This is a genomic window from Helicobacter sp. 23-1048, from assembly GCF_053654545.1.
Genome location: NZ_JBSIUT010000003.1, coordinates 115343 through 173013, shown reverse-complemented (window position 1 = coordinate 173013; position 57671 = coordinate 115343). Strand labels below are relative to the sequence as shown.

51 protein-coding genes and 1 pseudogene (2 of these 52 running past the window's edge) are annotated in these 57671 nt (G+C 39.3%); 39 read left to right on the top strand and 13 right to left on the bottom strand.

Annotation, left to right across the window (positions count from 1 at the left end):
- From metG to ACWIWK_RS08915, 7 genes are all read left to right on the top strand, one after another.
- Positions 1-1670 carry the 3' portion of a methionine--tRNA ligase gene (gene metG / locus ACWIWK_RS08945; RefSeq protein WP_454152455.1) on the top strand. The gene continues 247 nt to the left of window position 1, outside the view, so only the last 1670 of its 1917 coding nucleotides appear in the window; its start codon lies off the left edge, out of view; its stop codon occupies positions 1668-1670.
- Positions 1671-2438, top strand: coding sequence for a 3'-5' exonuclease (locus ACWIWK_RS08940; RefSeq protein ID WP_454152454.1), 768 nt, complete (start codon positions 1671-1673; stop codon positions 2436-2438).
- An 8-nt stretch (positions 2439-2446) separates the two neighbouring features.
- The gene (locus tag ACWIWK_RS08935) at positions 2447-3670 is read left to right on the top strand and encodes a metallophosphoesterase (protein WP_454152453.1); all 1224 of its coding nucleotides are present in this window, start codon (positions 2447-2449) and stop codon (positions 3668-3670) included.
- 2 nt (positions 3671-3672) lie between these two features.
- The gene (locus ACWIWK_RS08930; protein ID WP_454152452.1) at positions 3673-4113 is read left to right on the top strand and encodes a hypothetical protein; all 441 of its coding nucleotides are present in this window, start codon (positions 3673-3675) and stop codon (positions 4111-4113) included.
- A 187-nt stretch (positions 4114-4300) separates the two neighbouring features.
- Positions 4301-4687, top strand: coding sequence for a hypothetical protein (locus ACWIWK_RS08925; RefSeq protein ID WP_454152451.1), 387 nt, complete (start codon positions 4301-4303; stop codon positions 4685-4687).
- Positions 4684-5238, top strand: coding sequence for a hypothetical protein (locus ACWIWK_RS08920; protein ID WP_454152450.1), 555 nt, complete (start codon positions 4684-4686; stop codon positions 5236-5238). The genes ACWIWK_RS08925 and ACWIWK_RS08920 overlap by 4 nt, the downstream gene beginning before the upstream one ends.
- 28 nt (positions 5239-5266) lie before the next feature.
- Entirely contained in the window at positions 5267-5794 is a 528-nt protein-coding gene (locus ACWIWK_RS08915) for a tetratricopeptide repeat protein (RefSeq protein WP_454152449.1), read from the top strand.
- 112 nt (positions 5795-5906) lie between these two features.
- On the opposite strand, the gene ACWIWK_RS08910 is transcribed toward ACWIWK_RS08915, so the two are convergent.
- The 5 genes and pseudogenes from ACWIWK_RS08910 to ACWIWK_RS08890 all read right to left on the bottom strand — a co-directional run.
- Complete coding sequence (locus tag ACWIWK_RS08910; protein WP_454152448.1) at positions 5907-6548, bottom strand: superoxide dismutase; 642 nt, start codon at positions 6546-6548, stop codon at positions 5907-5909.
- Between the two features lie 437 nt (positions 6549-6985).
- Positions 6986-8011, bottom strand: coding sequence for a hypothetical protein (locus ACWIWK_RS08905; RefSeq protein WP_454152447.1), 1026 nt, complete (start codon positions 8009-8011; stop codon positions 6986-6988).
- A complete protein-coding gene (locus ACWIWK_RS08900) occupies positions 7992-9131 on the bottom strand; it encodes a DNA cytosine methyltransferase (RefSeq protein ID WP_454152446.1) in 1140 nt (379 codons plus the stop codon). Before ACWIWK_RS08900 ends, ACWIWK_RS08905 begins: the two co-directional genes overlap by 20 nt.
- Positions 9073-9243: a hypothetical protein gene (locus tag ACWIWK_RS08895; protein ID WP_454152445.1), complete on the bottom strand. Its 171-nt coding sequence runs from the start codon at positions 9241-9243 to the stop codon at positions 9073-9075. The genes ACWIWK_RS08900 and ACWIWK_RS08895 overlap by 59 nt, the downstream gene beginning before the upstream one ends.
- Positions 9244-9342: 99 nt before the next feature.
- Positions 9343-9786: pseudogene (locus ACWIWK_RS08890) on the bottom strand (UvrB/UvrC motif-containing protein); the annotation flags it as partial.
- Positions 9787-9905: 119 nt separating this feature from the next.
- On the opposite strand from ACWIWK_RS08890, the gene ACWIWK_RS08885 reads away from it, so the two are divergent.
- The 4 genes from ACWIWK_RS08885 to ACWIWK_RS08870 are packed head-to-tail and all read left to right on the top strand — an operon-like array spanning position 9906 to position 15037.
- Positions 9906-10898, top strand: coding sequence for an AfsA-related hotdog domain-containing protein (locus tag ACWIWK_RS08885; RefSeq protein ID WP_454152444.1), 993 nt, complete (start codon positions 9906-9908; stop codon positions 10896-10898).
- The gene (locus tag ACWIWK_RS08880) at positions 10891-12726 is read left to right on the top strand and encodes a cytochrome P450 (protein WP_454152443.1); all 1836 of its coding nucleotides are present in this window, start codon (positions 10891-10893) and stop codon (positions 12724-12726) included. The genes ACWIWK_RS08885 and ACWIWK_RS08880 overlap by 8 nt, the downstream gene beginning before the upstream one ends.
- Complete coding sequence (locus tag ACWIWK_RS08875) at positions 12723-14357, top strand: MFS transporter (protein WP_454152442.1); 1635 nt, start codon at positions 12723-12725, stop codon at positions 14355-14357. Before ACWIWK_RS08880 ends, ACWIWK_RS08875 begins: the two co-directional genes overlap by 4 nt.
- A gap of 47 nt (positions 14358-14404) precedes the next feature.
- Positions 14405-15037, top strand: a complete 633-nt coding sequence (locus ACWIWK_RS08870) for an Rrf2 family transcriptional regulator (RefSeq protein ID WP_454152441.1) — start codon at positions 14405-14407, stop codon at positions 15035-15037.
- A gap of 26 nt (positions 15038-15063) precedes the next feature.
- Here ACWIWK_RS08870 and uvrB read toward each other — a convergent pair whose 3' ends face one another.
- A complete protein-coding gene (gene uvrB, locus ACWIWK_RS08865; RefSeq protein ID WP_454152440.1) occupies positions 15064-17070 on the bottom strand; it encodes an excinuclease ABC subunit UvrB in 2007 nt (668 codons plus the stop codon).
- 91 nt (positions 17071-17161) lie between these two features.
- Here uvrB and ACWIWK_RS08860 point away from each other — a divergent pair, with 91 nt between their 5' ends.
- From ACWIWK_RS08860 to ACWIWK_RS08765, 20 genes are all read left to right on the top strand, one after another.
- Entirely contained in the window at positions 17162-17386 is a 225-nt protein-coding gene (locus ACWIWK_RS08860; protein ID WP_454152439.1) for a hypothetical protein, read from the top strand.
- A complete protein-coding gene (locus ACWIWK_RS08855; protein ID WP_454152438.1) occupies positions 17383-17946 on the top strand; it encodes a hypothetical protein in 564 nt (187 codons plus the stop codon). The genes ACWIWK_RS08860 and ACWIWK_RS08855 overlap by 4 nt, the downstream gene beginning before the upstream one ends.
- Before the next feature lie 38 nt (positions 17947-17984).
- Positions 17985-19877, top strand: a complete 1893-nt coding sequence (locus ACWIWK_RS08850) for a primosomal protein N' (protein ID WP_454152437.1) — start codon at positions 17985-17987, stop codon at positions 19875-19877.
- A gap of 12 nt (positions 19878-19889) precedes the next feature.
- A complete protein-coding gene (gene rsmD, locus ACWIWK_RS08845) occupies positions 19890-20558 on the top strand; it encodes a 16S rRNA (guanine(966)-N(2))-methyltransferase RsmD (RefSeq protein ID WP_454152436.1) in 669 nt (222 codons plus the stop codon).
- A gap of 95 nt (positions 20559-20653) precedes the next feature.
- A complete protein-coding gene (locus ACWIWK_RS08840; protein ID WP_454152435.1) occupies positions 20654-21238 on the top strand; it encodes a flagellar basal body-associated FliL family protein in 585 nt (194 codons plus the stop codon).
- A 17-nt stretch (positions 21239-21255) separates the two neighbouring features.
- Positions 21256-21639 (top strand): holo-ACP synthase, encoded by a 384-nt coding sequence (acpS, locus tag ACWIWK_RS08835; protein ID WP_454152434.1) that lies wholly within the window; start codon positions 21256-21258, stop codon positions 21637-21639.
- Between the two features lie 15 nt (positions 21640-21654).
- Positions 21655-22638: a tryptophan--tRNA ligase gene (gene trpS, locus ACWIWK_RS08830; RefSeq protein ID WP_454152433.1), complete on the top strand. Its 984-nt coding sequence runs from the start codon at positions 21655-21657 to the stop codon at positions 22636-22638.
- A 47-nt stretch (positions 22639-22685) separates the two neighbouring features.
- Positions 22686-23228, top strand: coding sequence for a hypothetical protein (locus tag ACWIWK_RS08825; protein WP_454152432.1), 543 nt, complete (start codon positions 22686-22688; stop codon positions 23226-23228).
- A gap of 61 nt (positions 23229-23289) precedes the next feature.
- Positions 23290-23979, top strand: a complete 690-nt coding sequence (locus tag ACWIWK_RS08820; RefSeq protein WP_454152431.1) for a Bax inhibitor-1/YccA family protein — start codon at positions 23290-23292, stop codon at positions 23977-23979.
- Positions 23979-24446 (top strand): thioredoxin-dependent thiol peroxidase, encoded by a 468-nt coding sequence (gene bcp / locus ACWIWK_RS08815; RefSeq protein ID WP_454152430.1) that lies wholly within the window; start codon positions 23979-23981, stop codon positions 24444-24446. Before ACWIWK_RS08820 ends, bcp begins: the two co-directional genes overlap by 1 nt.
- Before the next feature lie 139 nt (positions 24447-24585).
- Positions 24586-25035, top strand: coding sequence for a hypothetical protein (locus tag ACWIWK_RS08810; RefSeq protein ID WP_454152429.1), 450 nt, complete (start codon positions 24586-24588; stop codon positions 25033-25035).
- Positions 25036-25402: 367 nt separating this feature from the next.
- Complete coding sequence (locus ACWIWK_RS08805; protein ID WP_454152428.1) at positions 25403-27775, top strand: TonB-dependent receptor domain-containing protein; 2373 nt, start codon at positions 25403-25405, stop codon at positions 27773-27775.
- A gap of 181 nt (positions 27776-27956) precedes the next feature.
- Entirely contained in the window at positions 27957-30164 is a 2208-nt protein-coding gene (locus ACWIWK_RS08800; protein WP_454152427.1) for an NADP-dependent isocitrate dehydrogenase, read from the top strand.
- A gap of 115 nt (positions 30165-30279) precedes the next feature.
- Positions 30280-31878 (top strand): GmrSD restriction endonuclease domain-containing protein, encoded by a 1599-nt coding sequence (locus ACWIWK_RS08795; protein ID WP_454152426.1) that lies wholly within the window; start codon positions 30280-30282, stop codon positions 31876-31878.
- Positions 31879-32236: 358 nt separating this feature from the next.
- Positions 32237-32560 carry a hypothetical protein gene (locus ACWIWK_RS08790; protein WP_454152425.1) on the top strand — a complete coding sequence of 108 codons (324 nt, stop codon included), beginning with the start codon at positions 32237-32239 and terminating at the stop codon, positions 32558-32560.
- A 98-nt stretch (positions 32561-32658) separates the two neighbouring features.
- Entirely contained in the window at positions 32659-33114 is a 456-nt protein-coding gene (locus ACWIWK_RS08785; protein WP_454152424.1) for a hypothetical protein, read from the top strand.
- Between the two features lie 151 nt (positions 33115-33265).
- Positions 33266-34273 (top strand): methionine ABC transporter ATP-binding protein, encoded by a 1008-nt coding sequence (locus ACWIWK_RS08780; RefSeq protein WP_454152423.1) that lies wholly within the window; start codon positions 33266-33268, stop codon positions 34271-34273.
- Between the two features lie 67 nt (positions 34274-34340).
- Positions 34341-36494 (top strand): TonB-dependent receptor plug domain-containing protein, encoded by a 2154-nt coding sequence (locus ACWIWK_RS08775; protein WP_454152422.1) that lies wholly within the window; start codon positions 34341-34343, stop codon positions 36492-36494.
- A 197-nt stretch (positions 36495-36691) separates the two neighbouring features.
- Entirely contained in the window at positions 36692-37291 is a 600-nt protein-coding gene (locus ACWIWK_RS08770) for a methionine ABC transporter permease (protein ID WP_454152475.1), read from the top strand.
- A 57-nt stretch (positions 37292-37348) separates the two neighbouring features.
- Positions 37349-38182, top strand: a complete 834-nt coding sequence (locus tag ACWIWK_RS08765) for a MetQ/NlpA family ABC transporter substrate-binding protein (protein WP_454152421.1) — start codon at positions 37349-37351, stop codon at positions 38180-38182.
- 63 nt (positions 38183-38245) lie between these two features.
- On the opposite strand, the gene ACWIWK_RS08760 is transcribed toward ACWIWK_RS08765, so the two are convergent.
- Positions 38246-40237: a methyl-accepting chemotaxis protein gene (locus tag ACWIWK_RS08760; protein WP_454152420.1), complete on the bottom strand. Its 1992-nt coding sequence runs from the start codon at positions 40235-40237 to the stop codon at positions 38246-38248.
- 373 nt (positions 40238-40610) lie between these two features.
- On the opposite strand from ACWIWK_RS08760, the gene ACWIWK_RS08755 reads away from it, so the two are divergent.
- The 3 genes from ACWIWK_RS08755 to ACWIWK_RS08745 are packed head-to-tail and all read left to right on the top strand — an operon-like array spanning position 40611 to position 45801.
- Positions 40611-41966, top strand: a complete 1356-nt coding sequence (locus tag ACWIWK_RS08755) for a TolC family protein (RefSeq protein ID WP_454152419.1) — start codon at positions 40611-40613, stop codon at positions 41964-41966.
- Entirely contained in the window at positions 41963-42679 is a 717-nt protein-coding gene (locus ACWIWK_RS08750; protein ID WP_454152418.1) for an efflux RND transporter periplasmic adaptor subunit, read from the top strand. Before ACWIWK_RS08755 ends, ACWIWK_RS08750 begins: the two co-directional genes overlap by 4 nt.
- A 41-nt stretch (positions 42680-42720) precedes the next feature.
- Entirely contained in the window at positions 42721-45801 is a 3081-nt protein-coding gene (locus tag ACWIWK_RS08745; protein ID WP_454152417.1) for an efflux RND transporter permease subunit, read from the top strand.
- Between the two features lie 40 nt (positions 45802-45841).
- Here ACWIWK_RS08745 and ACWIWK_RS08740 read toward each other — a convergent pair whose 3' ends face one another.
- Genes ACWIWK_RS08740 through pyrG form a run of 5 tightly spaced genes read right to left on the bottom strand, consistent with a single transcriptional unit; the run spans position 45842 to position 51745 of the window.
- Entirely contained in the window at positions 45842-46477 is a 636-nt protein-coding gene (locus tag ACWIWK_RS08740) for a Fic family protein (RefSeq protein WP_454152416.1), read from the bottom strand.
- Between the two features lie 50 nt (positions 46478-46527).
- On the bottom strand, positions 46528-47613 hold the full coding sequence (locus ACWIWK_RS08735; protein WP_454152415.1) for an ATP-binding protein: 1086 nt from the start codon (positions 47611-47613) through the stop codon (positions 46528-46530).
- Complete coding sequence (locus ACWIWK_RS08730; RefSeq protein ID WP_454152414.1) at positions 47614-48531, bottom strand: pseudouridine synthase; 918 nt, start codon at positions 48529-48531, stop codon at positions 47614-47616. It abuts the gene before it with no gap.
- Between the two features lies 1 nt (position 48532).
- The gene (gene recJ / locus ACWIWK_RS08725; protein ID WP_454152413.1) at positions 48533-50113 is read right to left on the bottom strand and encodes a single-stranded-DNA-specific exonuclease RecJ; all 1581 of its coding nucleotides are present in this window, start codon (positions 50111-50113) and stop codon (positions 48533-48535) included.
- On the bottom strand, positions 50114-51745 hold the full coding sequence (gene pyrG, locus ACWIWK_RS08720; RefSeq protein WP_454152412.1) for a glutamine hydrolyzing CTP synthase: 1632 nt from the start codon (positions 51743-51745) through the stop codon (positions 50114-50116).
- A gap of 277 nt (positions 51746-52022) precedes the next feature.
- On the opposite strand from pyrG, the gene ACWIWK_RS08715 reads away from it, so the two are divergent.
- Genes ACWIWK_RS08715 through hisH form a run of 3 tightly spaced genes read left to right on the top strand, consistent with a single transcriptional unit; the run spans position 52023 to position 54809 of the window.
- On the top strand, positions 52023-53228 hold the full coding sequence (locus ACWIWK_RS08715) for a M48 family metallopeptidase (RefSeq protein ID WP_454152411.1): 1206 nt from the start codon (positions 52023-52025) through the stop codon (positions 53226-53228).
- Positions 53229-54122 carry a HemK/PrmC family methyltransferase gene (locus ACWIWK_RS08710; RefSeq protein WP_454152410.1) on the top strand — a complete coding sequence of 298 codons (894 nt, stop codon included), beginning with the start codon at positions 53229-53231 and terminating at the stop codon, positions 54120-54122.
- 15 nt (positions 54123-54137) lie between these two features.
- Positions 54138-54809: an imidazole glycerol phosphate synthase subunit HisH gene (hisH, locus tag ACWIWK_RS08705; RefSeq protein WP_454152409.1), complete on the top strand. Its 672-nt coding sequence runs from the start codon at positions 54138-54140 to the stop codon at positions 54807-54809.
- 28 nt (positions 54810-54837) lie between these two features.
- On the opposite strand, the gene ACWIWK_RS08700 is transcribed toward hisH, so the two are convergent.
- On the bottom strand, positions 54838-56001 hold the full coding sequence (locus ACWIWK_RS08700; protein WP_454152408.1) for an MFS transporter: 1164 nt from the start codon (positions 55999-56001) through the stop codon (positions 54838-54840).
- A gap of 184 nt (positions 56002-56185) precedes the next feature.
- Between ACWIWK_RS08700 and mnmH the strand changes: the two genes are divergently transcribed.
- Positions 56186-57181, top strand: coding sequence for a tRNA 2-selenouridine(34) synthase MnmH (gene mnmH / locus ACWIWK_RS08695; protein ID WP_454152407.1), 996 nt, complete (start codon positions 56186-56188; stop codon positions 57179-57181).
- Positions 57182-57302: 121 nt separating this feature from the next.
- Positions 57303-57671: the 5' portion of a nucleoside-diphosphate kinase gene (gene ndk / locus ACWIWK_RS08690; RefSeq protein ID WP_454152406.1), read on the top strand. 45 nt of this gene lie beyond the right edge of the window; only the first 369 of its 414 coding nucleotides appear in the window; its start codon is at positions 57303-57305; its stop codon lies beyond the right edge, outside the window.

Below are 57671 nucleotides of genomic sequence, written 5' to 3'. Positions count from 1 at the left end.
TAGAAATAGGCTTTGATTGCTTCGTGCGCACCACAGATTCTAAGCATTGCCTTGCCGTGCAAAAAGCCTTTGAAAAAATGTATCAAAAAGGCGACATCTACAAAGGGGAATATGAGGGCTGGTATTGCGTTTCGTGTGAGACGCACTTCACCAAGCACCAAGTCATCGAGCAAAAATGCCCAGATTGCGGTAAGCCAACAACTACAATCAAAGAGGAAAGTTACTTTTTTGCTCTTAGCAAATACCAAGACCGCCTTTTACAATGGTATGCAGACAATGCAGATTCTATCGCGCCAAAGTATCGTCTCAATGAAGTGGTGAAATTTGTAGAATCTGGGTTAGTTGATTTGTCTATCACGCGCACAAGTTTTGATTGGGGGATAAAGCTCCCGCCAAGTATCAATGATAATGCGCACATTATGTATGTGTGGCTTGATGCGCTCCTTAGCTATATTAGCGCGATTGGCTATGGAAGCGAGGATTTTAAAAAGGAATTATGGGATAATGCCACACACATCGTAGGTAAAGATATTTTGCGATTCCACACTATTTATTGGTTGGCATTTTTGATGAGCTTAGAGCTCCCATTGCCAAAGAGAATCTACGCGCACGGCTGGTGGACCGTGGAGGGCGTGAAGATGAGTAAAAGCATTGGCAATGTCATCAATCCGCGTGATATGATAAATGCCTATGGATTAGAATCTGTGCGCTATTTTTTGGTGCGCGAAGTGCCTTTTGGGCAAGATGGTGATTTTAGCCAAAGGGCGATGATTGAGCGCATTAACTCGGATTTAAGCAACGATATAGGCAATTTACTCAATCGCCTTATTGGTATGAGCGAAAAATATTTCTCCCTTAGCCTCACAAGCACTGCGACACAAGAACTCTACCCAAAAGAGTGCAAAAAAATCACCCAAGCTCTAGAGCAATATGAAAATTTTATGAGTCAAATGCAACCCCACAAAGCCCTTGAATCGCTTTGGGAAATATTAAGTCTTGGAAATAGCGTAATTAGCCTCTATGAGCCGTGGAAAATGATGAAAAACAATGAATCTCACAAAGTGGAGGCATTGCTTGTCTTGCTTGGTAATATCTTATTTAAAGTCGCGCTATGCCTCTATCCTGTAATGCCAAAAACTGCGCAAAAGATTGCTAGCGCGCTTAATGTGGATATTAACGCACAAAATTTTACGAATTTTGTCCTGCAAAGTGAATTTATCAATGCAATCACTATCACTAAAATCCCGCCGCTCTTCCCTAGAATCGAAGCAAAAGACCAAGAATCTAACACTAAAAGTGCTAAAGATTCTACACATTCGCAATCTCAAAGCCAAGCCACAGACAATCTCATTAGCATTGGGGAGTTTCAAAAACTTGATATTCGCGTAGGCGAAGTGCTAGAATGCGAGCGCGTAGAAAAAAGCGAAAAACTCTTAAAATTCCTCATTGACTTAGGCGAGGAAAAGCCACGCCAGATTCTCAGTGGGATTGCAAAGTTTTATGAACCACAAAACCTTATTGGCAAACAAGTATGCGTGGTGGCAAACCTCAAACCCGCCAAAATTATGGGGCTACTAAGCGAGGGAATGATTTTAAGCTGTGGTGATGAAAGTGGATTAAGTCTGCTTGGGATAGAATCTGCGCGTAAAAATGGGAGCAAAATCTCATAAATGGCGACATTTGCCCCCCTTTTAGAAAAGCTCCACTCCGCTCCTATGCAAAAAGACGCATTTAGGCAATATGTGGCGCAGTGTGCGGGATTGCTTGGCGATGTGGATACGCAATTAGAAATCCTTAAAGCCTATGGATTTCCATTTGTTGAGCTTGATGATAGTTTTGCGCTTGGCACGCGCTTTATACATTGGCGTGAGGCGAAATTTTGCTTTGTGGATATTGAAACCACAGGTGCGAAACCAAAAGATTCTCAAATTATCGAAATTGGCGCGATACAATACCAAAATGGCACGATTATCGATACATTTGAAAGTTATATCTATGCGCCTAGTGTGCCAGATGAGATTAGCACACTCACAGGCATTTATACTAAAGACTTAGCAAACGCCCCGAGTCAAAAAGAAGTGTTAGAAAAATTTCGACTTTTTTTGCAAGATTGTATTTTTGTCGCGCATAATGTGGGGTTTGATTATAACTTTTTGGACTTTAGCTTCCAGCAACACGCAATCGCAGGATTATTATGTCCCAAACTTTGCACCATTGATTTAGCTAAGCAGTGTATCCTTTCTCCGCGCTATTCGCTTAGTTTTTTAAACACTTTTTTGGGAATCAACACGCCAATAAGCCACCGCGCTTATGCTGACGCACTCACTGCGCTTGAAGTGTTTAAAATTGCCTCTTTGTGCATTCCAGATTCTATCCAAAGCGTGCAAGATTTGATTGATTTTAGTAAGATTGGCAGACCGTTTATCCCACAAAAATAGGAGTTATTATGGAAGCAAAAATCCAACTTTTCCAAATGCAAAATTATCTTTTTCCACTTATGTCGGTGGCAGTGTTTGGGCTACTGCATTTTTATATTTATAAAGTCCTTTTAAAGTCTTTTGCCACGACTACACTTTTTAAGGCATTTTGGCTCGTGTTTATTTGGCTTAATTTTATCGGTTGTGCGACGTATTTCGCACTCCTGCATAAAGACCCGCCCTCTCAAGCCTTATTTTTACTCCTCTCTCTTAGCATTGGTGTTGCCTTTTGTCTCACCATTATCACACTTATATATCAAATCTGTTCGCTTTTCATCTACGCGATAAAGGACAAATCAAAGCGCGCAAAAATGCGCTACAACCTCAAGCGTGCGTGCGGAATCTTGGCTATCGTGTTTATCATCATCGGGCTTATTGGCGGGGCAAAAGAGCCTGTGGTGTATGAAGTGCCATTTGTCATAAATGGATTAAAAGCTCCGCTTAAAGCTGTGCAACTCAGCGATGTGCATATTGGCGGGCTAATGGATTCTACGCGTGTGCGCTCAATAGTGGAGCGCGTGAATGCGTTGCAACCTGATATAGTTTTTTTGACGGGGGATATTATTGATTCCAAACTTCACTTAGTAGAGAGTGCTGTAAATGAACTTGGGAATCTTCAGGCACAATATGGCGTGTATTACGCACTAGGGAATCACGAGTATTTCCACGATTTGCAAAACATCATCGCCAAACTACAAAGTTTGGGATTTCATCTGCTTATCAATGAGAGTGAGGCTATACACGCTGGTAACAATGAGATTGTTATCGCTGGAATTGCTGATTTAGTAGGCACAAGAGAGGCTTTCACCCCTTATAATCTCCCGCCAAAGCTAAAAGAAACGCTTGAGTTAAGTCATTGCCCACAAAATGCAATGCACGAGGCAAATCAATGCCCGCCCATAATCCTACTCTCTCATCAACCAAAAATAATCGAGGAATTTTTAACCCTTGAAAATCAACGCCCAGAACTCACACAAAATGTCGCGCTTATCCTTAGCGGGCATACGCACGGCGGGCAGATTTTCCCATTTTCATTGCTTGTGTTGCTTCAGCAGCCATATCTCAAAGGCTTAGCTAAAATCAACCAAAATACTTCGCTCTACATCAATCAAGGGACAGGCTATTGGGGACCGCCTATGCGCGTGCTAAGCGAGAGTGAAATCACACTCTTTCATTTCTTGCCTAAAGAGTAACAATGGCACAAATACTGCAAAAACTCACTCTCTATTTTGGATTGTTAGCAAACCTTGTGCTGTGGGGCTGCGCTGGGAGCAAGCCCATTGATTTATACACAATACATTATAAACCCCTCATCTCGGAGAAAAAAATTAAAAAACTCAAAGACAACGCAAGCTATCCTAATAAGCTAGATTCTCAAATTGGATTAAATGTTTTGCAAGCACAAGCACTTCATAACTCCCTCATCAACATTTATGGCTGTGTGTGCATAGGAAGCACTGAATTCCAAAGAATGGAGCGACTAAACTTCATCACAAACCATATAGAATCTCCAAAACAACTCGCCCAAAAAGTCGGTGCGAACTACTATATCACCTATGGTGAATATGTCTCTAGGAGCACTTCTGCAAGTGGCAATATCCCGCGCAACGGCGCGTTATTTTATCTCTGCCCATAACAATTCTCCATACAAAATCCGCGCCTTAAAGCCTAAGAATCATCACGCATAAATCCCCAACTATCGCCAACATAGCTTTTATGATGATTTAAGATTCTCCTATTTGCTCTTTGATATTTCATTTAAGCAAAGTTTAAGTAAGGGGGGGGTAGAATTCCACAAATTTTTCATTCAAGGAGGATTTGCAATGGCAAAGCACAGCGCGAGTATTGATATACTGATACCACATACCATTGACTACGAAAAAGTAGAAAACCAAAAAGAATCTTTTAAGGAATTTTTGCGTAGTGCTGATGGGATAGAGTTTCGTAAAAATACTAAAGATAAAGAACACTCTGTAAATAGCTATATTTCTAACCTTGAGAGATTTAGCAAAAAAATAACTGAAAAATCCAATACAAAAGATTTTGATTTGCTTTGCTTTTGTGGTGCAAATGAGGACATAGACAAAATCTTTGAGTATGGTAAAAGATTTTTTGAGGACAGCCCGAGCTATATTAACGATTGCCATAGTGCCATACAGCAGTATAAAAAATTTAACTCTCAAATATTAGCCAATAAGGAGAAAAAATGACAAGACAAATTATACAAAAAGCAAGTCTCTATTTTGGAGTGCTATTAGCGGGGTTTATATTGTGTGGTTGCGGTGGGAGACCCCACCACTTAAATTTATATAACAAGTTTTACACTCCTGTAATGTCAGAAAAGGAAGTGAAAACCTTAAAGTCTAGTGGAGATTACCCTAAAAAAGTAATTGCAAAGACAAGTCTTAGCATTAAAACAATGCAGAATATTAGCTATGCTCTTATAAATTTTTATGGTTGTGCTTATATAGGAGGGAGTGAGTTTATAGGGGAAGATGAATATCTTATATATGGGTTTAATATGACAAAGTTTAGCACAGATGATGTGAAAGACCCAGAACGGCTCGCACAAAAAGTCGGGGCAAACTACTATATCACTTATAGTGAAACCACTAACTCAAGCGTTACAACTACAAGTGGTGCAGATACTAAAGTCGCCGCTCAAGGTGGAATGGGCAGAGCTCAAACAAATGCAAGCACTACCACCACAAGCACTCGAAGCGTTTGGAGTAGAGGTGCTTTATTTTATCTTTGTGATTAAATCATTCAAAACAAAAAAAGGATAGACAATGAACATACCAAAAATACTTACCCCAATATTCTTAAGCGCAATGCTAAGCCTAAGCTATGCCAACGATTTACATCAATACGATAATCCCAAACGACTCGCAAAGGCAAAAGAATGTATCATAAACAATATGGAAGGTGATGAGTGCGAAAACATACCTTTTCGAGAAAGAGATTTTATAGATTTGCATTATAAGACAGGCGATATGAGAATCATAAACTATTTAACACAAAATTGTGAAAAAGCCCAAAATATAGGTTGGCAAACCCATTGTTGTGTTACATTAGGACGAATTTTCTTAAAAGGGCGTGGAGTATTTGGCAAAGGCAAAGGTGTGGAGCAAAACTACGCACAAGCACTCAAATATATGAAAAAGTCCTGTGATTTAGGATATGGTGTGGGTTGTGTATTTCTTGGGGATATGTATCTCTTTGGCTATGGCACAAGAACAAATCCTCAACTCGCACGGGAACTCTATGGGCAGGCGTGTGATTTAGGAAATCAAGAAGGTTGCGACAAGTATAACTAACTTAATAAATCTAGCTATTGCGAAGTTTTTACAACAACCTTACATCACAAAGATTCCGCTAAAATGCGGAATCTAAAAACTTATATAAACAAAGTGCATTGAGCACTTCTCGCTACTTTTTATGCAGCTCGTTTATATAAAATCTAACCGAGCTTACGCCCTCTTTTTGCGCCCATTCATACGCCTTAGAAACAAAGCCCCAATTTATATGCGCGAAGTATTTTTCCAAATACGCAGGGCGCGCGTTTTTATGGTCTATGTAGTAAGCGTGTTCCCACACATCTACCACAAGTAGCGGGATTTTATCCTCGCTTATGGGCGTGGCGGCGTTGCTTGTTTGCACGATTTCTAGCTTTTTGCTTTGCGCATTAAGCACGAGCCAGCACCACCCAGAGCCAAATAGCGTAGTGGCTGCAGTCAAAAATTTCTCTCTAAATCCATCAAGGCTACCAAATTCAGAATTTAAAGCCCCTTTTAGCTCCTCGCTAATCGCGCCCACATCGCCATTTGGCGTGATACAATCCCAATAAAAATCGTGATTATACACCTGCGCAGCGTTGTTAAACACCCCGCCACTAGACTTTTTGATAATGTCATAAAGCTCGGCATTTTCAAATTCACCGCCCTTAGTCAAATTGTTAAGATTATTGACATAAGTTTGATGATGCTTGCCATAGTGAAAGTCAAATGTGATAGGGCTTAGGAAGTCCCCAAATGCGTCTTTTTGGTAAGGTAATGCTCGTAATTCAAACATAGTTTCTCCTTTATTTGTTGTGATTTGTTGTGATAAATCATTCTTATCACGGAGCGCATTATAAGAAAATTTATTTAATAGTAGGGACAATATACACGCAATTTTTCACACTTTAACACACTATGCCCGCTTGGCAAGCATATTCATAGTATTTTAGATTCTCGCTTTTTAGACGCACAAAAAATGCTAGAATCCTACCTCGCAAGCGTATCTCTGAGTGAGATTTAAGCGGGATTTTGCAAGATTTTGTTTTTCTAAAAGTTTAAATTTTAAAATGTGCAAAAATTTTCTAGAATTTAACCCCATAAAAAAAATGCCAAGCTAAAATCCTTGTGTGTTGAAAATGTTACATCGCCTTAATCCTCGCAATCTCATCACGCAGAAGTGTGATTTCTAACACCTTGTAATATTTTTAAGATTTTTTGCATATATTTTTATCAATTTAAAGAGCCACTAAACCAATTATTTAGAATTTGCTTTATTTTTGATTGCTCTTTATTGTAACCACTAATCATATTTATCCATATACTTAACTTATTGCTTTTTTTATAATCACTTTGTTCCCAATGATTAAGCAACGATTCCTCATTTATTTGTAGTAATATGTATTCTATTTGATTACGATTTTCGTGTATTCGCTTATACACCGCTGGAAGTCCATTAAATTTTCCACCTGCAGAAAATAAATCTCGCACATTTGGGCATATAATACCCTTTTGTGCAACTAACCACATTGAAAAATTATTATATTGTCCCACAACAACTTCGGGGAACAAAATCAAACCTTTTAGCATTAAATCCTTTTTCTCATTACCTGATAAATTATTCCAAAATCGTAAAATTGATGGCGATGTCGCTTGAGATTCTACGCTTGAAGCCCACCATAGTTTTTCACCTTTTTTTAATTGCTTTGTGTAATATTGTGAGATTTTTGAAATAGGGTCTTTGTCGTTTCTTAATTCATCATACGAAATTCCCATTTTATCAAATATGCTATTGCCTTTTTCTAGTCGCATATCAATTTTGTATCGTGGATAATGCGTTGTTGCGATTTCATATAAGCAATCTTCATAAGGTCTGCTTAAAAATTCAGCACATTTGCCACCTAATTTGCCAAATGTCAAAAAGATTCGCTCAACGCTATCTATTCTAGAGCCCTCTAAAATACTGCCACCTGTGGTAGTCCAATGGTCGCCTTTGGTGCTTTTTACCTCAATGCCATAGTATTTTTCTGCGACAATATCTGGGAAATACTTCCCTGACATTAGTGTGATTTTATTTTCAAATGTTGTGTTTTTTGCGCAAATTTCAAGCGTTTTACATACAAATTTTTCTAAATCCTCCCAATCAAATTGTTTTATTCTGCTATTAGATTTTGCTTCAATGTTTAGCAAAATATCCGCATTTTTCATTAACGATGCGAAATCATCAATCGTAGGTTTATTATTTGTGGCAACTATCATTTTTGCCCCCAAAGTATAATTCCCAATTTGTCTCCAATCTTTTGGCGATATGATATGCCAAAAGTGGAGGGACGGCATTACCTATGAGTTTGTATGCCTCTGATGCGCTTAAACTCCCAAATTTATTACCGCTATCTAAAATAAATTCATAATCATTGGGAAAACTTTGTAATCTAGCGCATTCTCTCACGCTTAATCTGCGCTGTTTTAGCCCTTGCGCTAGTTCGCCTACATTTTTGCCACCATTTTCTGCACTCAAACGCCTAAATTCGATATTACCGTGATGTTCCGCTCTAATTGTCAGTGCAACTGATTGCATATTGATTTCACTTTGCCCTTGACAATGTCCTCCCATATATTTTGCCTTTGAATATGCCATTTGTGATTTATCGATAGGCTCGTTTTCGGGCTCATTTAAGTCGCTTAACACTTCGGCGCAGGTTACCCTTTTATGCGCGTGTGTGGGAGGCGGATATGGGTCGTATTTGAGTGGAATATGTTTTTGTGCGAGTGCGGACAATGCTTTTTTAGTTAGCGCATTTTTTTGAAATCCAAAAAATATCACTCTCTCCCTAGATTGTGGCACACCATAATCTGCGGCTTGTAGCACCTTTGCAGAAATCACAATGTATCCACCATTGCAAATATTTGCAAAGTCTCTCTCTATGATTTCTTTTGCATTTTTTAGATTCGTTAGTCCTTTTACATTTTCAGCAATAAAGATTTTTGGGCGAGTGATTGCGATAACTTCACGCATCCAAATGTAGAGTTGCCCTCTGTTTTCATTTGTCGGTGCGTCAATTTCTATTTTTGAGCCGTTGTGATTTTTTTGTGAATCAAATCCTAGCCTTTTACCAGCGATAGAGAAGTCTTGACAGGGAAATCCACCTGTGAGAATGTCAATATTATTTGGGAAAATCTTTGCGCCATTTTTATGTGCTTTTACTAAATCTACGATGCTTTCAGTGAAAAAGATTTTATCTGCGTTTTGTTTGGACTTGCTAAAATATGTTACCCAAGCGGTTTTTGCGGATTGTTTTATATCGTTTGCAAAAATTGTCTTAAATTTTGTCTTTTTTAGCTTTAGCCAATTCCCCCCCCCCCCCGCTAATAGAATCATCAACCCAATCGTTATGTAAAATTGTGTTTATGGATTTAGCGTGGCACTCAAAGCCGCCCTCAAATCCTATATCCATTCCACCGCAACCCGAAAATAACGATAATAGATTCATTGTCATTGCTCCTTAATCCTTAATAATGACATATAGCTTTAAGATTAACATTCTACCAAAAAATCAGCTGTTTAATATCAATAAATAGCCTCAATGCCACTACATCGCCTTGATGCGTGCGATTTCATCGCGTAGTCGTGCGGCTTCTTCAAATTCTAAATTTTTAGCGGCTTGTAGCATTTGTTTTTTTAGCTCTTTTATGATAGATTCTCGCTCGCTTTTGGGGATTTTCGCGCCTTTTTTTCGTCCGCTTTCATACAAATGCGACAAACCGCTTGATTCGATTTTTAGCTCGGCTTCGACATTGCGTGAGACGCCCTTTGGGGTGATATTATGCGCTTTGTTGTAGGCTTCTTGCTTGCCCCTGCGATACTCTGTGATTTCAAACGCCCGCTTCATAGAGCCTGTAATAGTGAGTTCGCCATTTTTATCTTTAGCCGAGTATAAAATCACCTTGCCCTCCACATTTCGCGCTGCCCGCCCCATCGTTTGGATAAGGCTTGTTTCACTGCGTAAAAACCCCTCTTTATCCGCGTCTAATATCGAAAGTATAGCAAGCGTAATACAAAAATTATCTCGTTTTAGTTTGAAAAATTTTTCAAGCTATTGACTTTTTTAGTATTATAATATAATATATTACAATAAAAATTCAAAGGAAAATTATGACTATGCGAAGAGAAAAGCCACTTGCTTTGATAGAGCAATGGAGTCCTAATTTTAGTCAAACTATATGTAAGGAATTAGTTCATAAATCCTTTTTAAGCGAAGTATTTTTGACAGACTCAAGGCAAGTAGCAAATGATTGTTTTCTTATAAGCGCATTATTGCCAAAGACACATTTTTATTATAATGATGTTCCAATTCGCTCGCAATTCTATGATAGTGCGCTTATCTTAGAAGTTTGCAGGCAAGTTTCTATCTACATAGCACACATTTTCTACGCCATTTCTTTTGATTACAAATTTATATTTGATAGCGCAAATTTTACGCAATATCTAGGACACAAACCCGCCAATAACATAGATAAGCATAAAGCAATCATTCATACAAAAGTCATAAACAAAAAAACAAAAAAGGATTCTTTATGCGGGCTTGAAATCGATATGATGGTATATATAGACCAAGAATTATATGCTTGCAAATCAATGAAATTTTCTTGGGTTGCTCCTAAAATGTGGGATAAACTTAGGCGCATTTCACAACAGCAAGATTCTGCCAACCTAGAGATAAAACCCATTCTAAAAGATATTGTTTGTAAAGAACATATTTCAAATGTTGTTATTGGGAATTTTTTGGAATGCACAAATTATTTTCAAGCAACAATCATTGCGGATAAGACTCACCCAGCTTTTTTTGACCATCCCTTAGACCACATATCAGGCATTTTGATTATAGAGGCAATCAAACAATTTGGTATAGCTACTTGTGCTAAGGTATTTAATTGTAAGCCGACAAAATTACAATTTAAAAGCATACAAGTAGAATTTAAAAATTTTTGCGAATTTTATAATCCTAATATTTGTTATGTGTCAAAAGAACATATATGCTTACAGGATAGTGAAATATCAATGGATATAGTCATTAAATCTGCAAAATTACATAGCGTTTCATCCAGCGTGAAATTTATAATGGGGGGGGGGGGAGATAATGATTAAGGTTGTATGGTTTGATTTTGGTGGTGTCCTATCCCCGCCAATAGAAACAATTTTTGACATATATTATCAAAAAACGGGTATTTTGCCACAGCAGTTAAAAGAAGCTATGAGTAGCGTTGCTAATGATTTGGGTATGCCAATGCTTGCCCCAATCGAAAATGCCAAAATAACACAAAAAGAATGGGGAGCAAAAGTAAGAAAATCTCTGCAAAAAATCTACCCAACACTAGATACAACAAAAGCGGATTTAGAACATTTTGGTGCGCAATGGTTTAGTGAAATAGCACCAAACAAGATAATGATATGGCTTTTTAAGCAATTAAAAAAGCAAGGATATAGCGTAGGCATTTTAACAAATAATGTTATTGAATGGGAATCTCATTGGAGGACAATGATTCAGCTTGATAATGAGGCAGATTTTATAGTAGATTCTTGTAAATTTGGTTACAGAAAACCTGATATAGAAATTTTTGAAATAGCCCAACAAATAGGTAAAACACAGCCTTGTGAAAATATTTTAATTGACGATGTCAAAGAAAATTGTTTGGTAGCAAAAAATATAGGTTGGGATAGTATTTGTTTTGCTAACAATGCACAAACCATTATTGCTTTGAGAGAAAAAATAGATTTTGATTTTCCCTCAATTACAAATATACCGAATTATGATTTTGTGCCAGCGTATAAGATAATCTCTCGAGCCAAAGACAAAACACCAGAAATTATAGAAATTTTGAGTGGGCATAAGGTGCTACATATTACAAATTATGATGATGTGAGAAATATTTTATCAAGTAAATTTTGCATTAGGAAACCTCTAAATCAAGTTAATCAAGCAAGCGTCTTGCCAACACTAACACCAGATGAATTATTGCTAAATTTAGATGGAGCGCAACACGACAGAGCAAAAAAAATTGCTATGAGTGGTTATTCTCTTAATGATTTAGAATTTTTCAAATCGACCATAGCAAACATAGCTTGCAAACATCTTAAAAATGTTGCAATGCTAGAATCTTTTGATTTATTTGAAATTTTAGATGATATTATCATTGAGATAAATTCTGTGTTCGTGGGTATTGATTTAGCAGAATATAAACATACGCTAAAACCCCTTACAAAAAGTATTCAAATTGCCAACCATAACGATAAAGAAAATCTTATTAGAGATTTTACAGAACTGTATGAATATATTTTGCATTTACTAAGTGCAGAAAGAATTTTTGATACGAATAGCATTATTGGGTATTGGCTACAAGCGAGCAACAAAGCAAATCCACCACTAAATGATAAGGGATTATGCGGATTATTGCTTGGCTCTATTCTTGGAGGGTATCAAAATATATTAACTTGTGTTTCTAAAATCATTTATGCAATATTGTATTTCCCTATTTTTTGGGAACTTATAAAGATAGAAAAAGAAACAACACAAGATATTATCAATGAATTATTTAGGCTAACCAATTTAGGCACAACCTCGACTTTCCCACGACTTGCCACACAAGATATACAACTAGCAAACTATATCATTCCCAAACATTCCGTAGTGTATGCAGATGTATTTTTAGCAAATAGAGATTCAACTATATTTCACAAACCATTACAAATAAATCCATTTAGAAAAAACAAACAGCATTTACAATTTGGATATGGCAAACATAGCTGTATGGGCAGACATTTAGCAATGCTGGAATTACAAATCATCTTACAAGAGCTAGCAACGCACCTACCAAATATCACACTTGATAACACAATCCCTATTCAATGGGATAATGGAGTTATATTACACCGCCCTAAACATATCCCAATCTTAAACCTAAAGGAGACCAAATGAATACCACAGCAAATCACCAAAATCAAAGCAACACAACGCAAAATCTTATTTTGCTTACTATCTTACTTGCCGTGTTTGTCGTGCCTAGCTCGATTTCTGGCACGGCTATCGCGTTAGAATTTATCGCACAAAGTTTTAGCCACACTTTGCAAACGCCACAAATGGCGGATTATTTAAGCATAAGCACACAAAACGCTACATTTAGCGCGCTTTTGCAATGGGTAGTCAATAGCTTTAATCTTTGTTTTGCCACTTTTACGCTCATTTGGGGTGCGCTCGCAGATAGATTTGGTGCGAGGAAATGCCTTATTTTAGGTGTGTTGCTCTACCTCATAGGCTCCGCCCTCTCCACACTTGCACCAAATCTGCTAATCCTTGATATTGCACGAGGTATCGCGGGGCTTGGCGGGGCGAGCGTGTTTGCCTGCGGTGCGTCAATTCTCATCAAAACCTTTAGCGAGGATAAACGCGCTAAGGCTTTCGCGCTTTTTGGCACTACGGCTGGGCTTGGCATTACCCTTAGCCCCACGATTTGCGGGCTTTTGATTGACGCGTTTGCAAATGTCTCAATCGCAGGGCTTGAAATCCCCACCAAAGATTCTTGGCGAAGTATTTTTGCCTTTCATTTCCTTGTGCTTTTTGTCGTGCTAGCTTTAAGCCCTATGCTGCCAAAAGACACTCAAAGCATCGCGCAAGAAACACATAAAACTCCGCAAAATCCTACCGAGTCAGAATTTAAAGCCCAAAATCCCGCGCAAAACAAAGCACTTAAGAAGCGATTTGATACGCTCGGCTCTGCGCTTTTTATCGTCTTTCTCTTTAGTTTTATGCTCTTTATCACGCGCATTAGCGATATTTTTAGCCCGCTCACGCTAGGCATTTTTATCCTTAGCATTGTCGCGCTCATCGCCTTTGGAGCGTATGAAAAGCACTTGCACGCAAAAGGCAAACTTCCCCTGCTAGATTTTAGCACTCTACGCAATGCACGGTTTGTTGGCTTTACTCTCGTATGTGTGGTGGCTGGCTTTAGCTTTGTAGTGCTTTTGACTTATTTTCCGCAGTTTTTGCAACGCGTCTTTGGATTTTCGCCTGCACATTCTGGAGTTTTTATGCTCTTTTTAACCGCGCCTATGCTTTTTTGTCCCATTATCGCTGGCAAGATTTTAGCGCAAGCAAAATCTAGCAATACGCCCAAAATCTTAAGTTTTGCAATGTCGCTAATGATGAGTTTGGGGACACTTGCGCTTATTGTGGTTGTGCGGTGTGCTAGCGATTTTAATGAGATTTTGGGCTTTGGACTTATTGCATTAGTGTTGTTTATTGTAGGTGTGGGTATGGGCTTGCACGCAGGCGCGATTGACAATCTAGCCCTTAGCAGCGTAGAATCTAGCAAAAGTGGTTTTGCCGCAGGGGTGCTAAATTGCTTTCGGCTTGGAAGCGAGGCGGTGGGTGTGGCACTCTATGGCGCGCTAATAGCGTTGTTTTCCCAAATCTTTACGCACGATTTTGCGCTAAATTCTATTGCGCAAAGTCAAAATCTAATAAACTCGTTTTCTTGCACGCTAGGGATTTTAGGGATTTTTTGCATAATTCTAACCGCGATTTTATGGAGGCTTTTAGCGCGAAAATAGTTCGCAAAATAGAGTATAATACGCGCTAAATTTCAAAAAGGGGCAAAATGCAAATCCCATCGCGCTTTAGCATTGCTATTCATATCTGTATGTGTTTGGAATTTTTTAATGAAGATTCTGGATTTAACGCGGGAAAAAGCCCGAAGCAAAAAAAGCATTGCAAGCCAATGACGGGCGAAGCTCTCGCGGAATCTGTGGGCGCACATAGCGTGATAATCCGCAATATTATCGCAAATCTCAAAAATGCTGGGCTAGTAGAAACACGGCGCGGAGGCAGTGGGGCGAGACTCGCAAAAACTGCAAAAGACATCAGTTTGCTAGATATTTTTAACGCCGTGCAATCGACTAAAACAAACGAGTTAAGCGAGGCTAGCGCGGATAAAAATACGAGTAAATCAAGCGCAACAAAAGACAAAGTATTAAGTGAAAATGCGAGCAAATCTAAAAACGCCCAAAATCTAAGTCAAAATAAAAATCTAGCAAGCCAAAATCTAGTGCAAAATCCAGCCCCAAATCTAACCCAAAATCAACTTTTTCGCTTCCACGCAAATCCAAACACACTCTGCCCGCTTGGCAAGCATATTCATAGCATTTTAGATTCTCGCTTTGCCGATGCGCAAAAAGTGCTAGAATCCTACCTCGCAAGCGTGGCTTTAAGTGATATAATGAACGAAATCTAATCTATTTTTTATACTTAAATGTAACACTAAATAGCCTTAATCCTCGCAATCTCATCGCGTAGTCGTGCGGCTTCTTCAAATTCTAAATTTTTAGCGGCTTGTAGCATTTGTTTTTTTAGCTCTTTTATGATAGATTCTCGCTCGCTTTTGGGGATTTTCGCGCCTTTTTTTCGTCCGCTTTCATACAAATGCGACAAACCGCTTGATTCGATTTTTAGCTCGGCTTCGACATTGCGTGAGACGCCCTTTGGGGTGATATTATGCGCTTTGTTGTAGGCTTCTTGCTTGCCCCTGCGATACTCTGTGATTTCAAACGCCCGCTTCATAGAGCCTGTAATAGTGAGTTCGCCATTTTTATCTTTAGCCGAGTATAAAATCACCTTGCCCTCCACATTTCGCGCTGCCCGCCCCATCGTTTGGATAAGGCTTGTCTCACTGCGTAAAAACCCCTCTTTATCCGCGTCTAATATCGCAATGAGGCTAACTTCGGGCAAATCAAGCCCCTCACGCAAAAGATTTATCCCCACAAGCACATCAAATTCTCCAAGCCGCAGAGCGCGTATCAAGTGGTTGCGCTCGATAGCGTCTATGTCGCTGTGCATATAGCGCGTTTTTATGCCTAGCTCGCTGTAATATTTTGTCAGCTCTTCTGCCATTTTTTTAGTAAGCGTGGTAATCAAAACGCGCTGCTTTTTCTCTACGCGTTCTTTGATTTCATCGAGCAAATCAAGCACTTGATTGCCACTATCGCGCACTTCATAAAGCGGGTCAAGCAGTCCTGTGGGGCGGATAATCTGCTCGGCGATATTTGCCCCGCTAAGCTCAATCTCAAGCTGTGCGGGCGTGGCTGAAACAAAGAGAAAATGCGGGGCTTTGTGGATAAATTCCTCAAACATTAGCGGGCGATTATCTAGCGCGCTAGGCAGGCGAAATCCATACTCCACAAGCACTTCTTTGCGACTTCTATCGCCCGCATACATTCCGCCAAATTGCGGCAGGCTCGCGTGGGACTCATCGACTATGACTAAATAGGGCTTATTTTTTTGCTCGAAATAATCTAGTAGGCAATATGGCGTCTCCCCTGCCCTTTTCCCCGTGAGATGTCTTGCGTAGTTTTCGATGCCCTTGCAGATTCCACTTTCGCGTATCATTTCTAAGTCAAACTCCGTGCGTCCTTTTAATCGCTGGTATTCCACCTCTTTGCCCTGCGCTTTAAATTCTGAAAGTCGAGAATCAAGCTCCACTTCGATATTATGTATCGCCTCGCTTAGGCGATTTGCCCCGACTATAAATTGATTTGCCGCATACAGCACAAAGGAATCGAGCACTTTTAGCTTTTGTCGCTCTATCGCCTCATACACCGCGATTTGCTCCACCTCATCGCCAAAAAACTCTATGCGGATAAACTCGCTCTCATTATAGGCTGGGAAAATATCCACCACCTCCCCGCTCACGCGAAACTCCCCGCGCTCAAACGCCGTATCATTGCGCGTGTAGCCCATATCTACGAGCTTTATGAGAAACTCTTTTTGGTTGCGCGACTCGCCTACCTCGATTTTTTCTATCATTGTGAGGTATTCAGCGGGGTTGCCTAGCCCGTAGTTCGCACTCACACTCGCCACGACAATCACATCATCATACGCAAGTAGCGAAGTAGTCGCACTTAGGCGCAATCGCTCCAAATCGTCATTTATGCTCGAATCTTTTTCGATAAATAAGTCCCTGCGCGGAATGTAGGCTTCGGGCTGGTAGTAATCAAAATGGCTTATGAAATACTCCACTTTATTGCGCGGGAAAAAGCCCTTAAACTCGCTATAAAGCTGGGCTGCAATGGTTTTGTTATGCGTCATTATGAGTGTTGGCATATTGAGTGTGGCGATGATATTTGCCATAGTGAATGTCTTGCCACTGCCTGTAACGCCTAAAAGCGTGGCATATCGAGCCCCTTGTGAGAAACTTTGCGTGATTTTGCTAATAGCTTGTGGCTGGTCGCCTGATGGGGAAAAACTTGCCTGTAAATGAAACTTTTCCATAATATCCTCACAAAAATTAAAACTTTATGTTGCAAAATTGATTGCTTGTGTTATAATTTGCTATTTTACTAAAAAACTTTAAGGACAAAGAATGGATTCTCAAATTATGGATAGGCTTTCACAGAAAATCGAGCAAATGCTCCGTAAAATAGCCTCTCAAAAAGATGAGATAGAATCTTTGCGACTTGAAGTAAGCAAACTTCGTGCAGAAAATGAGTCAAAGCAACAGCAAATCTCAAATCTCTATGAGAGTATTGGCTTGCAAAAGACAAATATCGAAGAGCTTTTTAGTAGAATTGAAGAGGGTCTTAGATGAGTGATTTTACAGAATCTGGTGCGTATAATTCTCTCACACACAACGCTAGGCGCGAGGACGAATACGAAGACGAGCTCCCTATCTTGTTAGATAATAGCTTGCTTGCGCTTACGATTAAAAACTATCCGTTGAGTGTGAAAAATGAGTTATACAACTTTTTTTACACTAATGGGCGCAGACGCTCAGTCGATATACTCGACTTGCTTCAAGCCTATGTGTGGAAAACTCAGGAGCACGCGAGAATCCGCGATACTTTGGAGAGCTTGTGTGGTGAGATTGATGTGTTGCAAAACACTCAAGAATCTTATCAAAACACACAAGTTGGAGTATCTTATACACGAGATATGGGAGGTTATCAAATGCCTTACGATGAAACAGATTTGCAACATTTGACACCCGCGACCAATATGGAAGATTTCAAGCCTCTCAATGTATCGGAATTTAAAGATTCTATAAATGCCCTCGATGAAATCGATTCTGCAGAGCTAGACCCTATGGAGTCTCTTGATTTAGCCTTAGAATCTGTGCTTAAAAAGAATCAAAACGCACAAACTTCCTAACTCTCAATATTTGAGTAATGTAAGGAGGTTGAAACTTTGTGCAATCACTTGGATTCATCGCACCAATTGGCAGAAACTCTCCATTACTAACTTATAAAGTCTCCACGGATGCTGAATTTGGTGATATTTTTCATATAGAGATTAAGGATTTTTCGTGCTTGGGGATTTTTGTCGCACCTTGTGAGAGTGCAGACTTTGAATGCAAACAAGCTATAAAAGCAAATATACACTTTTTGCCACACCAAAAAATCCTCGCACGATTTATCGAGCAGTATTATTGCTGTTCTTTTTCTCAAAGTTTTTCGCTTTTTACACCATTGGCAAACACGGATTCCCACACAAAACAAGCAATCAAGCAAGATTTTACCAACCTAAATACACTCTCTTCAAAGCAACTCCAAGCTCTCCACTTCACGCAAAACAATCAAAATACCCTGCTTTTTGGCGATACAGGCAGTGGCAAGACAGAAGTGTATATGCACCTCATCGCTCAAACGCTACAAGCGGGGAAAACCGCGCTTTTTTTAATGCCTGAGATTTCACTCACGCCACAAATTGAAATGCGATTAAAGAGTGTATTTGGCGAACGGGTAGGAATCTGGCACTCAAAAATAAACACAAAAAACAAAAAAGAGATTTTAGCTAAATTAGAATCTAATGAGATAAAAATCATCGCAGGCGCACGGTCTGCACTCTTTTTACCAATGAATAATTTGGGACTTATTATTGTCGATGAAGAGCACGATGATGCGTATAAATCCCAAAGCACACCACGATACAACACGCGTGATATTTGCCTTTATCTTGGCAAGCATAGTCAAATCAAAGTTTTGCTTGGTTCTGCCACACCAAGCCTTAGCACTTATAGCAATGCTAAAAAATCACAAACGCTCTTTCGCCTTAAGGGGCGACATTTTGGAAATCACAAAAGCTATATTTTTAGCCACCACCCACCACTTAGTGAATCTATGGTCCAAAAAATTGCCCAAACACTTAAAAATAACCAACAAGTTATTGTGTTTCTCCCTACTCGCGCTCATTTTAAAACACTCTTTTGCCAAGAATGCGCGCAAAGCGTGCAATGTGCCTTTTGCAGTGTCAATATGAGCCTACATTTAGACAAAAACGCGCTAATGTGCCATTATTGTGGCTACACGACAACAATCCCCAATCAATGCCCACAATGCCAAAGCACAAATCTACAAAGTCGCAGAATCGGCACGCAAGAATTCACTAAAGAGCTCAAACAAAATCTTGCAGATTCTGCCATATATGCAAAAATTGGGATATTTGATAGGGACAGCATTACCACACACACAAAGCTTAAAAGTATATTAAAAGACTTTAACGCACATAAACTTGATGTTCTTGTTGGCACACAAATGCTTTCAAAAGGACACGACTATCATAATGTCGCATTATCCGTAGTTGTGGGAATTGATTATGTGCTTAATATGCCTGATTTCCGCGCAAATGAAAGGGCGATGAGCTTATTAGAGCAAATCGCAGGACGAGCGGGGCGCAAGGAAAATGGCGAAGTATTTATCCAAACGCTTAATGAAGAATTTTTTAAACGCTTTATAGATGATTATGAAACATTTTTAGAATATGAATTACACACACGCCCAAAGTGCTATCCACCATTTATGCGACTAGCAAATATCAGTTTTTCACATAAAGCGCAACAAACTTCCCTACAACGAATGCAACAAACACAAAAACTTTTAGAAAACTATCTTGCTAACCATAAAGATTCTTTTGAGATTGTAGGTGCGAAAGCCTCTGATATTATCAAAATTGGGGGGAAATTTCGCCATAATATTTTATTACGCACGCATTCTATAAAGAGTCTCTTAAGTGCGTTAAGACATATTAGTAATGCCCTTAGATTCCCTTTTGAGATTGATATTGACCCATTAAGCACGATATAAGGTATAAACCAAATGAACCTAGAATCTAAAAAACCCCTCACACAACGCAACCAAAAGCTCAAATCTTGCGATATACAAACAATCCGCATACATTCAGGCACGCTAAAGGGCTTGCGATTGCAACTCCCGCCCAAAGCCTTCACTCGCCCAACAAAAAGCATTTTGCGCGAATCATTTTTTAATACTATCGCACATCAAGTTGTAGATTGCGTATTTATCGAGGGTTTTGGTGGAAGTGGCTCAATGGGTATAGAGGCACTTAGTCGTGGTGCAAAAGAGGTAGTATTTTATGAAATCAATCCACAAATCGCCCAAATCCTAGAGCTTAATCTTAATAAAGCATTGGCGCGATTAGATTCCATACATACTAAGAATCTCACACAAAAAACCCAAAGCGCACATATTGTCCAACAAAGTTTCTTTCATTCGTTTGAAATGCTACAAAACACGCAAAGTCAAACCCTACTGTATTTAGACCCGCCATTTTTCACGCGCAAAGGAATGCAAGAGCTAGAGCAACAATGCTTTGAATGTATCACTGCATTGCACAATCCTCACATCTTTTTAATTGCCTTTGAGCACATTAGCATTATAAATTTGCCAAAAAATCTAGGAAAGTATGTTAAAATTCGCGCTAAAAAATTTGGAAAAAGCACGATTTCATACTACACTTTAATGTAAATCACGCTACTTTATCCAAATTATGTGCTTGTGGGAATGGGATTTGATAGTTTGCACACGACACATTGACACTCAAATTTGTTTAAGGAGACATTATGGCTGAAGAGCAAAAAGAACAAGCGGCAACTCAAGCCGTTAAAAAAGACAAAACCATTTTATTTGTGGTTATTGGTGTAGCGGTAGTCCTTATACTGCTCATTGCGCTTTTGATAGTGCTCGTCCTCTCACAAAACAAAGAATCTCATCCACCAGCGGAGCACGAAGCTGTCGTGGAGGAAGTCCAACCACAACCAGAGCCAAACAAACAAGCTGGGACAAAAGTCGCTACGAGCAGTGTGGTAAGTGGAAGAGGTTCGGATTGGGGCAAGATTGGACCAATCCTTGAAGTGGGCGATAAAGATGGATTCAAAATAAATCTCCTCACACAAACGGGCAAAAAAGTGCTTATCGTCAAAGTAAGTATCGAGCTTGACAAACCAGAAACACAGCCAGAAGTAGAGACAAAGCTCCCTATAATCTCTGATACGATTATTGAGATTCTCTCTTCTAAGTCCGTAGAGGAAGTCGCCACAACAAAGGGCAAAAATAGAGTAAAAGATGAAATCGTGCAACGACTAAACGAACTTCTCATTGATGGAAGTATCAAAAATATCTTTTTCACGCATTTTTTAATTGGATAACTCTTTAAGGGTAATATTTGCTAGGCATTGACATAGTGAAAATCTCTCGCTTAAAAAACTTGGAAACTAAGTTTGGTTTGCGGGGGTTGAAGCGATTTTTAAGTGATGAGGAAGTTGCACTCTGTCTAAAACATAAAGACAGCGTGAAATCATATAATTTTTCTCGTATTGCTGGATTTTTTGCCGCCAAAGAAGCCCTAAGTAAGGCACTAGGCTGCGGGATTAGCAAGGAATTAGGATTTTTAGATATGCACATACACATTGATTCTAAAGGCGCGCCGCACATTACTTTAAGTGATAGAGCAAATGCACATTTTAGCGCAAAGATTGTGTTTAGCCACATTGCACTTAGTATCACGCACGAAAGCAAATATGCCGTTGCTTGCGTGGCATTACGCTAAAGTGGGGGTAAATCAATGAGTAAAAAACGCGTTATATCAGGCATTCAGCCCACAGGAGACATTCATCTAGGGAACTATTTAGGAGCGATAAAGCATTGGGTAGATTCCCAAGAAATGTATGAAAATATCTTTTTTATCGCTAATTCGCATTCCATAACAATGCCCCAAAACCCAAAAGAATTGGAATCTAAAACTTACGCACTTGCTGCAATGTTGCTTGCCTGTGGGATTGATATAAACAAATCTATGCTTTTTGTTCAAAGCCAAATTGATGAGCACGCAGGGCTGGCGTGGATTTTAGATTGCAATATCCCAATGGGCGATATGAGCAGAATGACACAATTCAAAGATAAGAGTGCGAAAAGCAAGACCATTAGCGTTGGGTTGTTTAACTACCCCGCACTTATGGCGGCGGATATTTTGCTTTATAATGCGGATTTTGTCCCTGTGGGTGAAGACCAAAAACAGCATTTAGAGCTTACGCGCGATGTGGCAGAGCGATTTAACCGCGACTTTGGAGAATGCTTTAAGATTCCAAACCCACTTATCACAAAGGTTGGCGCACGGATAATGGGACTAGATGACCCACAAGTCAAAATGAGTAAATCACACAAGGGGGAAAACCACGCTATTTACTTGCTTGATAGCCCCGAAGTGATTACGCGTAAAATTAAAAAAGCTACGACAGATTCTCTAAGTGAAATAGTTTTTGACCAGTCGCGCGCTGGATTGTATAACTTGCTGTGTATGTATGAGATTTTTAGTAAATGCTCAAGAGAGCAAATTACGCAGGATTTCGCAGGCAAGGGATATGGTGTGCTTAAAAACGCGCTTAGTGAGCTCATTATAGAATCTCTACGCCCCATAAGAGAAAGCTACAATGCCCTCATAAAAGAACCCGCGCATATCAAGCAAATCCTCCAATCTAGCGCGGATAAAGTGCGCCCTATCGCACAAGCCACTTATACAAAAGCCAAAAAACTTGTGGGGTTAATCTAGTTTGATGTATAATACACTTTTAAATTTACAATAACAAGGAGATTACGATGAAACATATCACACTGCCTGCGTTAAGCCTTTGCGTGCTTGGTGCATTGTTTTTTGGTGCTTGCACGCCAAAAGAGCCCACACTCCCAGAAGTAACAATCCCAACCTGCGAGAATCCTGTGCGTAGTATTGCTTTTGATGAAAAAAACATCACAGCCATTAGCGATGCACAAAAATACTACGCGCTTAATGATTTTAAAAATCTTGTAAAAGAGAGCTTAGAGCGTTCAAATTGTTTTGTGTTTGATTCTAAAAATGCAAAAGGAGTAGCAAAGATTGAAGTGAGCTATGCCCTTAGCCTCGCAAGCGGGACAAAGGACATAAATGTCATAAAAAGCGAAGACGAAGCTATTTTGGAATCTAAAGTTGTTATTAAGTTTGTGGAGGGGAATAAAACGCTCACCCAACACTCAAATGGCGAACTTAAAGTGAGAGTGGATAGATACTTTGGCTTTGATGAGGGGAAAAAACATATAGATGACGAAAAAATTAAGAATCTATTAAAGCAAAACATTGCCTTTATCATTAGGAATGCAAAATGACGCGTCATTTACAAAAATACATTACAATGACAGCGTAACTTTAATTATTAAGGAGTTAAAAATGGCTTTATATGATAGAAATTACACAGGAGTTGATGTCGGTGCAGTAGCTCAAGCGCGAGATTCTGCGTTGGTAAATTTTGTAAAAACCACTTACAAATTCTTTGGTGCGAGCTTGCTCATCGCTACAATCGGTGCACTTGTTGGGTTTATGAACTTTGAAATGGTCGTCCAAAATAGAATGGTGATTTTTATCGCAGAAATCGCAGCTCTCTTTGGGCTTATGTTTTCTCGCTCTAAGCCCGGACTTAATATTGCAATGCTCTTTGTTTTCACATTTCTTACAGGGCTTGCAATTACACCTTTACTTGGCTTCGTGCTTATGGTAAATGGCTCAGCTGGTGTGGTATCAGCGTTTGCTATGACTACCATTATTTTTGGTGTGATGAGCATTTATGGCATTAAGACCAAACGAGATTTAGCAAGTATGGGCAAAATGCTTTTTATATCGCTTATTGTTGTGATGGTTTGCTCGATTGTGAATATTTTTGTTATGGATATGGGATTCCAAGCAATTATCGCGGGAGCTGCAGCGATATTGTTTAGTATGTATGTGGCGTATGATACACAAAACATCATTCGTGGATTATATTCTAGCCCCGTGGATGCTGCGATTTCGCTCTACCTTGATTTTTATAACATTTTTGTCTCGCTCCTCCAAATTTTTGGTATTCTTGGAAATAGAGACTAATGCCAACCCTTAAAGTTGGCAATCCTGCCCCAAGTTTCCGTGCGCTAGATTCTAGTGGCGTGGAAGTTGGGCTTGATGATTTTGCTGGCAAAACCATTGTTTTATACTTTTACCCCAAAGACAATACACCCGGTTGCACAATAGAAGCGCAAGATTTCACAGCACTTTTATCGAGCTTTGAAGCACTTGGTTGTGTGGTAATTGGCATAAGCCCTGATAACCAAAACTCTCATCAAAAATTTATCAATCAAAAATCACTCAAACACATTTTACTTTGTGATGAGGACAAACGCGTAGCCACTGCCTATGGTGCGTATGGGGAAAAAATGATGTATGGTAAAAAAGTGCTAGGCATTATTCGCTCTACCTTTATCATTGATAGCAATGGTAATATTGCCAAAACTTACTACAATATCCGCGCCAAAGACCACGCCAAAAAGGTTTTAGACGATTTGCAATCTTTATAACATCAAAAAATAAATAATACTTATTGAAATCTTACTACAATATGCTACAATACATTTTTTTATAGGTTTAGAGGTTCTTGCTTAGGCAAGTAGTTTGGGTGCAAAGGCACGATTATATTCATTATATAAAGGAGAAATAATGAAAAAGGTTACATTGTTTGTATTGGCTGGCTTTATGGCTTTGTTTGTGGCTTGTGGCGATAAAGAAAAAAAAGATGAGAACGCTCCTGCGACTGAGGTTGAAAAGGTATCTCTCCCAGAGTGCGATAGCCAAGAGGTAAAAGGCTTGTTGGCAAGTGCGCTAGCAGAGCAAGCAAGCAAAGATTTTGATGCTGTCGCAAGCGAAGCTGCAGAAGGTATCGATGTAGAAGCTATTAGAGCAACTGTGAGTGATGAAGCAAAAGTAGAAAAACTAAGCAACTTCATTACTATCGAAGCTCAAAAAATAGTAAAATGTGGAGCAAGCAACGAAGTTTTGGGTGGCATTACTTATAATGTTACACTTGATGATGCAAACACATTGGGACTTGACATAGTTTCATCAGAATTCCAAGAAAAAATCAAAGGTCTTCTCACAAACAAAGAATAAGACTCTTTTCCTAGTAGATTCTCATAAAATCTACTAGGATTATCTATCAAAACTTTTCTAATCCATTGCGCGCAATCCTTTGTTTTTTTATACATACAGCGTATAAAAATTGCACTTCTAAGCAATTATTAAGAATAAAGCTTATACAATTCCATACATAATTCACAAGTTATTATCATTATTTTATTGTAATGATAATTTCAAGCATACAAAATCAATCATTAAAAGGAGTAACAATGCAAACAAAAGCATTGATAAATGCTATATTAGCATTTATTTTTATAAATTCTGCCTTTGCTGAAGAAAGCAAAACCTTAGTAAAAAGCATTTATGGGGGGGGGGGCAAATATTAAATAATGCCTCACTCGTGCTCTCTCAAAACGATTTAGATTCTCCTAATTTACAATCTCATTCAACCCTTACGCCAACTTTACCAAAAGACAAAGTGCGATTAGAAAAATCAGTCGTTACAGCTAGCGGACACGAACAAGAATACACGCTTGCACCTGCGAGTATTGGCGTAGTTACTCCACAAGAAATCGCTACGCGCCCTACCCGTGATTTAAGCGAAGCTATCCAAAATATCCCGGGAGTTTCATCTGAAGTAGCGACTTCTAATGTCGGTGGTTATGGAATCTCTATTCGTGGCTTACCAACCATATATACGCTAATCCTCATTGATGGCAAACGCGTAAATCCTGCCAATAGAGACGCGCTTATCCCAAATGCTGGGTTTGGCGATACTACTGCGAGTTTTATGCCTCCATTAAGCGCGATTGAAAGGATTGAAGTCATAAGGGGTCCCGCTTCTACGCTCTATGGCTCAGATGCACTAGGTGGCGTAGTAAATATCATCACCAAAAAATCCTATACCAAATGGGGCGCAAGCATAGGACTAGATTACACATTCCAAGAATCTAAATACTTTGGCGACACGCAAGGCGTTAATTTCTACACTGCAGGACCGCTAAATGACGCAAAAAATTGGGGATTAGCTCTGCGTGGTAGAGTAGCGCATAAAAATCTGGTGCGCCCACATAACCTCACAAGTTTCCCTGATAATGCTGAAGGCACACGCGTAAAAATCGCTGGACTAACGGAGGGGGAACAATATAACATTGGTGCTAGGCTTAGCTGGGCACAAAGCACATTACAACTCCCACAATCTACGCAAGATTCTGAATATACCCCTCAAGGCAATCCACTTAATAGCATTTATGTTGATGTAGATTATTATGGATTATTTAATGATAACTCGCTAGGAATGATAGGCAACCAAACGCCAAGCCCTACAACCAACGGATATTCCAAAGATTATAATATTCATCGCTTTAATGCCTTGCTTAACCACGATGGGTATTATATTTCACGCCTTAGTGGAATCTTGCAAAGCCTGCATATCAATAATTCCTTACAATACAATCTTTTAACAAATCCAAATCGCTATTTAGCAGAAACTTTCTTCCCTGCTGGCACACCAAATAATGCCAATGGGTTAAAACAAAATAATGGCGTAGTGCAAGGCGATAGCCGAGAGCTAAAAAATACAGACATAATCGCGCAACACACAACCAATATGTTTTTTGCTTTCACGCAGAACTTGGGACTAAACGCTACTGCTGGAGCAAACTACACTTACAACGCCTTTAATGACAGAGCCGCCCAAGCACTAGGACGAGAAGCATTGCTAGACCAACACACAGGCACGATTTTTGGCGAGGGTGAGCTAATGCTCTATGATAGAGTATTTTTAACTGCTGGAGCACGAGTGAATTACAACTCACGCTATGGAATAAATCTAAACCCCAGAATCTACCTTAGTGTCAATGCTATCGATGATTGGCTTGTAATTAAAGGGGGTGTATCTAGCGGATACCGTGCGCCAAATTTAAGCTACCTCTCAAATAGTGTGGTAAATATCAGCGGGCGTGGGCGCAACTACAACTACGGCAATGAGAATCTCAAACCCGAAACTTCGCTTAATTACGAACTCTCACTCATTAGCGATAATGACTATGTGGCTACAAGCCTCACGGGATTTTTTATTGACTTTAAAAACCGTATTGATAGATACCCTACAAACTTTGATGCCACTACTGCTGGAGTGCTTATGCCAAATGGTGTGTTGTGTAATCTCGCCAACCACCCGGGCACAAATAATAATGGACGATGCAATTTCTATGAGAATGTCTCACGCTCCCATCTCTATGGACTAGAAATCTCTGCAGAACTTAAACCTATAAGTGTGGGCTATGGAGATATAAGTCTTAAAAGTGCCTATACGCTTAATAAAAGCGAGATTGTAGAAGCAGAAGATAAAAGTGAAATAGGACTAAGCTTGGCAGATATTCCCCTGCATAACTTTAATGCAAGCCTGCATTATGATAGTAGGTATTTTGGCGCGTATTTTCGAGGGGAGGCAAAAAGTGGGATAAATCGCAACTTAATAGATTCTAATGCAAATCAAACCTTAACTAATAATTCCATTCGCACAAACGGCAATGGCGACTTTTACAAGCCCTACTATCTCTTACATTTAGGATTGTATATAAAGCCAAACAAAAATATAAAACTCAATTTTGCTGCGTATAATTTACTTGATTTTAACTTTGTAGATTATTTCTCTTATACCACTTATAGTGGCACTAATGGTGCGACACAAACGCCAACTTATGAAAACAACTACCACTTTATCCGTGAAGGTCGGCGATACTTTGTCTCTATGCAAATGGACTTTTAATGTATAGACATATTCTTGCAATGCTTAGAATCTAGCGTTGCAAGAATATGTTAAGCGACTTCCAATCTTCATACCAATGTGAGAAAATCTCACTAATACACACAAAAAGTAAAACAAATTTTGCCTTGAGTTAGAATTTTTGTTATATCCTAAAGATAAAATTTAACCCAAAGGACACACAATGAAAATCACATACACACTAACCGATGAATCCCCAGCCCTAGCGACTTATTCGTTTTTGCCTATCGCAAAAGCATTTTGCAACCACGCAAATATCGAGGTGGCAACGAGCGATATTTCGCTATCAGCCCGCGTGCTAGCGCAATTCCCAGAATTGCTTAAAGATTCCCAAAAAGTGCCTGACACCCTCGCTGAATTAGGCAAACTTGTCCAACAAAGCGATTGCAACCTCATCAAAACCCCAAATATTTCAGCGAGTATCCCACAGCTAAAAGCCACGATTAAAGAGCTTCAAAGTAAAGGCTATGCGCTCCCAGATTTCCCCGATGAGCCCAAAGATGACGCCCAAAAAGCAATCAAAGAAAAATACCAAAAAGTGCTAGGAAGCGCGGTAAATCCCGTGCTTCGCGCAGGAAACTCCGATAGGCGAAGCACAAAAGCCGTCAAAGACTACGCACGCAAAAACCCTTACCGCGTGATTCCCTTTGATAAAAGCTCCAAAACCATTGTGAGCTATATGAAAGATGGCGATTTTTTCGACAACGAAAAAGCCGCTCTCATCGATAAACCCACAAACGCTAAAATCATCTTTAAAGACGCAAATGGCAACACAACCACACTAAAAGAAAATCTCAAATTAGAAAAAGATGAGATTTTAGACGCCACATTTATGGATAGTGCGAAGCTCTATGACTTTTATAAGGCACAAATTGAAGTCTGCAAAAAGCAAGATATTTTATTCTCCCTCCACCTCAAAGCCACGATGATGAAAGTCAGCGACCCTGTGCTTTTTGGCTACGCGGTAAAAGCGTATTTTGCCGAGATTTTTGAGCGATTTGGCGATGAGCTAAACGCGCTTGGTGTGAATGCAAATAACGGCGTGGCAGAGATTTTAAGCAAGATAGAATCTAGCCCTAAAAAAGCCCAAATCCTTGCGCTTTATAACGAAATCCTTGCAAAATCCGCCAAAATCTCAATGGTAAATTCTGACAAGGGCATCACAAATCTGCATATCCCAAGCGATGTGATAGTCGATGCCTCGATGCCTGCTATGCTAAAAAACGGCGCAAAACTATGGGACAAAGATGGCAAAGAATGCGATACCAACGCGGTAATCCCTGATAAAACCTACGCTACGATTTATGAAGCCGTGATAGAGGATTTGCACGCTAATGGCACACTAAATCCCGCAACGCTAGGCAGTGTCAGCAATGTCGGGCTAATGGCAAAAAAGGCACAAGAATACGGCAGCCACGATAAAACTTTCATCGCGCTAAGCGATGGCGAGTTTAGCATAGTAGATGAGAGTGGTAACGCGCTTTTAAGCCACAAAGTGCGCAAGGGTGATATTTATCGCGCAAATCTTGCCAAAATTGACGCGGTGCTAAATTGGATAGATTTAGGTATCGAGCGCGCCGAGCTCACAGGTGATAGAGCGATTTTTTGGCTTGATGAGAAGCGGGCTAGCAACAAAATAATGGCTGATATTGTGCGTAATCGCTTAAAAGAAAAGGGCAAATCTATGGAGATTCTCGCGCCCAAAGAGGCGTGCTTAGAATCGCTAAAACTAATCCGCGCAGGTAAAAACGCCATAAGCATTACGGGCAATGTATTGCGCGATTATCTCACCGATTTATTCCCTATTTTAGAACTTGGCACGAGTGCGAAAATGCTCTCCGTTGTCCCTATGCTAAATGGCGGGGCGATGTTTGAGACAGGTGCGGGAGGCAGTGCGCCAAAGCAAGTCGAGCAACTTGTGGAGGAAAATCACTTGCGCTGGGATAGTTTGGGCGAGTTTTTAGCATTGCAAGCAAGCCTAGAATTTTACGCACAGCGCAATACTAACGCCAAAGCAAAGGTGCTTGCAACTGCGCTAGATAGTGCGATAGGGCAATGGCTCGATAACAACAAAGCCCCCTCACGCAAAGTAGGCGAGGACGACAACCGCACAAGCCATTTTTATCTCGCAATGTATTTCGCACGCGCGTTGGCAAATCAAAGCGAAGATTCTGCGATTTCTAGCTTTTTTGGTGGAATCGCAGATGAGCTAGAATCTAGCGCAGAGTCTATCCGCGCAGAATTTAACGGCGCACAAGGCGTTAAAGTGGATTTGGGTGGATACTACAAACTCAATGATGATAAATGCAACGCCATAATGCGCCCAAGCAAGGCATTTAACGCGATTATCGAAAAAATCGCTAAGAAATAGGCGCGACTTCTTTTAATACGATTTCTGACTACTTCGCAGAATCCTAAATTCGCAGGATTCTGCGCTTATGATTTTTAAAATAGGCAAAGATGAAAATTAAAATTAAGGATATAAAATGGAACAACCAAAGCCAACTAACGAAAAATACTCAAAGATTATTGAAAGAATTGCGGATGGTAGCTATCAGATTCCAAAATTTCAAAGGGATTTTGTTTGGGATAAAGAAAAAACAGCAAATTTGATTGATAGTTTATTAAAAGGCTTTCCTATCGGTAGTTTTATCGTATGGAAAACCAAAGAGAGATTAAAATCACTGAAAAAATTGGGTGGAAAAATCTTAAAAGAGATTAAAGAGGGGGTTGATATTTATTATGTGCTAGATGGGCAACAAAGAATGACATCTTTATTTTTGGCATTGACAGGTGAAAAAACGGACAAATTCGATTATAAAAACCTATACATTGATTTGGATAAAGATATAGATGATGATGAGCAGATTTGTGTGCTAGAAAAAACTGAAAATTCAATAAGTTTTTATAATTTGATGAGGCAAGACCCATTTGACTTGCAAGATACCATAGGCAAAGAAAATGCTAGAAAATGTAAGACATTTAAAGACAGAATAGAAAAATATGAATTTTCTATCATTGAGATTGAAAATCTACCGCTAGAAAAAATCGCTGATATTTTTACGCGCATTAACACAAGCGGAAAAGCATTAACGCTTTTTGAAATAATGAATGCAAAAATTTACACAGAGACCAAAGATGGGCAAAATGGCTTTGATTTGGAGGATAAATTTAATGAGTTGATAAATGATTTAGCAGAGGCAAACTATGAATCTATCGCCGATAATAAGCAATTTATTTTACAGCTCATTAGTGCAAAATTGCAAAAAAATACAAAAAGAGAATCTATATTGTCAATACCAAAAGATAGATTTATAGACGAATGGGACGAATCTATAAAAGGTTTCAAGTTAGCTGTTGATTATGCTAGAAATTTTCTAAAAATTCCTGTATCTAAGTTATTGCCATATCCCGCTTTATTAGTTCCTATCGCATATTTTTTTAGGATAAATGGATTTAAACAACCAAACAACGCGCAAGCCAAACTTCTTTCCAAATATTTCTTTAGAAGCACTTTTAGTTGGCGATTCTCATCTGCAACAGAAACAAAACTTAATGCAGATATAAAACTTATAGAAAAAATTAAGGATAGCAAGGAAATAGATTTTCAAAAAGAAATTCCTACCGATTCAAAAGAAGATTTTATCAGTCGTTTATATTGGAATTTTTCTGCTGGGAATGCTTTTGATAAAGGTGTCTTGTGTATTATGGCGTATGCAGAGCCAAAAAGTTTTAATAACAATGCTAATGTTAGACTTGATAATTCACATTTAAGCATAGCTACTTCAAAAAATTTTCATCACTTTTTTCCAAAAGCGTATTTAAAAAGAAAAAAGCAAGATAAATATGTAAATGCGTTGGCGAATATAACACTTGTTGATGATTATCTAAATAAACGAGAAATAAAAGATAAAGAGCCCAAAAAATATATCCAAGAATTTCAAAACGATAATCCTAACTTAAAGGCAACGCTAAAAACTCATTTCATTGATTTAGACACTTTTGGCATTTGGGAAAATGACTACGACACATTTTTGCAAAAGAGGGCTGAAAAATTGGCAGATGAAATCATAAAACGAATTTAAGTTTTTTTGATGAATTTTAAAATTTAAAGCCACATAAAAAGCAAAAACCAAAATCTAAACGCGCTTTTTTGCGTGGCAATTTTTACGCATTTAGATTCTCCTAAATCACAAATTTTCACACACAAAACCTTACACAAACCCACCCCAAAATCCCCACAAATACATTCAAAAATTCTGCATAAAGTTTCACACAAATCTACCACATAAAAACTCTATCCAAATTATGAAAAATATAATCATTTTACTTGACAATAGCAAGAAAGTCTGCTAGTATTAAAAAGTTAATTTTGAAAGGTATTCTTATCAATGCTCTTAAAAATAGCGAAATCTTATATTCTACTTAAATTTAAGGAGAGCGATGAATAAACTTGTTGCAATATTTACTTTATGTGGCGTTGTTAGCATTGGCGGGCTTTTTGCAAATAGCATTGACATTGAATCTGTGAATCCAAAATCCAGCACAGCACAAACTCTCTCGCAAAACGATATAGAGTTTCTCTTTGGCACGAGCAGCACAGGGAATCTCAATATGCGAGTTTTATCTAAAGAGGAGCTAGAGGAAACAAAGGGAATGTGGGCGCAGTTTGTTTATGGTGTAGCTGGAGGTTTTGTGTTGGGATTTGGAAAATATGCTACCTATACTTATGAGGATTGGATTGCTAACCCCTTACGCGACTTTTGATTGGAACGGTGCTTTTGATGCTGGTATAGAAGGCGCAATGGATGGGCTTATACTCGGCGGAATTTGGAAAGGTGGAAGTATATTAAAGGGGTTTTAAGATGAATAAACAATCAGTTAAAATTTTTGCAAAAGCGTTTTTTCCTGTGTTTATCTTTGCTTTTATCGGTATGCTTATTTTGTCCTATTTGGAGGCGTTTGTGGGCAGAATCTTTGAGATTGACTTTCTTATGAGACAAGGAGAGCGCAGGGGTTCGCTTGTTAGTAGTGCGCTTTTTATGGGCGTTTTTTTGGGGCTTGGAGGCGTGTATAATGAATATAAATTGCACCAAGAGAGCCAAGATAAACTAAAGCGCGTTGCAAAAGTCTTTGTGCCGCTATTTTTTGGGGTATTTCTTGTGCTGGCAATTCTACCATTTGTGGCGTTGAAATACATTGCATTTTTGGAGGAGTTTGCAAAATCGTGGCTAGAATTTGGGCTATTTTTTCCTGTTATCATCGCAAGTGCAAGCGCGTTTTTGCTACTTGCACTTGGGTATTTTAGAAAAACCAGCTAAGATTTTAGTATTTTAATCATTTGCAAAAACACAAAGACCCACACAATCCGCGCACTCATCGCACAATAAAACACACAAATCCTAAATCTTTCAAAAAATCCCCAAAAACTTGCTAAGATTCCACATTTATACAAAGCATAAAGGACAGAGTTTGATACATTTACAAAAGGTTACTAAAGTCTATCCAAATGGATTTTGTGCGATTAAAGATATTGATTTGGCGGTGGCTAAAGGCGAGATTATGGGTGTCATTGGCTACTCTGGAGCGGGGAAAAGCACGCTTATCCGCACGATAAATCGCTTAGAAGAACCCACAAGCGGGAGTGTGTATATTGATGGTGTGGATATGCTCGCACTTAGCGATAGAGAGCTCCAAAAAATGCGCCGTAAAATTGGTATGATTTTTCAGCATTTTAACCTACTAAGCGCGCGTGATGTTTTTGGCAATGTGGCGTATGCGCTAGAAGTGGCGCATTGGAAAAAAAACGATATTAAGCCACGCGTGCTAGAACTTTTAGCTCTCGTAGGTTTAGAGGATAAGGCACATTTCTACCCAAGCCAGCTTAGCGGTGGGCAAAAACAACGCGTAGCAATCGCGCGCGCATTAGCAAACCACCCAAAAGTCCTACTTTGCGATGAAGCCACAAGCGCACTTGATACCAAGACAACAGAATCTATCCTCGCTCTTATTAAAGATATTCAAAGCAAGCTCTCTCTTAGCGTGGTGCTTATCACTCACCAAATGCAAGTGGTGCAACAAATCTGCGATAAAGTCTGCGTGATTAGCAATGGAAAAATTGTAGAGCGTGGAAGCGTGGAGGAAATATTCGCTAATCCTAAAGAGGCAATCACAAAAGAGCTTATCGCCTTTTTACCAGAGGATACAAAAGAAGCACTCTTACATTTGCAAGATACCACCAATGTCTATCGCGTGCTTTTCACAGGTGCAAATGTCCAAAACCCGCTTATTAGCCAAATGGTTAAAAAATTTAATATTGATGTAAATATCATAAGTGGAAATATCGAAGCTGTGCAAAGCAGAGAAATCGGGCATTTGGTATTAAAATTTGTAGGCAAACAAGATGCGATTGCAGATTCAATCGCGTGGCTTCAAACACAGGGATTAAGTGTAAATGCGATAGATTCTAACTCTATATAAATATTGACATATTATATAAAGTTTATTATAATCCTCACACTACTTTGTAGTCTTAAGGAGGATTAGAATGGATACAAACATATTGTTTAATGGTCGTTGTGCGATTGCATTAGGCGTTTTTCTATTAGGGTGTGGGGTAATAAGTGCTAAGGACTTGGAATCTCGTGTAGATTCTCGCATACAAAACGCACAAAGTCCTCAAAACATAGAATCTCAACCCTCTGTTTTAGAAAAATTACTTGGCAAAAAACAAAACACTGATTCTAAAGGCTCTGTGATTTATGACTTAGGGCAAATCGAAGCCACAGCGGAGGCAAACTCGGCTGATTATAATGCTACGACATCTATCGTTGATTCCCAAGATATGCAAAACACTCTTTCAAACGATATGGGACGCGCTTTGCGCTTCACACCGGGTGTGTTTTATATGCCTAATGCTACGACAAAAGATACGATATATATACGCGGATTTAGTGAATACGAAATCGGCTACTATCTTGATGGGATTCCTGTGAATGATACCTTTCGCGGGAACGCAAGTAGTTACACCGATACAAGCGCATTTACCACTTTTGGACTAAGCGAAATCTCTATATCAAAAGGCTATATTTCACCATCATTTGGTGCAGATATACTCGGTGGAGCGATAAATATGGTAACTTCAAAACCAAAAGATGACTTAGAAATCGCCTTGCGCTATCAGTTTATCACGGATAACGAAAACCGCGCAGATGCTGCAATAGGACGCAATCTTGGCAAGACTTATTATCAGCTTACCTACTCTCAAATGGAACGAAAATCCCTACAATACTCGTATGATTATGGCGCGATGAACTCAAGGGATATACCAAATACCGCTAGACGCTCGCAGGTATTACGCGGAAAATACGGCTATCAGCCAGATGAAAACAATGAATACAGCCTAAACTTCCACTACCAAAATCAATCTTTTAATGGTGGATGGAATTTTGTGGATTATGATGCGACCACACTTTATGCTTTAGGAGATACAAAATTTAGCAAACTATTCTCACTTAACTCACGCGTGTATTATCATAGCAACCTCAATCAAACCATAGATTCTGCGAAATATGATGACTTCACCGCAGGACTTATTGAAACGGGTAAATTCAACTTCAGTGAGAATCAAAACCTAAAAATTGGGCTAAATCTCAAATACAACGACCACAAACGCCAAGATAATGGAGAGAATGATTTGCGAGGAGCATTTAAAACCCTAAATGCCTCAGCTTTTGCTGAATATGCGCTAAGACTTAATTCTGTGTTTCGTTTCGCTCTCTCTGCAAGCTATGATAGAAGCGATGAGCTCTACGCAATGGCAAAAATGAGAAATCAGGGGCAACCTACAACTTGGAGCGAGCCAAGACGCGAAGCAAAACTCCATATGCAAGGCTTTAGCCTACAAGGAATCCTCTATGCGACTTTGGGCGAACACACTCTATTGCACGCAAATATCGGCAAAAAGACAAATATACCCAATATGGCGACAATCCATTCTCATAACGCAGGTTGGGGGTTTAACGCACCAAGCTCTAACATCAGCCCAGAATCTGCGATAAATTATGAACTCGGCGCAGACTTTACTTGGGTAAGCGCACAAGTGGGTGCAAATGTATTTTACAACGATATAAATGCTATGCTTATTAGCGTGCAAACAGCCGATACAAGTTTGTGCGAAAAGGGAATCTTGGGGCAATCCACTTATTGCTTAATTTATAAAAATGCTGCAAGCGGGCATTCAATCGGTGGTGAAATCTATGTTAAAAAGAGTTTGTTTGATGATATACTCACTTTAGGACTTAATTGGAGCTATGTGCAAAGAAAAAGTTTCAACAGAAACCCTGATGGAAGTCTCACATATACAAGTGAATTTATCACACACCCCCGCCAGCTTATCAACTTCAATGTTCTCTTTGCTCCGCAAAAAGAATGGAATATAAGTTTTAATGGAAGCGTGCAAACTTCACGCTATGCTCAAATCAATGTAGGCTCACAACAAACCCCAATATATGATTATGCGTGGCTACCAAGCGTGGTATTTTTTGACATTGCGGGGAACTACTTCATCACAGATTCTTTGCGACTCTCTTTGGGTGCGTATAATTTACTTGATAAAAACTACAATTACAGCACGACTAACGCCACTGCTGGAGGATTACCCGGACGAAGATTGTTTGTAAGCCTTGATTGGAAATTTTAAGGATTATCTTTGGGAATCTTTAAGGGAGATTCCCATTTAAGCAACCCTGTTATAATGCTTTCACACTTTTGCATTTGGAGGCTTCAATGAAAGAATTTTTACGCAATGCAGATAGAGCGTTTATCGATATTTTACAATCACTTGTCGGCAATGATGTGGCATTTTTACTTATTCGTGGGCTTATAGAGACGCTGTATATGGTGGGCTTTAGCCTTGTTTTTGCCTGTGTGTTTGGTTTGCCTTTGGGTGTGCTTTTAGTTTTTAGTCGTCCAGATTCCATTAAACCTTTACCAAAATTTAACGCCACCCTTAGCTGGCTGGTTAATATCGTGCGTTCATTTCCATTTATGGTGCTTATCATCGCTCTTTTGCCACTTTGTGGTGCGCTCATTGGCGTGAGCACAGGCTCAAGCGCAGCGATTATCGCACTCTCAATCGCGGCAATTCCTTTTATCGCACGCCTTTTTGAGGGGGCATTACTTGAAGTCTCAAAAGACTTAATCGAGGCTATGCAAGCGTGTGGAGCGAACTATTGGGATATTACTAAAGCAATGATTGGCGAGGCGAAACCAGCTCTTGCTAATGCAATCACTATCACTGCCATTAGCCTTGTAGGCTATTCTGCAATGGCTGGAATCGTAGGTGGTGGAGGTCTTGGGGACTTGGCTTATCGTTTAGGATTTAACTCGTTTCGCGATGATATTTTGGTGTATTCAGTGCTTGTCATCATCGTGCTCGTGCAAGCCCTGCAAAGTGGCGGGGATTTATGGGTAAAAATATTACGAAAGAATCGCTAAGAATTAGAATTTTTTGGTTAGAATGTCGCGTTTAAAATTCATTATAAAGGATTTCGTATGAAAATGTCTAAGTTGTTTATTTTTGGTGCGCTTTTTAGTGCGCTGTGCTTTTTTAGTGCGTGTGGCGATAAGCCTAAAGATTCTCAGGCAAATGCGCAAGGCGAAGAAAAAAATGGCAATCTCATTGTCGTGGGTGCGACTGCTGTCCCACACGCTCAAATGCTTGAATTTATCAAGCAAGATTTGGCAAACGATGGCGTGGAACTTAAAATTGTAGAGTTTAGCGATTATGTAACACCAAACTTAAGCCTAAATGATGGAAGCTTAGATGCAAATTTCTTGCAACATAAGCCATTTTTAGATTCTATTGTCAAAGAGCGCGGACTTGATTTGGTTTCAATCGGACAGGTGCATATCGAGCCTATCGGCTTTTATTCTGATAAGATTGCAAGCATTGATGAGCTAAAAGATGGCGATAGCATAGCGATTCCAAACGACCCTACAAATGGTGGGCGCGCGCTAATTTTGCTACACAATCAAGGATTATTAAAAATTAAAGATGTCAATAATCTCTCAAGCAATGAAACTGACATTGTTGAGAATCCACATAATTTCAAAATCGTGCCTGTGGAGGCTGCTTTGTTGCCACGCGTGATTGGAGATTATGAGGGAGCAGTCATCAATGGAAACTTTGCATTGCAAGCTGGCAAACGCGCAAAAGACGCGCTTTTCATCGAAGATGAAAAGTCTCCTTATGCCAATATCATCGCTACAAAGAGTGCCAACGCAAACGATGAGAAACTTCTCAAACTCAAAAAGGCATTACAAAGTGAAAAAATGCGTGATTTTATCAAGGAAAAATTCGAGGGTGAAATCGTCCCAGCCTTTTAATCACACTCTTATAATTTTTGTTTAGAAGTTCCTTTTGGGACTTCTAAATTTGTGTAAGATTGCCTAAAACTTCTTTTTATTGACATCTTCTAAAATTTCATTAGCGATACCATTTACGCGCTTGGTGATTTCATTAGTAGTATTCGCCACTTCAACATTTTCTTGCGTTACGCTCTCTAGCTGTGTTATAGCTTCATTGATTTGTCCTAATCCATCAGTTTGCTCTTTGATAGATTCACTCATTTCATTGACAGATTGCACCAATATATTGATATTTGCCTCGATTTCTCCTAATGATTTTGTGGTTTTTTCTGCGAGTTTTCGCACTTCATCAGCCACCACAGCAAATCCTCGCCCGTGCTCGCCCGCTCTTGCGGCTTCAATGGCAGCATTAAGCGCGAGGAGGTTTGTTTGGTCTGCGATGTCTTTAATCATTCCCACGATATTTTTAATATCTTGGGCTTGGTGGGCATAATCATTGGTTTTTTCACTTACAGCGTGCATAGAGGAGTTGATTTGCTCCACAGCAGAAGCCGATTGCTCTAATGCAGTGGCTTGTTTTTGCGAACGCTCCATAAGAGATTGCATTGATTCTTCGAGCACTTTGCTTTGTTCTCCGAGTTCTTTAGCAAACGCTGCTGAATCTTGGAGCATTTGCACGATAGAATCCCCGAGTTGATTCACACCTTTTTCTAATCCTTGAGGATTCTCAATTCTTTGTGTGAAGTCGTTTCGCTGATAAGAAGCAAAAACTTTTGAAGCCCTAGCCAAATCATTTCCAACCAAATGACAGAGTGCATTGCCCATTTCATTGAGTGCGTTTTTTAGTTCGTTTGTCTGCGGATTTGGGCTATTGTGCGTGATTGACTTGCCAAACCGCCCTTGCTTTGCTTCATCAACCACACCTACCACTTCTACTACAAGCTCAGAATCTTGCTTGAGCATTTTTTCGGTTTGCACTATATTTTCATCAATGACTTTACTCATTAGCCCAAACTCATCTTTGCTCTTAAGTTGTAACAATTTAGGAACTTGAGAAACTTTGTGATTTAAAAAAGCAAAAAAATCATCAAGTTGTCGCTGAATAGCACTTAGCGGTTTAAAGAAATGCACAATAACAAAAAACAATCCCACACTACCAAGTGCTAGCAGTATCAATGCAATGCTCATAGAGGCGAAAAGACTTTCATTGACTGCTTTTGTGAAGTCCTCATCATTTGCCTCTGCTGCGATTATCCAGCCAAAAGGCATTTGTCGATAATAAATCACCTTGTGTTCACCCTCAAAATCAAACTCCATTCTCCCATTTGGCTTTGTTTGGACGGCTTTTGCTACTGCATCACCTAGCGGTTTTAGCCTTTCTTTACCAAGCTTTTCTAAGTCATCGTGAGAAAACACCTCACCATTTGAATCGGTTAAAAAGATTTGCAAGCTTGGCAACTCTTTGCGTTCAAAATTTTTAAACCTACTTTGGAATCCTCCCACTGAAATATCCACCGCAATCACGCCTGCGAATTTGTCATTGCGATAAAAGGGCATTGCCGCAGTTGCTGAAATGGTTTTTTCCATTCCTACCACTGCGCTTTCATAGGGCGTGGTTACATAAAAGTCTTGCGTGGATTTTGCTGCTTCATAATACCCTCGCGTGCTAAAGTCAAAATTCGTATCATCAGGGGCATTTGTATAATGCGTGATACCGCTTCGCAAAGTCTCTGAAATCATTTTCCCGCCCATATCGTCATACACGATAAATGCCGCATCATATTGGACAAATTTGGTTAAATGTCCTAAGATTCTACGATGGGCGATAATATCGTTTCTATCAACATTTGCTAGGAATTTTTGCAACTCGGTTAAATGTTGCTTTGCTTCGATTCCCATTGTGATGTTTATGGTGGTATAAGAGGAGTTGAGCGCGAGCTGCTGCAAACCCTCATAGACTTCAATGGTCTCACTTGCTGTGCGCTTGTAATTCATAAAGCTCGTAATGCCAATTACGACAACAAAAATGCCAACAACAATCCCCAAAATTTTAAAACAAACACTCTTAAACATTCCCACTCCTCACAAACAACATCAAAAATCCAAAAACTAAGAAACTAAGGCAATAAGACAAAATAAGGCTTAATAAATTATTAGTAAAAAAAAAACACCCATAAATAAGCTATCGACTAATAGAGTAAAAAATAAAATGTATCTTTTATCAAGTATTGTTATGTGATTTAAAGAATGCTTGGATACAATGGGCGCGATGGGGTTGATTTATTGTGAAATTGTGGCATATATTTTGCAAGACATTTTTTCATTCTTTATTGGCAATGATAGATTTGTAATTTTTTATAAATCCTTAAAAAATATAATAAAGTAAATGAGATAGTAATAAAAATATACTATAATTCCAATCCATTTCAAAATTTAAGGAGAAAAGATGCGTTTTTTGATAATGCTTGGTGTGTTAGTCTTTAATCTAAGTGCAAATGTATATGATTATAGTGCGCTAGAAGTGAATACCACGCAATCAAACCAAAATCAATCTAATAAAGATTCTAAACAAAATGGTCTCACTCTACTTGAGCTTTTAGAGGGAGCAAAAAACAACTATAACTTAGAGGCAAAAGACATTGCAATCCTCCAAGCAAAAGCAAGCAGATTCGCCGCGTTTGCAGAGTTTCTCCCAACTCTTGATGGAAACTACTCCTATCAAAATGCAGACAACACTTATAGGAAAACGATTTCTAATGCCGCACAGCTAAAAGCTGAGTGGGAAGTGTTTAGCGGGCTTAAAACGACCAATAAGCTCCGCTCACAGCGTTCATTATACCGCGCGAGTGTCGCTGATAGAGAAAATACAAAAGAACAGCTCTTTTTGAATGTCATCGAGCAATATTATGGATACTTTTCTAATCTTGCACTAAAAGATGCCCTAGAGCAAAAGAAAAAACAGCTAGAAGTCAATATCGCGCGCGTTGAAAAGCTCTTTAGAGCGGGGCTTACGACTATTGACGATGTGGAATCTCTGCGTGCAGAATACCTCACCACCGAGCACGATTTGGCTAGTAAGTTGCTAGACATTGAAAACAACAAACTTCTACTCTCTTTGCTTACAAACTTAGAAGTAGAGAATCTTGAACGCGTAACAATCAAAACACCAACCCAAGAAGTCAAAGATAGAAAGGATATTATCGCGCTAGGCGAGCAAGCAAAAAGCGCGCTTTTCCAAGCACGACAAATCACTTACTTGCCAACCATAAGCGTTAGTGATACTTTTGGGTGGAATTGGGGGCTAGATAGCACAAGCAAACCTGCGCTTAATGATTTACTTGGAGCTGGTGGCGGAGCTTTTGGTGGGTCGAGCTTTATGAAAATGAGCTACCCGCCAAACCAAAATGTCATCGGCATAAATGTCAGTATGAGAATCTTTGATTTTGGAAATATTTGGAAACAAAGACAAGCCGCTCGTTACACCGCATTACAAAGAGAAAAGGAACTCGCATACAAAAAACACGAACAAGCAAAAGATGAAAAGCTCTATCGCAAAAGTTTAGAGATTGCGCAAGCACAGATTAAAAGCTCAGAAGCCGCACTAAAAAGCGCGACCGTTTCATTTGATAATGTAGAAAAAAAATACAACGCACAGATTCTAAACTTCAGCGATTTTTTGCAATCTTTAACACGCAAATTTGAAGCAGAAGCGAAATATAAACAAAGCATTGATAATTATGAAATCCAAAAAGCGCGCTATATTTATTATAGTGGGCAAGAAATCGAAGGATACATACAATGAAGGTATTGTGGAAAACAATCAACAGAATCTGCGTGCTTGGCATTGCTCTTCTCTTAAGCGTAAATGCACAAGAAAGAGTCTATGCTATCTTTAATGCAAAGGCAATCCAAGATGCGAATTTAAGTCTTGGCTCTAGTGGGATTGTGGCGGAGATTGATGTCGATGTAGGAAGTGTGGTAAAAAAGGGCGATAAACTTCTCTCGCTCTTTAACCTTGATGTGCAAGCCCAAGTGGAATCTATCCGCCAACAATACAACTTCAACAAAAAGCAATATGAGCGATACAAACGCTCTGCTGGCGCAGTAGATAGAAACTCGCTGGATAGATATTTTGCTGATTTTAAGCGATATGAAGCGGATTTGGCTTACCAAGAAGCATTGCTTAGCAAGACTATTTTGCTCGCCCCATTTGATGGAATCATCGCCTCAAAAGATATTGAACTCGGCGATGGTGTGGGGGCAAATAACACAAAGCTCTTTAGGCTTGTGAGCGCGGAAGTAAAAATCGTGCTTGAATTTGACATTAAATACATTAACAAAGTGCGTGTGGGTGATACATTTGAGTTTAGTGTCGATGATGGCGAGAAACAAAAAGCTACTATTTATAAAATCTATCCTTTGGCAGGAGAGACAAACCGCAAGGTCAAAGCCGAAGCATTGGTAGAAAATATCATACCCGGCACTTTTGGTGATGGATATATCCAAACGCGCTAAGCAAGCATAAAAGTAACAACAATTAAGGCATAAGGAACAATATGTATAAATTCGCCATAACTCGCCCTGTAAGCACACTAATGTTTGCTTTAGCGGTAATGTTTTTTGGAATTTTATCGGTAAATAAAATGCCTGTCTCGCTCTTCCCAAATGTCGATTTTCCATTTGTTACGGTCATTACAAATTATCCGGGTGCAAGTGCTGAAACGGTAGAAACAAAAGTAACTGATAAAATCGAGGAAGCCGTGCTAGGAATCGATGGACTAAAAAAGGTTACCTCGCAATCCGTGCGCAACACAAGCATTGTATTTATAGAATTTCAACTTGAAAAAGATGTCAATGTCGCTGTGGCTGATGTGCGCGATAAAGTAGGCACGGTGCAACTCCAAAGTGGTATAGATTCTCCAGCGGTATATAAACTTAATACGGGTAGCTCGCCTGTGATTTCACTCTTTTTAACCAGCACCAAAGTGCCACCGAGCGAAATGATGAGATTTGCTGATAATACCATCAAACCAATGCTTCAAAAAGTCGATGGTGTAGGGAGTGTAGGCGTGCGTGGATATAGAAAAAGACAAATTAGAATCTATCCAGACCCAACCTTAATGAATAAATATGGGCTTACTTTTTCTAGCTTAAGCACACTTATTGGAAACGAAAATGTGGAAGTTGATGGCGGGAGACTTGTGAGCGAAACGCAAGAGTGGGCACTTACCACTGATGCTAATAGCTACACAGTTGAGGAAATGGGTGAATTACGCATAGCTGAAGGTGTGCGATTAAGAGATGTTGCTCTTATTGAAGATTCTATCGAGGAAGATAGGACTTATGCGAGCTATGGCAAGACGCCGGGCGTAATTTTTGAAGTGCAAAAAATCTCTGGGCAAAATGATATTAAAATCGCAGATTCTATCAAAGAAATTTTTGAAAAAGAGATTAAAGCAGTAAGCCAAGACTACGATGTGCAGGTCTTTAAAGACACCACAGAATACATTAAAGATTCTGTTGCTGATGTGAAGTTTGACCTCTTTTTAGGTGCGCTTTTGGCTGTGAGTATTGTGTTTTTATTTTTACGCTCCACAAGTATTACTATGGTGGCAGCATTTTCGTTGCCTGTATCAATCATTGGCACTTTCGCGCTTATGCACTATTTTGATTTAACCATAAATATGCTCACCCTCCTTGCCTTAACGCTTGCGATTGGAATCATCATTGATGATGCCATTGTGGTGATTGAAAATATCCATAAAAAAATTGAAGCTGGATTGCCTAAGCGTGAAGCAGCGTATGAAGGCGTGAGAGAAATTGGCTTTGCTATTGTGGCTATTTCTGCTATGTTGCTTTCTGTGTTTATCCCTGTTGGGACGATGAGTGGGATTGTAGGGCAGTTTTTTAAGAGCTTTGGTATCACAGTTGCGCTTGCCATTGGGCTATCTTACATTGTCGTTGTTACGATTGTCCCAATGATTAGTGCTATTGTGGTAAATCCAGAGCATTCAAACTTTTATCGCAAGACAGAAAAATACTTCATCGAGCTTGATGCACGATACAAAAAGACCCTGTTTTTTGTGCTTGCTAACAAAAAAAGAGTATTGCTTGGTGTATTGGGAATCTTTATCTTATCATTGGTGATTGCCTCTACGCTTGGGTTTGCTTTTATGAAAAAAGAGGATAAGGGCGAATACAATGTGTTTATAGAAATTGCTCCGGGCATTAGTATGGAAGAGATGAAACGGCGCACAGGAGTGCTCCAAGATATTATCTTACAAGATGAGAGCACAGAATTTGCGACTTTACAAATTGGCTATGATAGTCGTAAAAATATCTTTAAAGCGCAAATTTACACCAAAATGACACCAAAAAACAAACGCAAAAGCGCGCAAAATCAATTCGCCATAATGAATCAAATGCGCGAATCACTCAAAGCCTCCAAAGAAGCTGAGGGAATGAACATAGCAATAGTAGAAATTAGCGATATGGGCGGAGGAGATACTTCACCATTACAAATTGCAATTTTATCGCATAGTGGAGAACTTGTGGAAAAAAGCAAAGAGAATCTGTATAAGTTTTTTAAAGAGGAATTAGCAGACAAAGTGCGAGATATACACACAGACAAGTCCGAAGACCAGCCTGAATATCGATTCCAAATTATTCGTGCAAATGCTAATAGATATGGTGTAAGCTCGCAAGAAATAGGCAACACTATCCGCACGGCATTTTCTGGAGAATACACGGTGGGATATTATAAAGAATCTGGCAAGGAATATGACATCACCGTGCGTGTGCCCGATGATTCTCGAAAGTTTTTAGAGGATATTAAAAAACTCCAAGTGAAAAATAGCAATGGCGAACTTATGTTTTTGGAGGGCTTAGTAAAAATCCACAAAACAAAAACCTCTAGCACTATTACTCGCTTTAACAGGCAGCGAAGTATCACGGTGTATGCGACAAATGAGGAAAGCACGAGTTTAGGTGAAGTGCTATCTGCGGTGCTTGAACCAGATAAAGATACAGGGCGTCCAAAGTGGCTCGAAGAAGGAGCAAGCTATCGCTTACAAGGCGATGCTGAAAATATGGTAGAAACGCTAGTGGCATTTGTTACGGCGATTGTAACAGCAATCGTGCTTATTTACCTTATTTTGGCGGCTTTGTATGAGAGTTTTTTACAACCTTTGATTATTATGGTTACTCTGCCATTGAGTTTTTCTGGGGCATTTTTCGCGCTTTTTATCACAAGAGAGCCATTTAGTATGTTTTCGCTAATGGGGCTTATGCTCCTAATGGGAATCGTGGGGAAAAATGCCACCTTGCTTATCGATGTAGCAAACGAAAAACGCAAGGAAGGAATGGATATAGATAGTGCGATTATCACTGCGGGCGAGTTACGCTTACGACCAATTTTAATGACAACCATAGCGATGGTTTTTGGTATGTTGCCTCTAGCGATTGCAAGTGGTGCGGGAGAAGCTATGAAAAACCCAATAGGCATTGCGATGATTGGCGGGCTTATTGTTTCGATGCTTTTATCATTGTTGATTGTGCCTGTGTTTTATCGATTCCTCGCGCCTATTGATGATAAACTTCAACGATTTTACAAACCAAAAGAGGGGGATAGATTCTAAGTGTTTGTGTATTGAGACTTGAGAATCTACAACCCAAAACTCACAATGCTTGGACAATCTTTAAAAACTCATCTACATCGTGCTTTTGCAAAATTTCAATATAATGCTCTTTGCAATCCTTTGGGATAATCACAGGTCGCAAATCCTGCTCCAAGCACGAATACACGATGAGCAACTTCCCTACCCTGCCATTGCCATCGCTAAATGGACGCATTCTCTCAAAATGAATATGTGATTGCAAAATCATTTCAAGTTTGTGTTCATCGTCTCTTGCATTGGTAAATACAAAATACAAACTCTCGCACCATTCTTGTAAAATATAATCAGCTTGATATGGCGAAAGCGTGTCATAATCTGGCTTTGGGTTGCGCGATTTTTTAAACTCACCTTTACTTTGGAGCAAATTATCAAGCAAAAGTGCGTGAAACTCTTTCATTAACTCTGGGGTAAGTGGTTGCTTAGCGATAAGTGAATCAGACAAAAGTGCAAATGCCTTACCATAATTTTTAATTTCATAAAATTCTTTTTGGCTCATTTGACGCGGTGTGTAGTTTTCACGCAAGATATTTGCCACCTCATCAATGCTAAGTGTATTGCCCTCTATCGCGGTTGAATGGTGCGCTACCTTTATACATAAATCTACCATAAATTCCTTATCTTTTACTTGCTCTAGCATTTCCCCTCCTTATACTTTAAGCGTTAGTCTTGTAAGATTGTATAATGTTTTTACCAATATGCCTCTCCAAGTGCAAAATCTACAAATTGCATCGCTCTATATTTTTTGCCACTTATAACTCCCTCATCTTCAAAACTTAGCGTAATAATAGCGATATTTTTACAATCTATGTGTGGTATTTTTTGAGCGATAAGCTCACGCGTAGCAAAAGGAATAAAGATATACGCACAATCGTGCATATAAAACTCCCCCATTGCACCACAAACCACCTCATTACTCCATTCTTTTAACGCGCTTTGCTCGCATATTTTACACAACTCTAAAAAAAGCATATTTTCTAATTGTGTAGAGAGATTTTTCTCAAAGCAAACAAGCGATGGCAAACTAAAATCAAAAAAATACAATTTTTTGCTTCCTTTATGAAGCGCATTTGATACATAAAAAATCACTCCGTTTTCTTCCCATTGCCTAAGCGTAGCATATAAAGTGTCTTTTGAGATTCTCATTTGCTTTTTAAGTCGCTCATACAAAGCGTTTGGAGCGATATTTTGCGCTTGAAATGGCAAGATTTTAAAAAACAATTCCGCTTGAGATTGCAGAGCACTTTGTAAGAATTCTCTTTTTGTTTGAAGTCTTTTATACGCGCTTGTCTCAAACATTTGGGCGAGATTACCCTCTTTTAAAAAGAGTGTAAAAAGATTTTTGAGTGAAAAATTTTTCGTATCAAAACTCACAAACTCTTCAAAACACAAAGGCAAAATACACTTTGGCACAAAGCTACTTGGGCATTCTTGTCTATTTCCAATAAGCACAATATCTTGCAAATTTGGTAAAAACTGATGAGAATCTTCGCCCAAAAAATTCCCAAACATATCTTTTTTGTAATTATCAAGCACCAATACATCAAGTTCTTTTTCCAAATAAATTTTTAGTAAATGTGCTTGCACCTCATCTTTTTTTACACGCATATCCCCTAAATCAATATAAAAAGGCTTTTTAAAACTAAGGGCAAACTGCAGGGCAAGCGAAGTCTTACCAACCTTTGGCGCACCATATACAAATGTGCGCCCACTTGGTATGCCATATCTACGAGGTAAAATCGTGCGCTCTATAAGCGCATCTCTTAGGGCATTCATTTAGCAATCCACACTTTGTGCTGTATAAAAAGTGCGTAAAATATCGTTTTGCAACATTGAAAAAAAACAAAAATGTGTATGCTTGTAGCTAAAGGTGATAGAACTTGCATTAAGCAACAAACGCGAAGTGAGAATCTGCGCCCGATTATCTCTTGCCACACGCTTAGATTCTAAAAATTCCCGCGCACACTCATCATTCACACCATAGAGCAAATCTCCAACAATAGGGTGATGAATAGAATCTAGATGCACGCGTAGCTGATGAGTGCGCCCTGTGATTGGAGTGAGATGAAGTAGGGTTTGATTTGTTTTTTTATCGCGTGCCAGCACTTTTAGTCGTGTGAGCGCGTCCTTGCCTTGCGATGAGACACGCGAACGAATGCTTAAATCCCTACCATTATTGCAAGTTAAAATAGGCGTATCAATGAGAATCTCATCTCGCTCGATAATGCCTCGCACAATCGCCGTATAAGTCTTTGTAACATTGCGCTTGGCAAAAAGATGTTTTAATTCCGCTTCAGCATTTTTATGCAATGCACACAACACAAGCCCGCTCGTCTCATAATCAAGGCGATGGATAGGATTAGCCTGCGCCCCAAAGCGAGATTTAAGGCAATCATTAAGACTATGATGAGTGAAAAGTCCCTTTGGGTGAATAAGCAAATTATGGGGTTTATCATACACACAAAAATCATCATTATAAAAAAGAGGCTCTAAGCCAAAATGCTGTGCTTTAAAATGCGTAAGCTCCACATTTCCTTGCACAATTTGAGATTTTTTCACCACACTGCCATTATATCGTAGCCTCCCCTTATCGATAATTTTTTGGGATTGCTTCGTGCTAAAGCCCAAATCCTCCAAAAACGCATACGCCTTTTTTGGTGCAGGCACACAAAAAATCTCTTTCACAAATGGCATTTTATACCACGCGCATTTGCAAACACAGGTTTTGTCTAAAATCGCGTGATAAACAAAAAATAAAACTCTTACTTAATTGAGTGCAAAAAAATGCCACACCATTGATATTTTTGCCTTTGGAGTTTTTTAGCAAACACTTAAGGTGGTTTTGTTGCTTGCCAAAAACATTTGAGGTAACAATCTCTAAATCATTGCAAATAAAATGTGGTAAAACATTGCCCTCTCCATAGGGCTCAAAAGATTCTATCAGGCGTAATAAATCCATATCAACTTCATCGCCACTAATCTCTCCTAGCACTTCATCGTGTTTGGCATTTATAGATTCCAAATACAAAGAAAAAAGCTCTAAAAATTCACCCTCACTACCGATAGGCAAACTTAGCCCTAACGCACCATTATGCCCACCAAACTCAAGCATTAGTGGCTTTATGCCTTGCACCTTTTGTGCTGTGCCGATGAGATTCTCACTGCCAAAAGCCCGACCCGAACCTTTGAGAATCTTCACGCCATTTCTCGTCTCTACGCCAAGCACGATAGCTGTTTTTTTGTATTCTCGTGCGAGTTGTGAGCAGACAACGCCAAGCACGCCAATATGCCAACCCTCACCGATAGCATACACAAGATTATCTTTCTCCACACACGCTAATTGGACTTTTTCATAAGTTTCTTTTTGGATTGCCTTACGCTCTTTGTTAAGCGATTCTAAGGCATTAAAAGTTTCATAAGCGCGTTGCATATTTTGCGCACATAAAAAATCCACCGCTAATTGAGCGTTTTTCATTCTCCCTGCACAATTCAACAAAGGCACGATGTTAAAAGAAATTTCTTGTGAGCTTATGCGCAAAAGTTTTTGTGTAATAACTTTATAGGCTGGGGATTTGCTCGTTTGTAAAACCTCTAATCCCTTTTGCACAAGGATTCTATTCACCCCGACCAAAGGCATCAAATCACCAAGTGTGGCAAGTGCCAAAAGTGGCAAAAATTCCTTTAAGTCAATATCACTTTTAAGTGCGGCTTTAATCCCAGCGCAAAAATACCACGCGACCACACAGCCACAAACTTCCTTAAATGGATAATTACAATCTTGCTGTTTTGGATTGATGATAAAGCTCGCTTCGGGTAATGTCTCGCTAGGCGTATGATGGTCAGTGATAATAAGCTCAATATTGTGCTCCTTGCAATAATTTGCTGCCTCATACGCGCTAATGCCATTATCCACCGTGATAACAAGAGCATTTTTTTGCACGGCATTTACGCGTTCTAAAATGCTAGGTGAGATTCCATACCCATCGCTAAAACGATTGGGGATAAAAATCTCAAAATTTGTATATCCTAAACTCTTAAAAAACCTAAACATTAGCGAGCTAGAGCACACACCATCAGCGTCATAATCCCCAACAACAATGATTTTCCCACCCTCGCTCATTTTTTTTGCCACGAGTTCCCCTGCTTCATTGACACATTTAAGTTTATTTGGAGGTGGCAAATCTTTGAGGCTTTGGATACCTTGCGCGCAATTTCTCGCTTGGAGAATCTGCTCTAAATCGCGTTTGGTGATTTTTGGATAATGTTTGGTGTTCATTTATTGGACTCTTTTGTGATGGAGTGTTTGCTTTAAAAATTCTAAGATGATAGGATTTGGGTTTTTAAGCCTTGAGGTAAATTCAGGGTGAAACTGCACGGCGACAAACCACGGATGTCCTTGTAATTCAATAGCTTCAATAAGCCCTTGAGATTCTCCACTTATGCGCATTCCTGCTTTTTGTAGAGCATCTTTATATTTGGGATTTGCCTCGTAGCGATGTCTATGTCGCTCTTTGATAATTTCTTGCTTATAGGCTTTGTAAAGTTTAGAATCTTTTGTAATTTTGCATTCATACTCGCCAAGTCGCATTGTCCCGCCCATTGGAGAATTATGCGTGCGGATTTGCTTTTTTCCACACGAATCAATAAAATCCTCAATAAGATATATCACAGGCTCTTTGCAATGCGCATCAAACTCACTCGAGTTTGCCTCCTTAATCCCTAGCACATTGCGCGCAAACTCGATAATGGCAAGTTGCATTCCTAGACAAATTCCAAGCAATGGGATTTGATTTTCCCTCGCGTAAGTGATTGCGCGGATTTTCCCCTCAACTCCACGCTCACCAAATCCACCGGGTATGAGAATAGAATCTACCAAATCAAGCTCGCTATTATTGCGTTCTAAATCCTCGCTATCAATCCAGCGAATATTTACGCGCGTATTGATATTTGCTCCGCCGTGTATAAGGGCTTCAGTGAGAGATTTATATGATTCTTTAAGTGAGAGATATTTTCCCACAAAGCCAATGGTAATGCTTTGTTTTGGAGCGATAATCTTTTTAACTAAAGTGTCCCATTGCTCCATATCTGGCTCTAAATTACCCAACTCAAATTCCCTTTTGATAGGTTCTAAAATACCCTCTTGTAAAAAATCAAGCGGACATTGATAAATACTTGCAGAATCTTTTGCCACAATGACGCTATCAAGCGCAACATCACAGCTTAATGAGAGTTTTTTCTTTAGTGCTTTATCAAGCGCGCTCTCACAACGCACCACAAGAATCTGCGGGGAGATTCCAATTCTGCGAAGCTCTTGGACGCTGTGTTGTGTTGGTTTGGTTTTAAATTCGCCTGCAGCACGCACAAATGGAATCAGTGTTATATGCACGCTTAGGACATTTTTTCCCCCTAGCTCGTGCTTGATTTGGCGCATTGCTTCTAAATATGACATACCCTCCATATCGCCCACAGTGCCACCAAGTTCCACGATTAAAAAATCGCTATCTTGCGCGGCAAGGTAAATTCTGCGCTTGATTTCATCAACGATATGCGGGACAATTTGAATCGTCTTGCCTAAATATTTGCCCTTGCGCTCTTTTTCAATCACGGAAAGATAAACTTGCCCTGTGGTAAAGTTGTTTGTTTTATAAAAATTTTTGTTTAAAAATCGCTCATAATGCCCAATATCCAAATCTGTCTCTGCACCATCGCTTGTTACAAAAACTTCTCCGTGCTCTAATGGACTCATCGTGCCGGGGTCTACATTGATGTAGGGGTCGATTTTTAAAATACCTACCTCAAATCCGCTGTGCTGCAAAAGCGTGGCAATAGAAGAGGAGGTAATGCCCTTACCAAGAGAGCTTAGCACCCCACCTGTAACAAAAATATACCGCGTTTGTTTAGCTTTCATTTAAAACTCACTCTATCAAAATCCCTAAATTTCACTCTAAAATTATTACAATATTACAAAAAAATTGCAATTATAATCTTATTAAATCGCCTTTAAGAATGTTTCGTGCAATTTTTTAGAATTTTTTAGAATCTATGGCGTAATAGACCCACAAGATTCAATGTTTCTTTGCAAAAATATATCGCATACAAAAAAGCATTTACTTATCGTTTGTTTTGCAAGGTATTATTAACAAATTTAATGTCAAAAATCTAAAATAAAACCACAAAGGAGAGAAATGCTACTTGTTAGCGTGTTTTTGCTAGCCTATGCTATCCCTGTGATTATACTTGATTGTCTGCAAATACGACATATCAAAAAAGCTATCACACAAAAAGCCCTCCTATTGGATACCAAAGAATACATCAAAGCTGGCTCATACTCCATAGAAAAACTCAAATTAAACATTTTCTCAAAAATCACAGAATCCGCGCTTTTTGCTTTTTGGATTCTCTTTGGTTTGGATTTTTTCTACAATGATGGATTCAATATGCTTAGTGGGTATTACCGCGATGTCGCATTTGTCGTGCTTATCGTGCTTGTTGGCTCGCTTGTTGGCTTACCTAGCACACTTTATGAGACATTTAGTATTGATAAACGCTATGGATTTTGCAAGCAAACTCCAGCTTTATTTTTACTTGATACACTTAAATCTAGCCTGCTTGGGCTTATGATTGGTGGGAGCATTGTCTTTTTGCTTTTGTGGGTGATGGATAGTTTTACTCTTTGGTGGATTGGAGGCTTTGTGCTGCTTTTTTGTTTTATTATCTTAGCAAACGCCATCTACCCCACGCTTATTGCCCCAATGTTTAATAAATTCACCCCCTTGCAAGACACACAACTCAAAGAACGCATAGAATCCCTAATGCAAAAAGTAGGATTCCAATCAAGCGGGATTTTTGTAATGGATGCCAGCAAGCGCGATGGTAGGCTTAATGCGTATTTTGGTGGGCTTGGGAAAACCAAGCGTGTAGTGCTCTTTGACACCTTGTTAGAAAAGATTAGCCAAGATGGACTTTTGGCAATTTTAGGGCACGAGCTTGGGCATTTTAAGCATAAAGACATTATAAAAAATATAGCCATTATGGGCGTATTTTTGTTTTTGTTGTTCTTTTTAGCCTCGCATTTGCCTGAAAGTTTTTTTAGCCAAAGTCATCTCCCAGAGCAAAATGCGTGCATTTTAGCCCTCGCTATTTTACTTTCTCCCATTGTTTCGTTTTGGTTTATGCCAATCATTGGATATTTCTCGCGCAAGGCTGAATATGGTGCTGATGCCTTTGGCGCGTCTTTAAGCTCTAAATCTCATCTTGCCAATGCACTTGTGCGCCTTGTAGAAGAAAACAAATCATTTCCAAGCTCACACTCCTTATATATCTTCTTTTATTACTCACACCCTCCGTTATTGGAACGATTAAAAGCCCTTGATTATGAAGCCCTAAAATAAATGGCAACCACAATTCAAACTGCCATAGCACACGGTTGCGAAATTTTAGAACAAAGCCCTTTGGCAAAGGACTTTGAACGACTAGAACAAAATATAGAATCAAAACATTTAATGGCATTCCGCCCTCGTTTTGAGTGCGAGATTTTGCTTTGTGAGATTTTGCAAAAGCCCCGCACCTTTTTGCACGCTCATAGTAATGATTTTTTACCCACAAATCAAGAAAATACATTTTTTAGCCAAGTTAAAGAACGCGCACTAGGCACACCGATTGAATACTTAACCCAAAAGGCGAGTTTTTATTCTTGTGAGTTTTTTATCCAAAAAGGTGTGCTTATCCCACGCCCAGAGAGTGAGATTCTCGTGCAAAAGGCACTTCAAATCATTAAAGAACGAGAAATTAGCGTAATGGCAGAAATTGGCGTAGGTAGCGGTGCGATTTCCACTATCATCGCTAGACACAATCCACACTTGCGAATGTATGCAACCGACATAGATTCTCTTGCGCTTGAGTGTGCGCGGAAAAATTTCGCTCGCTTTGAGTGTGAATCCATTAGCACTTTACAAGGCTCGCTACTAGAGCCATTTTCCACTCAAATGCTTGATTTTTTAGAACTTGTGGTAGCAAATCTCCCCTACATTGCCAATGATTATCCCCTGCCTTTGCCATTATGCTATGAGCCAAAAGGAGCGTTATTTGGCGGAGAGAGAGGCAGTGAAATCATAGAATCACTTATCACCGCTTGCGCAAAAGCAAGACCACTTATTATGTGTTGTGAAATGGGCTATGACCAAAAGACCCGATTAAGCGAGTTTATCGCTCCACTCTCACCCAAAAAGCTAGAGTTTTATACTGATTTAAGTGGCTTTGATAGAGGATTTGTGCTAGAATTTTAACACAAAGGGGCTTATATGAATATAGCAATCTTAAATTACAACATTGGGAATCTCGCAAGCGTGCAAAATGCGCTTGAATTTGTCGCTCACAAAAGTAGCAAATCTCTCACAATCTCCATAGAATCTAACCCAACAAATATCGCACATTATGACAAGCTCATCTTGCCCGGTGTGGGAGCGTTTGGCGATGCTATGCAAAATCTCCGCACACTTGGATTTGAAGAGGACATAAAAGATTTCGTTAAAAGTGGTAAATACTTGCTTGGAATCTGTCTGGGTGCGCAAATGCTCTTTGAAAAAAGTGTCGAGTTTGGCGAGCACAAAGGGCTTAGTCTGTTGCGTGGCGAGGTAGTGGGTTTTGATAAGGCAAGGTTAAATACGCTCAAAGTCCCACACATAGGCTGGAATGAATGCCTCCTCACGCAAGAAGGACAAAACAATCCATTGCTGAAAAACTTGTTTCACACAGATTCTAAAATTTCGCCAAAAAATGAGGGCTTATATCTTTATTTCGTGCATAGTTTCCACACCCAGTGCAAGGATAGTAGCGATATTTTAGCAAAATGTGTGTATGGCTATGAGTTTCCAGCCATTGTAGGACGAGACAATGTGCTAGGAATCCAACCACACCCAGAAAAAAGCCATAATGTAGGATTAAAAATTTTGCAAAACTTTATAGAGCTATAAAAACCACGATAATTTATGCGTAAAACAATCATTCTATCACTTTTGCCCTATAAGCAATAAGCCCTAAAATACTCACGATTACCCCCACAATTAAGAGCAAATATAATGCTTGGCTAAAGCTCTCAAAATAATCGTGCAAAAGCCCTATGACAAAAGGTGCGGTGCTCGCAATGAGGTAGCCAAAGCCCTGTGCCATTGAGGAAAGCTTGCTTGCAATAAGTGAATTAGCACTTTTGGTAGAAATAAACAACAACGCTATGGCAAACACACCACCCATTGGGATTCCAATGCAAATCGCTCCAAGCACTACACCAACTTTAGAATCCAGCCATATCAAGCACGCGAACCCCACCACATACAACCCACACAAACAAGCCATATACACAGCGCGATATGTATTTTTGAGTTTGCCTAAAATCACAGGACCTATAAATCCTATGGGCACGGCTATGGCTTGAGCTAAAAGTAAAATATTTGCACCAAACTCGCTTCCATAGCCCATCTCACTCACTATAAGCGCGAGCCACGCAAACATCGCATACGCCACAAAACTTTGAGCCCCCATAAATAGAGTGATTTTCCACGCACTTATTTGGGTAAAAATATTGATATTGCTCTTTGGTTTTTTAATCGTGCGAAAAAGCCTGCCATTGCGCATTTGTGGTATATATACAAAAAACGCGAGCAACGCAAAAGGCAACCAAAAAAGCAATGAATACTGCAATCCCAAAAATGCCAAAAGTGGCAGGGCAAATACGATTCCAAAAATGCCAGAGAGATTTAATACTAGGCTATACACGCCCATCATAAAGGGAATCTTGCGCGGGAATTTTTCTTTGACAAAACTTGGCAACAACACATTAGCGATAGCTATACCACTCCCTAACAACGCCATTCCCACAAAAAGCCCCACACTTCCACCAAAACTTCGATACACTTCGCCTATGATAATAAGCACAATCCCAACAACTATCGCACGCATAGGCGAAAAATACGCTACCAAAAAACTCACACTCCCAAAAGCAATAAGTGGCAATGAAGTCAAAAGTCCGCCTAACGCAGAGTTTATATTATATGCGTCTTTTATAGATTCTATGATTGGTCCTAGCGAAGTGATAGGGGCGCGCAAATTAAGTGTGATAGCAATCAAAAATACCACATTAAGCCAAAAAATCTTATCGCTTATTCTCATTTTCTCTCTTTACATTGTTTGTTACTAGAATCACGCATCGCCAATGCGACAAATTTGACAAAAATTGTAGTCTTTCAAAGATAATAACGCGCTACTATGAGATTATGGATTTTTTGTATTTTATTACATTTTTAGTGAGTAAGATTCTATAATTATATTTATCTTAAACATTGCAAGGAGTTATATGCGTAACAGCCAAGACGCTCAAGTAGATGTATTTTTACAAAGTGCTTTAATTATTGATGTGCGCTCACCTTGTGAGTTTGAAAAATCTCATATTGTGGGTGCGCTAAACTTCCCCGTGCTAAATAATGATGAGCGCGAGCAAATAGGCACACTCTATAAAGAAAATCCATTTCAAGCGCGCATTATGGGCGCAAGCATTATTTGCGCAAATGTGGGAAAGCATTTGCAAGACTTTCTTGCTCGCTCAAACATTACTCCCGCGCAAGTCATTCATATTTATTGCGCAAGAGGTGGGCTTAGAAGTCTCTCATTGCTAAGTATTTTACAAAACATTGGCTACCGCACCACACGCCTGCAAAATGGTTATAAAGCCTATCGCAACGCTGTTTTGCAATATTTGCAACAACCGCCAAAAATGAAGTTTTTTACACTCATAGGTCCCACAGGTAGCGGAAAAAGCGAGCTTATTAAAATGTATAAAGATTCACTAGATATAGAATCTCTTGCGAAACACTTTGGCTCTTCTTTTGGTGCGATATGTGGCATTCAGCCAAGTAATGCAATGTTTGAGAATCTCATCTTTACGCGTTTAAGGGAATTAGAAAATAAATGTGTGCTTATAGAGGGCGAGAGCAAAAAACTTGGCAATGTGATTTTGCCAACACCACTTTATAACGCTTACCAAAATGCACCAAAAATCTTTATCGATACGCCACTTGATGTGCGCATAGAACGAACATTAAAGTATTATAAACACATTAGCGAGGAGTTTTTCACCACAGCTATGGAAAATATTTCACGCTTTATGCCAAAGAATGCTTGGAATGAAGCAAAAGAAGCGTTTTATAAAGATAGGGCAAAAACGGCAGAGATTCTCCTCACACAATATTATGATAACGCCTACAAACGCCAACCTTACGATTATAAAGTCAGTGCGCAAAATTTACAAGAAGCCTTTGCGCAAATACAAACAATCATTCAAACACATTGCTAAAAATTTTGCTTTTCGCGCAAAAATATGAATTTTATAAGGATTTTAGAGATTTTAAGTTATAATCGCAGGTTTCTTAATAAGATAAACGACAAACACGAAAATTAAGGCAAAGGAGAACACAATGGAGCAAACTCTCTCTATCATCAAGCCAGACGCCGTCCAAAAGGGTGTTATTGGTAAAATTATTGATAGGTTTGAAAGCAATGGCTTAAAAATCGCTGCCGCTAAAAAAATCCAGCTTACACGACAAGATGCGCAAAACTTCTACGCAGTCCATAAAGAGCGTCCGTTTTTTAAAGATTTGGTAGATTTTATGGTGAGTGGTCCTGTGGTGGTGATGGTTTTAGAAGGGGATAATGCTGTGGCGAAAAATCGCGAACTTATGGGAGCAACAAACCCCAAAGAAGCCAAAGCAGGGACAATTCGCGCTGACTTCGCCCAAAGCATTGATGCAAATGCAGTGCACGGGAGTGATAGCATAGAAAATGCC

Excerpts from the sequence above, each read along its gene's own strand:
- ACWIWK_RS08940 (WP_454152454.1), top strand. The coding sequence starts at position 1,671 with ATGGCGACATTTGCCCCCCTTTTAGAAAAGCTCCACTCCGCTCCTATG.
- ACWIWK_RS08935 (WP_454152453.1), top strand. The coding sequence starts at position 2,447 with ATGGAAGCAAAAATCCAACTTTTCCAAATGCAAAATTATCTTTTTCCA.
- ACWIWK_RS08930 (WP_454152452.1), top strand. The coding sequence starts at position 3,673 with ATGGCACAAATACTGCAAAAACTCACTCTCTATTTTGGATTGTTAGCA.
- ACWIWK_RS08925 (WP_454152451.1), top strand. The coding sequence starts at position 4,301 with ATGGCAAAGCACAGCGCGAGTATTGATATACTGATACCACATACCATT.
- ACWIWK_RS08920 (WP_454152450.1), top strand. The coding sequence starts at position 4,684 with ATGACAAGACAAATTATACAAAAAGCAAGTCTCTATTTTGGAGTGCTA.
- ACWIWK_RS08915 (WP_454152449.1), top strand. The coding sequence starts at position 5,267 with ATGAACATACCAAAAATACTTACCCCAATATTCTTAAGCGCAATGCTA.
- ACWIWK_RS08910 (WP_454152448.1), bottom strand. The coding sequence starts at position 6,548 with ATGTTTGAATTACGAGCATTACCTTACCAAAAAGACGCATTTGGGGAC.
- ACWIWK_RS08905 (WP_454152447.1), bottom strand. The coding sequence starts at position 8,011 with ATGATAGTTGCCACAAATAATAAACCTACGATTGATGATTTCGCATCG.
- ACWIWK_RS08900 (WP_454152446.1), bottom strand. The coding sequence starts at position 9,131 with ATGATTCTATTAGCGGGGGGGGGGGGGAATTGGCTAAAGCTAAAAAAG.
- ACWIWK_RS08895 (WP_454152445.1), bottom strand. The coding sequence starts at position 9,243 with ATGAATCTATTATCGTTATTTTCGGGTTGCGGTGGAATGGATATAGGA.
- ACWIWK_RS08885 (WP_454152444.1), top strand. The coding sequence starts at position 9,906 with ATGACTATGCGAAGAGAAAAGCCACTTGCTTTGATAGAGCAATGGAGT.
- ACWIWK_RS08880 (WP_454152443.1), top strand. The coding sequence starts at position 10,891 with ATGATTAAGGTTGTATGGTTTGATTTTGGTGGTGTCCTATCCCCGCCA.
- ACWIWK_RS08875 (WP_454152442.1), top strand. The coding sequence starts at position 12,723 with ATGAATACCACAGCAAATCACCAAAATCAAAGCAACACAACGCAAAAT.
- ACWIWK_RS08870 (WP_454152441.1), top strand. The coding sequence starts at position 14,405 with ATGCAAATCCCATCGCGCTTTAGCATTGCTATTCATATCTGTATGTGT.
- uvrB (WP_454152440.1), bottom strand. The coding sequence starts at position 17,070 with ATGGAAAAGTTTCATTTACAGGCAAGTTTTTCCCCATCAGGCGACCAG.
- ACWIWK_RS08860 (WP_454152439.1), top strand. The coding sequence starts at position 17,162 with ATGGATTCTCAAATTATGGATAGGCTTTCACAGAAAATCGAGCAAATG.
- ACWIWK_RS08855 (WP_454152438.1), top strand. The coding sequence starts at position 17,383 with ATGAGTGATTTTACAGAATCTGGTGCGTATAATTCTCTCACACACAAC.
- rsmD (WP_454152436.1), top strand. The coding sequence starts at position 19,890 with ATGAACCTAGAATCTAAAAAACCCCTCACACAACGCAACCAAAAGCTC.
- ACWIWK_RS08840 (WP_454152435.1), top strand. The coding sequence starts at position 20,654 with ATGGCTGAAGAGCAAAAAGAACAAGCGGCAACTCAAGCCGTTAAAAAA.
- trpS (WP_454152433.1), top strand. The coding sequence starts at position 21,655 with ATGAGTAAAAAACGCGTTATATCAGGCATTCAGCCCACAGGAGACATT.
- ACWIWK_RS08825 (WP_454152432.1), top strand. The coding sequence starts at position 22,686 with ATGAAACATATCACACTGCCTGCGTTAAGCCTTTGCGTGCTTGGTGCA.
- ACWIWK_RS08820 (WP_454152431.1), top strand. The coding sequence starts at position 23,290 with ATGGCTTTATATGATAGAAATTACACAGGAGTTGATGTCGGTGCAGTA.
- bcp (WP_454152430.1), top strand. The coding sequence starts at position 23,979 with ATGCCAACCCTTAAAGTTGGCAATCCTGCCCCAAGTTTCCGTGCGCTA.
- ACWIWK_RS08810 (WP_454152429.1), top strand. The coding sequence starts at position 24,586 with ATGAAAAAGGTTACATTGTTTGTATTGGCTGGCTTTATGGCTTTGTTT.
- ACWIWK_RS08800 (WP_454152427.1), top strand. The coding sequence starts at position 27,957 with ATGAAAATCACATACACACTAACCGATGAATCCCCAGCCCTAGCGACT.
- ACWIWK_RS08795 (WP_454152426.1), top strand. The coding sequence starts at position 30,280 with ATGGAACAACCAAAGCCAACTAACGAAAAATACTCAAAGATTATTGAA.
- ACWIWK_RS08790 (WP_454152425.1), top strand. The coding sequence starts at position 32,237 with ATGAATAAACTTGTTGCAATATTTACTTTATGTGGCGTTGTTAGCATT.
- ACWIWK_RS08785 (WP_454152424.1), top strand. The coding sequence starts at position 32,659 with ATGAATAAACAATCAGTTAAAATTTTTGCAAAAGCGTTTTTTCCTGTG.
- ACWIWK_RS08775 (WP_454152422.1), top strand. The coding sequence starts at position 34,341 with ATGGATACAAACATATTGTTTAATGGTCGTTGTGCGATTGCATTAGGC.
- ACWIWK_RS08770 (WP_454152475.1), top strand. The coding sequence starts at position 36,692 with ATGGTGGGCTTTAGCCTTGTTTTTGCCTGTGTGTTTGGTTTGCCTTTG.
- ACWIWK_RS08765 (WP_454152421.1), top strand. The coding sequence starts at position 37,349 with ATGAAAATGTCTAAGTTGTTTATTTTTGGTGCGCTTTTTAGTGCGCTG.
- ACWIWK_RS08760 (WP_454152420.1), bottom strand. The coding sequence starts at position 40,237 with ATGTTTAAGAGTGTTTGTTTTAAAATTTTGGGGATTGTTGTTGGCATT.
- ACWIWK_RS08755 (WP_454152419.1), top strand. The coding sequence starts at position 40,611 with ATGCGTTTTTTGATAATGCTTGGTGTGTTAGTCTTTAATCTAAGTGCA.
- ACWIWK_RS08750 (WP_454152418.1), top strand. The coding sequence starts at position 41,963 with ATGAAGGTATTGTGGAAAACAATCAACAGAATCTGCGTGCTTGGCATT.
- ACWIWK_RS08745 (WP_454152417.1), top strand. The coding sequence starts at position 42,721 with ATGTATAAATTCGCCATAACTCGCCCTGTAAGCACACTAATGTTTGCT.
- ACWIWK_RS08740 (WP_454152416.1), bottom strand. The coding sequence starts at position 46,477 with ATGCTAGAGCAAGTAAAAGATAAGGAATTTATGGTAGATTTATGTATA.
- ACWIWK_RS08735 (WP_454152415.1), bottom strand. The coding sequence starts at position 47,613 with ATGAATGCCCTAAGAGATGCGCTTATAGAGCGCACGATTTTACCTCGT.
- ACWIWK_RS08730 (WP_454152414.1), bottom strand. The coding sequence starts at position 48,531 with ATGCCATTTGTGAAAGAGATTTTTTGTGTGCCTGCACCAAAAAAGGCG.
- recJ (WP_454152413.1), bottom strand. The coding sequence starts at position 50,113 with ATGAACACCAAACATTATCCAAAAATCACCAAACGCGATTTAGAGCAG.
- pyrG (WP_454152412.1), bottom strand. The coding sequence starts at position 51,745 with ATGAAAGCTAAACAAACGCGGTATATTTTTGTTACAGGTGGGGTGCTA.
- ACWIWK_RS08715 (WP_454152411.1), top strand. The coding sequence starts at position 52,023 with ATGCTACTTGTTAGCGTGTTTTTGCTAGCCTATGCTATCCCTGTGATT.
- ACWIWK_RS08710 (WP_454152410.1), top strand. The coding sequence starts at position 53,229 with ATGGCAACCACAATTCAAACTGCCATAGCACACGGTTGCGAAATTTTA.
- hisH (WP_454152409.1), top strand. The coding sequence starts at position 54,138 with ATGAATATAGCAATCTTAAATTACAACATTGGGAATCTCGCAAGCGTG.
- ACWIWK_RS08700 (WP_454152408.1), bottom strand. The coding sequence starts at position 56,001 with ATGAGAATAAGCGATAAGATTTTTTGGCTTAATGTGGTATTTTTGATT.
- mnmH (WP_454152407.1), top strand. The coding sequence starts at position 56,186 with ATGCGTAACAGCCAAGACGCTCAAGTAGATGTATTTTTACAAAGTGCT.